This window comes from Streptomyces rimosus subsp. rimosus (genome assembly GCF_000720725.1).
GTDB lineage: Bacteria > Actinomycetota > Actinomycetes > Streptomycetales > Streptomycetaceae > Streptomyces > Streptomyces rimosus_A.
This window is the reverse complement of sequence record NZ_JOCQ01000075.1, coordinates 1-41,479: the sequence shown is the minus strand read 5'-3', so window position 1 is coordinate 41,479 and position 41,479 is coordinate 1. Positions and strand designations below refer to the sequence as shown.

Here is a 41,479-nt window from a genome sequence, read left to right as displayed (position 1 = left end):
GCCCCCCACCCCCAAGCGCCGGAACGTTACTGCACCCCTCCGGCCCCAGCAGGCTAAGCATCCACCTCCCGAGCCCCCAATTCCCGGCCCTCCAACTCCCGCGCTCCCAACTCCCGAGCCCCCCACTCCTCGTTCTCCTTGATCTCCAGCCCCCTGATCTCCAGCCCCCGGGTGTCCACCCCGCGCACATCCACCTCCGGCCCGCCCCGCAGCAGCGCCGCCCCCAGGGGCGTCAACGTGTGCAGTACGGCGTTGCCATGACGCAGGGTCAGCAGCAGTCCCGCGTCCCGCAGCACCGTCGCGTGCTGGCTGGCCGACGCCAGCGACACGTCGACGCGCCGCGCCAGCTCGCTCGTCGTACAGCCGCCGCCCACGCCGTGCAGGATCGCCGACCGCGTCCGGCCGACGAGCTTGCCCAGCGACGCGTGGACGGGGGCGGCCGGCGTGACGAGGCGGGGCGCAGGGTGTTCGACGGGGTAGACGAGAACGGGCGTCAGGTCCGGGTCGTAGAAGGTGACGGGGGTGCGACGGCAGAAGAACGAGGGCAGCAGGAGCAGCCCCCGGCCGTTCAGGAAGAGGTCACGGTCCGCCGGGTAGTCCACCTCCAGGACCGGTGGCCGCCACCGCATGGTGGGCGGGAGCGTGGCGAGGAGGTGGTCGGCGCCGCCGTCCAGGAGCGCCCGGCCGCGGGCGGCGCGGTCCGCTTCGATACGGGCCTGGAGCCGCGGCCAGTACGGCGCGACCGCGTTCTCGTAATAGCTCTGCAGCGCGCCGGTGAGCCGCCCCAGCGCCGCGGAATCGCCCTCGCTGAGCGCCCGTAGCCACGAAGGCAGCGGGCGGGTGGCGGGCAGCCGCGAAAGTTCAGCATGCAGTCGGGCGGGCGGGGTTGCGCGCACCGCTTCAAGCCCTTCGTCGATGCCGAGCAGTCCCTCCCCGGGCGTCAGGAAATCCGGAAAATAGCCGCGCGTCGGAACGAGCGGCGCCAGCAGCCGTGTTTCACCATTCAACCGGGAACGTGCTTCGGCGCGCCATTTGCCGAAGACCGGACCGGGCCGCCGGTCGCGCAGTCGGTGAAAACTTAAAACGGTCTCCCACAGCACGTCAGGGCGCGCGGCAATGCGCACCCGGGCCAGATCCGGTCCACTGAAATGGACGCGTAGCACCGAACCCCCACCAATGCTCCTAGTCGACCCCCCGGCACCCTCTGAGTATGCACGCAGACACAGCCTGTCACCACGCCCTTTTGGCCAGAGTTGAAAGGGGTCGCGCCATCGGCGCGTTCCCGGAAAGCTGTAACTCAATTCGACGGCAAGGCGAATGGAACGGATTGCTCGATCCCGTGGGGGGTGACGAGGCAATAACCGACCGCTCAGCATTTGCCGTGGAAGGCCGTCAACCAGGCCGACATGGCTGACGGCAGCTCCCGAGGGGGGAGTCCGGAGAAAAGCGAGGGCGGCACCTCCGCACAGGTGCCGCCCTCGTCGGGATCCGGAGCCGGGAGTGGGGTTGAGGGTTGGGCCCCGGCCGGCTCCGGCTGTCGGAACGGTCAGCGGCTGTCGCTGCCCAGGGACTCCGCCGCCGCACGGCCCGCTTCGAGGCGGGCGACCGGGATGCGGAACGGGGAGCAGGAGACGTAGTCCAGGCCCACCTCGTGGAAGAAGTGCACCGACTCCGGGTCGCCGCCGTGTTCGCCGCAGACGCCGAGTTTGAGGTCGGGGCGGGTGGCGCGGCCGGCTTCGGCGGCGCTGCGGACCAGGGAGCCGACGCCGTCCTTGTCGATGGTCTCGAAGGGGCTGACGCCGAAGATGCCCTTCTCCAGGTAGGCGGTGAAGAAGCTGGCCTCGACGTCGTCGCGGCTGAAGCCCCAGACCGTCTGGGTCAGGTCGTTGGTGCCGAAGGAGAAGAAGTCGGCGGACTCGGCGATCTGGCCGGCGGTCAGGGCCGCGCGGGGCAGTTCGATCATCGTGCCGAGGGTGAGCTTGAGGTCCACGCCACGGGCCGCCTCGACCTCGGCGATGACCTGCTCGGCCTCCTCGCGGACGATCTCCAGCTCCTGCACGGTGCCGACCAGCGGGATCATGATCTCGGCGCGCGGGTCGCCCTGGGAGGCGTTCTTGCGCTCGGCCGCGGCCTCCGCGATGGCCCGTACCTGCATGGCGAACAGGCCGGGGATGACCAGGCCGAGGCGGACGCCGCGCAGGCCCAGCATCGGGTTCTGCTCGTGCAGCTTGTGCACGGCCTGGAGGAGGCGCAGGTCGTTCTCGTTGGCGTCCTTGCGGGCCTCGGCGAGGGCGACGCGTACGGAGAGTTCGGTGATGTCGGGCAGGAACTCGTGCAGCGGCGGGTCGAGGAGGCGGACCGTGACCGGCAGGCCGTCCATGGCCTCGAAGAGCTCGACGAAGTCGGCCTTCTGGAGGGGCAGCAGGCCGCCGAGGGCGGCCTCGCGGTCGGCCTCGGTGTCGGCGAGGATCAGACGCTCGACCATCTCGCGGCGCTCGCCGAGGAACATGTGCTCGGTACGGCACAGGCCGATGCCCTGGGCGCCGAAGCGGCGGGCGCGGGCGGCGTCCTCGGCGTTGTCGGCGTTGGCCCGTACGCGCAGCCGGCGCACCCGGTCCGCGTACGCCATGATCCGGTGCACGGCCTTGACCAGCTCGTCGGCGTCGTCGGCGCCGGCGTGCATCCGGCCCTCGAAGTACTCGACCACCGGGGACGGCACGACCGGGACCTCGCCGAGGTAGACCTTGCCGGAGGAGCCGTCGATGGAGATCAGGTCGCCCTCTTCGACGACGATGCCGCCGGGCGCGGTCAGGCAGCGCCGCTTGGTGTCGACCTCCAGTTCCTCGGCGCCGCAGACACAGGTCTTGCCCATGCCGCGGGCGACCACGGCGGCGTGCGAGGTCTTGCCGCCGCGCGAGGTCAGGATGCCCTCGGCGGCGATCATGCCGTTGAGGTCGTCGGGGTTGGTCTCGCGGCGGATGAGGATGACCTTCTCGCCGGAGCGGGACCACTTGACCGCGGTGTAGGAGTCGAAGACGGCCTTGCCGACGGCGGCGCCGGGCGAGGCGGCGATGGCCCGGCCGATCATCTGCGTCTTCGCGGTCTCGTCGAAGCGCGGGAACATCAGCTGCGCGAGCTGTGCGCCGTTGACCCGCTGGAGGGCCTCGGCCTCGTCGATCAGGCCCTGGTCGACGAGCTGGGTGGCGATGCGGAAGGCAGCACCGGCGGTGCGCTTGCCGACGCGGGTCTGGAGCATCCACAGCTTGCCGCGCTCGATGGTGAACTCGATGTCGCACAGGTCCTTGTAGTGCGTTTCGAGGGTTTCCATGATGTGCATCAGCTCGTCGTACGACGGCTTGTCGATGCCTTCGAGGTCGGCGAGCGGCACGGTGTTGCGGATGCCCGCGACGACGTCCTCGCCCTGCGCGTTCTGGAGGTAGTCGCCGTAGACGCCCTGCTGGCCGCTGGCCGGGTCGCGGGTGAAGGCGACGCCGGTGCCGGAGTCCGGGCCGAGGTTGCCGAAGACCATGGAGCAGACGTTGACGGCCGTGCCGAGGTCGCCGGGGATGCGCTCCTGGCGGCGGTAGAGCTTGGCACGCTCGGTGTTCCACGAGTCGAAGACCGCGCGGATGGCGAGGTCCATCTGCTCGCGGGGCTCCTGCGGGAAGTCCCGCCCGGTCTCCTTGGCGACGATGTCCTTGAACTGCCCGACGAGGGTCTTCAGGTCGGCCGCGTCCAGGTCGACGTCGACGCGTACGCCCTTGGCCCGCTTGGCCTCCTCCAGCGCCTCCTCGAAGAGTTCACCGTCCACGCCGAGCACGGTCTTGCCGAACATCTGGATGAGGCGGCGGTAGGAGTCCCAGGCGAAGCGCTCGTCGCCGGCCTGGGTGGCGAGGCCGGAAACCGACGCGTCGGACAGGCCGATGTTCAGCACCGTGTCCATCATGCCGGGCATCGAGAACTTCGCCCCGGAACGCACCGACACGAGAAGGGGGTTGTCGGCCTGGCCGAGCTTCTTGCCCATGGTCGCTTCGAGCGCTTCGAGGTGCTCGGTGACCTCGGCACGCAGTGCCGCGGGCTCCTGGCCGCTGTCCAGGTAGACCTTGCACGCCTCGGTGGTGATCGTGAACCCCGGCGGAACGGGAAGCCCCAGGTTGGTCATCTCGGCGAGGTTGGCGCCCTTGCCACCGAGAAGGTCCTTGAGGTCCTTGTTGCCCTCGGTGAAGTCGTAGACGAACTTCGAAGGCTCGGACGGGGTTACGTGGGGATCTTGTGTTTCCGGCACGGGACTCTCTCCTCGCCGCGGTCTGCCCTGACGGCGAGGAACATACCCAGATCGAAGGTGTCTGGGTACGTCCACTCGGTCGACATACGCCCGTAACCCGCCGTCGGCCAGCAGATCGAAAGTTGCGGCGGACGGAGAGCTTGATTCAAGAGTTGAAGGTACGGTCGCTCAATGCGAGCGGAAGTCGACGCATCCGCTACACACCGCGAACTTGCCTTGATCATCCGAACGCAGGAGTAGTGGCACCCAGTGCCATCGTTTGGAAGGTGCACTCCCTCGCGAACTGCTCATCTGAGCGCACCCCCTATCAAGGGTGGCGAGAATCACGCCGTCGCACCGGGCTCCGTACCGCCACCCGGACCCGGATCCGGACCCGGAATCGGACCCGGCAGACGCCTCAGCCGCCCGAAGTGTCCAGTTCCGCGTCGGCCGTCACGCCTGCACAGTCGTACGGATCGTCCAGCCAGCCGTCCGGCAGGACCACCCGGTTCCGGCCAGATGTGCGGCCACGGGGTCCGTCGGCACCCACGGGCCAGGGCTGGTCGAGGTCCAGCTCGCTCATCAGAGCGTCCAGTTCGTCCAGCGACGAGGCGATTGCCAGCTTCTTGCGCAGCTCCGAGCCGATCGAGAAGCCCTTGGTGTACCAGGCGACGTGCTTGCGGAAGTCGATGACGCCGCGCGCCTCGTCCCCGAGCCACTCCCCCAGCAGCGTGGCGTGCCGGAGCATGACGGCCGCGACCTCCTTGAGGGTGGGCTTCGCGTACGTACCCGTGCCCTCGAAGGCGGCCACCAGGTCCCCGAACAGCCACGGCCGCCCCAGGCAGCCGCGCCCCACGACCACGCCGTCGCAGCCGGTCTCGCGCACCATCCGCAGCGCGTCGTCCGCCGACCAGATGTCCCCGTTGCCGAGCACCGGGATCTCCGGGACGGTCTCCTTCAGGCGCGCGATGGCGTCCCAGTCGGCGGTGCCGCCGTAGTGCTGGGCCGCCGTACGGCCGTGCAGTGCGATGGCCGTGACGCCCTCCTCGACCGCGATCCGGCCCGCGTCGAGGTAGGTGATGTGGTCGTCGTCGATGCCCTTGCGCATCTTCATCGTGACCGGCAGCTCGCCGGCGTTGGAGACCGCCTCGCGCAGGATGGAGCGCAGCAGGTGACGCTTGTACGGGAGGGCCGAGCCGCCGCCCTTGCGGGTCACCTTCGGCACCGGGCAGCCGAAATTCAGGTCGATGTGGTCGGCCAGGTCCTCCTCGGCGATCATGCGGACGGCCTTGCCGACGGTGTCCGGGTCCACGCCGTACAGCTGGATCGAGCGCGGCTTCTCCGTCTCGTCGAAGTGGATCAGCTGCATGGTCTTCTCGTTGCGCTCGACCAGCGCCCGCGTGGTGATCATTTCGCTGACGAACAGGCCCTTGCCGCCGGAGAACTCCCGGCACAGCGTCCGGAAGGGGGCGTTGGTGATCCCGGCCATCGGCGCGAGGACGACGGGCGGCTGCACCGCGTGCGGGCCGATCTGCAGCTGAGTCATGGGGAGCGGGCTTCCTTCGGGGTCGGCGGGTGGAGGGGGCGACCTCCCATTGTCGCGCACGCGGGCGGTGGCCCCGCCAGGGTCGTTGTGCCCAGGCGTGCGCCCCTCGCCGGGGCCGTCGTGCTTACGCATCCAGCTCCCTCGCCTGAGTCGTCGTGCAACGCGCCCAGCCCTCGCCTGACCCGTCGTGCCACGCGCCCAGCCCCCCACACGAACCGTCGCGCCACGCGCCCAGCCCCCACCCGAACCGTCGCGCCCACCCGCGCGGCGGCCTCGCCGGGGTCGCCGGTCCCCGTTCGTTGTAGCGTTCACCTATGCCCCAGCTCAGCCACCGGCGACGCCTGCTGGTCCTGGCCATCTGCTGTATGAGCCTGCTGATCGTCAGCCTCGACAACACCGTGCTGAACGTCGCGCTGCCCTCCATGCAGAAGGACCTGGACACCACACTGTCCGGGATGCAGTGGACGATCGACGCCTACACCCTGGTCCTCGCGTCGCTGCTGATGCTGGCCGGCTCCACCGCGGACCGGCTCGGCCGGCGCCGCGTCTTCCAGGCCGGCCTGGTGGTCTTCGCGCTCGGCTCGCTGCTGTGCAGCCTGGCGCCGAACCTGGAGTGCCTGGTGGCGTTCCGGATGGTGCAGGCCGTCGGCGGTTCGATGCTCAACCCCGTCGCGATGTCGATCATCACCAACACCTTCACCGACCCGAAGGAACGGGCCCGCGCGATCGGCGTGTGGGGCGGCGTGGTCGGCATCAGCATGGCGGCCGGGCCGATCGTCGGCGGGCTGCTGGTGCAGAGCGTCGACTGGCGCGCGATCTTCTGGATCAACGTGCCCATCGGGGCGCTCGCACTGTTCCTGACCGTCCGGTACGTGCCTGAGTCGCGCGCCCCGCACCCGCGCCGGGTCGACCCGGTCGGCCAGCTGCTGGTGATCGTGCTGCTCGGCACGGTGACGTACGCGATCATCGAGGCCCCCGCCGCGGGCTGGACTTCGCCGCTGATCCTGGGCTTCGCCGCGGCCGCCGTCGCCGCGCTGACGGGGCTGCTGTGGTACGAGCGGCGGCGCGCCGAGCCGCTGATCGACCTGCGGTTCTTCCGCAGCGCGCCGTTCAGCGGCGCCACGGTCGTGGCGGTCTGCGCGTTCGCCGCGCTCGGCGGCTTCCTCTTCGTGAACACGCTCTACCTCCAGGACGTCCGGGGCCTGTCGGCGCTGGACGCGGGGCTCTACATGCTGCCCATGGCGGGCATGACGCTGGTCTTCGCGCCGCTGTCCGGGCGGCTGGTCGGGGCGGCGGGCGCGCGGCTGCCCCTGCTGCTGGCCGGGCTGGCGATGGCGGCCAGCGGGGTGCTGTTCGCGGCGTTCGAGGCGGAGGCGAGCACACCGCTGCTGTTCACCGGGTACGTGCTCTTCGGCATCGGGTTCGGGCTGGTCAACGCGCCCATCACCAACACCGCGGTCTCCGGGATGCCGCGCACGCAGGCGGGTGTGGCGGCGGCGATCGCCTCGACCAGCAGGCAGGTGGGGCAGTCGCTGGGCGTCGCGGTGATCGGGGCCGTACTGGCCAGCGGGACGCGCGCCGCCGCCACGGGCAGTCGGTTCGTCGAGGCGAGCCGCCCGGCATGGTGGATCATCGCGGGCTGCGGTGCGGCCGTACTGCTGCTGGGAGCGCTGACCACCGGCCGCTGGGCACGCGGCACGGCGCGCCGGACCGCGGAGCGGTTGGAGACGGCCGCGCGGGACGGAGAGGCTTCGCCGTACGGGGCGGGGGGCCAGCCTCCGGCGCGTACCAGCGCTTGAGGCCGGAGGCTGGCCGAGAGCCTGGGGCCGCGCCGCGCACGGGCCTCACCCGCGCCGACTCGCGTACGGGCCTCAACCCGCGCCGACTCGCGTACGGGCCGGAACCGGCTCCCGTACAGGCCGGTACCGGCTTCCATACAGGCCGGTACCGGCTCAGCCCTCGGCCTCCAGCAACGCCTGAAGCTGTTCCAGCCGTCGACGCGACTCCTCATCATCAGGCGTGTAGGTGAGCATCTTGGGGCCGTGGTTGGGGCCGGTCCACAGCCCCGTGGAGGACAGTCGCAGCAGACCGACATCCTTGTGCCGGAAGATCTTGCTCTGGCTCACCGGCCGTACGACCTCCTGGCGCGCCCAGATCTCACGGAACTCCGGCGAGGCCGCCTCCAGCCGCGCCACCAGCGCCTTCCAGGCTGGTTCGGCGACATGCCCGGCCATGGAGGCGCGGAATTTGGCGGCCATCACGCACAGGGTCTTGTCCAGGTCCACCAGGCTCGCCCGCCAGTCGGCGTTGGTGAACGCCAGCCACAGGCAGTTGCGGTCCTCCTCCGGCAGCGCGTCCAGGTCGCACAGCAGCCGCCCGTAGGTGCTGTTGTACGCCAGGATGTCGAACCGGCTGTTCTGGACGACGGCGGGGAACGGCACGAGCTGGTCGAGCATCTGCCGCATCGCCTGCGGCACTCCCGTGCACTCCGCGCCGCGCACCGGATCGGCCGCGCCGGCCAGCGCGAAGAGATGGCCGCGCTCGGCCCGGTCCATCTGCAGCGCGCGGGCCACGGCGTCCAGCACCTGCGGCGATACGTGGATGTCCCGGGCCTGCTCCAGCCACGTGTACCAGGTGACGCCGACCGCGGACAGGTGGGCGACCTCCTCGCGGCGCAGGCCCGGTGTTCGACGCCGGAGGCCGCGCGGCAGGCCGACCTGTTCCGGGGTGATCCGCTCGCGGCGGCTGCGCAGGAAGGCGGCCAGCTCGCCGCGCCGGACGGCGCCGTCCGTGGGCGTCGGCTGCTTCACTGTCTCCGGTTTCACTGTCTCCGGCTGCACCGTCTCCGGCATCGTGGCGGTCATGCTCCCAGGGTGCCGGAACGCCCATCGGGTTGCCAGGTAGCGCCAGTACCAGGATAAGGAGACTCTGGTACCCCCCTGGGCGGCGGACGATCGTCTTCTGTGTGAGCGATACCCAGGTACGAACCGTCCCCACGCGGACCACCGCGTCCGCCCCGCCCCGCCCCGCCACTCCCGCGCTGACCACGCTCGGGCTGATCACCGTGCTGCTCGGCGCCGCCCTGCCGATGATCGACTTCTTTATCGTCAACGTGGCGCTGCCGACCATCGACCGCGATCTGCGCGCGGGCCCGGCGCTGCTGGAGATGGTCGTCGCGGGGTACGGCGTGGCGTACGCGGTGCTCCTCGTCGTCGGCGGGCGGCTCGGTGACATGGTCGGCCGCCGACGCCTCTACCTGTGGGGGCTGGCCGCCTTCGGGATCACCTCGCTCGCCTGCGGGCTGGCGCCGGACGCCTGGACGCTGGTCGCGGCGCGCGTCGCCCAGGGCGCGGCGGCGGCGCTGCTGCTGCCGCAGGTGCTCGCCACCATCCAGTCCACCACCACCGGGGCGCGCCGCGCCAAGGCCGTCAGCCTGTACGGCGGTACGGCGGGCGTCGCCAGCGCCGTCGGCCAGGTGCTCGGCGGACTGCTGGTCGCCGCCGACCTCGCGGGCACCGGCTGGCGCGCGGTGTTCCTGGTGAACGTGCCGGTCGCCGCGGCCGCCCTGCTGCTCGCGCTGCGCACCGTCCCGGAGACCCGCTCGCCGCACCCGACCCGGGTCGACGGCCCCGGCACGGCGCTGCTGGCCGTCGCGCTGGTCAGCCTGCTGCTGCCGCTGACCGAGGGCCGCGCGGCGGGCTGGCCGCTGTGGTCCTGGCTGCTGCCGGTCGTCTTCCCGTTCGCCGCCGCGGCGTTCGTCGTCGTGGAACGGCGCGCCGAGCGGGCCGGCCGCACCCCGCTCGTGCCGCCGTCCCTGCTGCGCCTGCGTTCCGTACGCAGCGGCCTGGCCGTGATCCTGCCGTTCTCGGTGGGCTTCGGCGGCTTCATGTTCGTGCTGGCCGTCGCCCTCCAGGACGGCCTGCGCTACGGGCCGCTGGCGGCCGGGCTCTCCCTCGCCCCGCTGTGCGTGGCCTTCTTCTTCGCCTCGCTGGCCGGGCCGCGGCTGGTGGCCCGCTTCGGGCGGCGGGTGGTTCTGACCGGTTCCCTGATCCAGGGCGCGGGGCTGCTCGCGCTGGCGCTGATCTTCCGTACGCAGTGGCCGGACGTGCCCGCGGCGGCCATGGCGGGCGGCATGGCGCTGCTCGGCGTGGGCCAGGGCTTCGTCCTGCCGATCCTGCTGCGGATCGTGCTCAGTGAGCTGCCCGCCGCCCAGGCCGGGGCGGGCAGCGGCGCCATGGTCACCACCCAGCAGGCCGGTCTGGCCCTGGGTGTGGCGACGCTCGGCTCGCTCTTCCTGGCGCTGCTGCCCTCGCTGGGCGTACGGGACGCGCTGATCATCGCGCTGCTCGCGCAGGTAGCGACGGTGGTGCTGAACGTGGCGCTCACGTTCCGGCTGCCGCGGACGGTGCGGTAGGGCCGCATTTCGCCGGGAGGTGCGATGCCGCGCCGATGCCGAGGCCGGTGTCGGGTGTCCGTTCCGGGTGTCCGTACCGATGCCGAGTGCCGGTGCCGGGTGCAGGGGTGCCCGTGCCGGCACCGCCGCGGACGGGATGGCGAATGACAGATATTGAAATCTGTCATCGCCCATGTCATGGTTGGAGCGTGCCGCCGTCCGCTGCGCCCATCGCGGCGCGCGGCGGCCCGCCACCCCACCCACCCCGACTGAGGAGCACCCCGTGCAGACCCGCACCCTCGGCACCACCGGCCCGCAGACCTCGGCCCTCGGCCTCGGCTGCATGGGCATGTCCGCCCTGTACGGCGACCCCGGCGACCGCGGCGAGTCCATCGCCACCATCCACGCGGCCCTCGAAGCCGGCGTCACCCTGCTGGACACCGGCGACTTCTACGGCATGGGCCACAACGAACTGCTGATCAACGAGGCGCTGCGCAGCGCGCCCGCGGCCCGCCGCGAGCAGGCGCTGACCAGCGTGAAGTTCGGCGCCCAGCGCACCGTCGAGGGCGACTTCATCGGCTTCGACGGCCGTCCGGCCGCGGTGAAGAGCTTCGCCGCGTACTCGCTCCAGCGCCTGGGCACCGACCACATCGACATCTACCGGATCGCCCGCCTCGACCCGAACGTGCCGATCGAGGAGACGGTCGGCGCCATCGCCGAGCTGGTCGAGGCCGGTCACGTACGGCACATCGGCCTGTCCGAGGTGGGCGCGGACACCCTGCGCCGGGCCGCCGCCGTCGCCCCGATCGCCGACCTGCAGATCGAGTACGCGCTCATCTCCCGCGGCATCGAGGAGAAGATCCTGCCGACCGCGCGCGAACTGGGCATCGGCATCACCGCGTACGGCGTGCTCTCCCGCGGCCTGCTCAGCGGGCACTTCACCCGCGACCGCAAGCTGGAGGCGGGCGACTTCCGCGCCGCGAGCCCGCGCTTCCAGGGCGAGAACCTGCACCGCAACCTCGACCTGACCGACGCGCTGCGCAAGACCGCCGAGGAGAAGGGCGTCACGGTCGCGCAGACCGCCATCGCCTGGGTGCTCGCACAGGGCGAGGACATCGTCCCGCTGGTCGGCGCCCGCCGCCGCGACCGGCTGGCCGAGGCCCTGGGCGCGCTGGACGTCACGCTGACCGCCGACGACCTCGCGGCCATCGAGCGCGCCGTCCCGGCGGACGCCGTGGCCGGCGAGCGCTACCCGGAGCAGCAGATGGCCCTTCTGGACAGCGAGCGCTGACCGCTTGCGGCGCGCGCGGGGGCGTCCGGGTACGGTCCGTACCAGGACGCCCCCGCGCGGCGCCCCCGACCGGAAAGGCCGTACGCCCCCATGCCACCCGCCGAGACCCTGACCCCCGAACGCATCCTCGAAGCCACCGAGGACGTCCTGCGCCGCTACGGCCCGGCCAAGGCGACCGTCGTGGACGTGGCGCGCGCGCTGGGCGTCAGCCACGGCAGCGTCTACCGCCACTTCCGTACGAAGACGGCGCTGCGCGAGGCGGTCACGCAGCGCTGGCTGGACCGTACGAGCAAGCAACTCCAGGCGATCGTCGCCGAGGACGGCCCGGCACCGGAGCGGCTGCGTCGCTGGGTGCGCGCGCTGTTCACCGCCAAGCAGCACAAGGCGGGCGACGACCCCGAGCTGTTCGCGACGTACATGACGCTGGTCGGCGAGAGCGGCGGCGTTGTGGAAGGCCATGTCGCCGACCTGACCGGCCAGTTGGCGGCGATCATCCTCGACGGCATCGAACAGAAGGCGTTCGCACCGGGCGACTCGGCGACACTGGCCCGCGCCGTCTTCGACGCGACCGGCCGCTTCCACGACCCCTGCTACGCGGCGGAGTGGGCGAAGCCGGGGATCGAGGAGGCGCTGGAGGCGGTGGTGGAGTTGGTGTTGCGGGGGTTGGGGAGTTGACGTAACGGCGGCGACTGTCAGTGGCGCCCGCTACGCTGAGTGTTGACTGGATCACTTCGCGGAAAGGGCGCATCATGACAGTGATGCTCGAACGACCGAAGATCATAGACGTCCCCCGCGGCTCGGCAGCCTTCCAGGAGCTGTGCCGCACCGTCCTGAGCATGGACGTGCCCGATGGATACCGGGCGGAAATCATCGGGGGAAAGATCGTCGTGTCGCCGTGGTCGAAGCCCTACTACACGCCCATCATGCTGTCGATCGAGGCACAGCTACGACCGCACGCCCCTGAGGGACACCTCATCGCAAGCGCCCCCAACCTGGTCGCTTTCCCGGGCCAGGATCGATGTTACGGGCCAGATCTTTACGTCGCCGCTGCGAGCGCGTTCGACACCGACAGCTCCTTCCTCGACGGCGAAGCGCTCTCGCTCGTCGGCGAGCTGACCTCCACATCGACACGCGGTGCGGACTGGGAGGACAAGCTCCCTGTGTACGGACGCGCCGGTGTGCCGGTGTATCTCCTGCTGGACATGCAGGAGCAGCACGCGATCGTGTTCTGGGAACCCTCCGAAGACGGCTACACCAAGCGCCGCACCGTGCCGTTCGGCGACAAGCTGAACATCCCCAAGCCCTTCGACTGCCACCTGGACACCACCGACTTCATCCGGCCCTGACCCCCTCACACCCCCAAGAACCGCAGCACAGCCAACACCCGCCGATGATCCGCATCCGCCCTCGGCAGGTCCAGCTTGGCCAGGATGTTGTTGATGTGCTTCGCCACCGCGGACTCGCTCACCACGAGCGCTCCCGCGATGCCCGCGTTCGACCGGCCCTCGGCCATCAGCGCCAGGACCTCCCGTTCGCGTTCGGTCAGCCGCTCCAGGGGGTCGCTGCGCCGCCGTACGAGCAGCTGCGCCACCACCTGCGGGTCCAGCGCCGTGCCACCGTCCGCGACCCGGCGCAGTGCCTCGATGAACTCCTCGACGTCGGCGACGCGCTGCTTGAGCAGATAGCCGATGCCGCTGGTGTTCGAGGCGAGGAGATTGGCGGCGTACCGTTCCTCCACGTACTGCGACAGCATCAGTACGGCCGTGTCCGGCCACCGCTCCCGGATCTCCAGCGCCGCGCGCACCCCCTCGTCCGTGAAGCCGGGCGGCATCCGTACGTCCACCACCGCGAGGTCGGGACGGTGCTCCGTCACCGCCGCCAGCAGCGCCTGCCCGTCACCCACCTCGGCGGCCACCTCGAACCCGGCCGTCTCCAGCACCTTCACCAGCCCGACCCGCAGCAGGACGGAGTCCTCGGCGATCACGGCGCGGCGTACGGCGGGCGTCAGGTCGTGCACGGCAACTCCACGGTCATGGTGGTCGGGCCCCCGACGGGGCTGCTCATCCGGAACGCCCCGTCCACGGAGCGCACGCGCTGGGCGAGCCCCTTCAGACCGCTCCCCCGGGCCGGATCGGCCCCGCCCACCCCGTCGTCGGTGACGACCACCCGCAGTATCTCCCCGAGGCGGGTGGCGGTCACATCGGCCCGGGTCGCCTCCGCGTGCTTGGCCACATTGTTGAGGGCTTCGGAGACGACGAAGTAGGCGACCGCCTCGACCGCCGGCGCGGCCCGCTCGGGCAGGTCCGTCCACAGCCGTACGGGCAGGGGCGCCCGTGCCGCGAGACCCGACAGGGCGGCGTCCAGGCCGAGTTCGTCCAGTACGGCCGGGTGCAGTCCGCGCACCAGGCTGTTCAGCTCCTCGATGGCTTCCTTGGCCTCCCGGTGCGCCTCGTCGATGACCTGCCGCGCCTCCGGCGGCAGGTCCTTGAGCGTGGCCTTGGCCAGCCCCAGGTTCAGCGCGAGCGCGACGAGGCGCTGCTGCGCGCCGTCGTGCAGATCCCGTTCGATACGGCGGCGTTCGGCGTCGGCGGCGTCGACCGCCCCGGCCCGGCTGGTGGTCAGGTCCTCGACCCGCCGCTGGAGTTCTTCGGACCGGCTGACGTGCAGCATTGCGCGGGCGACGAGGTTCTCCAGCCGTACGAGACCGCCGGCCAGGGCGGGTACGGCGGCCAGGGCCAGCAGGCCGACGGCCGAAGCGTATCCGACCCAGGTCCAGACCCCGCGGTGATCCAGCCGCCACTGCAACGGGAACATCCCGACCCACAGCGGGCTGGTCGCCGCGGTCAGGCCCGCCGCGAGCACCGCGAGCAGGAGCAGTTCGAGCACGCCGAAGAGGGGTCCGACCAGCCAGTTGTAGGCGAACTGCCGCTTGGCCTCACGGAAGCGCAACCTTGGCAGGTCCAGCCCGCACAGAGCCCGGAAACGCCACCGCTGGGCCTCGGTCAGGCCGTACGCGCAGATGACGAGCAAGGTGGCCGGAGCCCAGAAGACGATCGGGGCGGCGGAGGAACTCCCGTCCAGGGTGTTGATCAGCTGCGTGAGCGCCCAGAGGAACAGCGGCGGGACGATGCCGTGCAGCGGCACCCCCGCCGCCACGAACAGGAGGTCGCGGCGCAGCCGTACAAGAGCACGGCGCAGCCGCGGTGGGATGTTCATGATCCGTACGGTATGCGGCGGCCGGCCGGGCGGGCCATGCAGCCAGTTTCCGCTCCGGGGGTGCAACTAGTGCCACCCCAGGTCGGACCCGGGCGTTACTGACCTCGGCCGCCCGTGCCGGAAGAGTGGATCACGAGCCCGAAGGCCGGGTTCGTCACCGCTCGGAAGAGGTCCGACCATGGCGCTCCTCGCCTTCAACTCCCCTTACGGAACGCGCCCGTTCACCCTGGCGGCGAGCCGCCGCACCTGGGCGGGCCGGGTGCTGACCGGCGCCGGGCTGGCCCTGCTGCCGTGGATGGGGTACCTCGCGGGGACGCTGCCGCCCGCGGAGGCGGCAGCCTGGGTGGCGCTGGACGCGGTCGAGGCGGCGTGCCTGCTGACCGCCGGTTCCCGGCTGATGGCGGGGCGGCCCGGCCACCGGGCCGCCGCCGCGGTGGCCGCGGTACTGCTCGTCGCCGACGCGTGCGTCGACGTGGTGACGGCCGGGCCGGGCAGCGAGCTGGCGGGCGCCGTGGCCATGGCGGTCGGCGCGGAGCTGCCGCTGGCGGCGCTCTGTGCGCTGCTCGCGGCGCGGGCGGGCCGGTGAAAGACGGCCCCAATCACCGGCCGGGCTTGATCTTCCCGGCCCGGGCGCATACGCATCGGCCGGACTGGGGTTTCCCAGTCCGGCCGATGCGCGAAGAACCGGCTGGCGTCAGCAGCCCAGCAGGCGCCCGCCCAGGTACGACTGGATCTGGTCCAGCGACACCCGCTCCTGCTTCATCGTGTCGCGCTCGCGCACGGTGACCGCGTTGTCGTCCAGGGTGTCGAAGTCGACGGTGACGCAGAACGGCGTGCCGATCTCGTCCTGGCGGCGGTAGCGGCGGCCGATGGCGCCCGCGTCGTCGAAGTCGATGTTCCAGTTCTTGCGCAGGTCCGCGGCCAGGCCCTTGGCCTTCGGCGAGAGCTGCGGGTTGCGGGACAGCGGCAGGACGGCGACCTTGACCGGCGACAGGCGCGGGTCGAGGCGCAGCACGGTGCGCTTCTCCATCTTGCCCTTGGCGTTCGGCGCCTCGTCCTCGTTGTACGCGTCGAGCATGAAGGCGAGCATGGCGCGGCCGACGCCGGCCGCGGGCTCGATGACGAACGGGGTGTAGCGCTCGCCGGCCTCCTGGTCGAAGTAGGACAGGTCCTGGCCGGACGCCTTGGAGTGCGAGGACAGGTCGTAGTCCGTACGGTTGGCGACGCCCTCCAGCTCGCCCCACTCGGAGCCGCCGAACTGGAAGCGGTACTCGATGTCAGCGGTGCGCTTGGAGTAGTGCGAGAGCTTCTCGGCGGGGTGCTCGTACCAGCGGATGTTCTCCTCGCGGAGGCCGAGGTCGCGGTACCAGTTCCACCGCTGCTCCATCCAGTACTCCTGCCACTGCTCGTCCTCGCCCGGCTTGACGAAGAACTCCATCTCCATCTGCTCGAACTCGCGGGTGCGGAAGATGAAGTTGCCGGGCGTGATCTCGTTGCGGAAGGACTTGCCCATCTGCGCGATGCCGAACGGCGGCTTCTTGCGGGAGGTCTGCTGGACCTGGGCGAAGTTGGTGAAGATGCCCTGCGCGGTCTCGGGGCGCAGGTAGGCGACCGAGCCGCTGTCCTGGGTCGGGCCGAGGTGGGTGGAGAGCAGGCCGGAGAACTGCTTCGGCTCGGTGAACTGGCCCTTGTTGCCGCAGTTCGGGCAGTTGACGTCGGCCAGGCCGTTCTCGGGGAGGCGGCCGTGCTTGGCCTCGTACGCCTCTTCCAGGTGGTCGGCGCGGAAGCGCTTGTGGCAGGCGGTGCACTCGGTCAGCGGGTCGGTGAAGGTGGCGACGTGGCCGGAGGCCACCCAGACCTCGGGGGCCAGGATCACCGACGAGTCGATACCGACCACGTCGTCGCGCGAGGTGACCATGGAACGCCACCACTGGCGCTTGATGTTCTCCTTGAGCTCGACGCCGAGCGGGCCGTAATCCCAGGCGGCGCGCTGGCCGCCGTAGATCTCACTGCACGGGTATACAAAGCCACGGCGCTTGCTCAGGCTGACGATTGTGTCGATCTTGTCGGCGGCCACGGTGCTCTCTTCATTGCGACGACGAACGATTAATAGGAGCGGCGCCCAGGCGTCTCCTTGCGGGGGTGGTCGGGAGACGTGCGGGCGAATAGCTCAGGGTACCGGCGCGCCTGCCCCCCGGATCAAATCGGTTCGCCGCCGGCCGGCTCCAGGTCGCCTTGTTGACAATCGTTTCCACTTTTGTTGAAAATGACTGTCATGAACGTACGACGTCACATACCCACCGCCGTCATGGCCGGAGCCTCCGTGCTCGGCATGCTCGCGCTCTCCGCCTGCTCCGACTCCGGCGGGGACCGGGCCGACGGCAAACTGCACGTGACGGCGTCCTTCTACCCGATGGAGTTCCTGGCGAAGGAGATCGGCAAGGACCACGTCAAGGTCACCGATCTGACCTCACCCGGCACCGAGCCGCACGACCTGGAGCTCACCCCGCGGCAGACCGCCGACCTCGGCGAGTCGGACGCCGTCGTCTACCTCAAGGGCATCCAGCCCACCGTCGACCAGGCCGTCGCGCAGTCCGGCGTCAAGCACGTCGTCGACGCCGCGTCCCTGACCCAGCTGAAGAAGCACGGCGGCGAGGTGGACGGCCACGCCCACACCACCGGCGACAACGGCACCGGTCACGACGAGCACGAAGGCCACGACCACGAGGGCAACGGCAACGACCCGCACATCTGGCTCGACCCGGTGAAGTTCTCCCAGGTCGCCAAGGGTGTCGGCAAGGCACTGGCGGACGCCGACCCCGCCCACAAGGCCGACTACGCGCGCAACACCGACGACCTGGTCAAGAAGCTCGGCGACCTGAACAAGAAGTTCGAGGACGGGCTGAAGAACCGGAAGTCGGACACCTTCATCACCACCCATGCCGCCTTCGGCTACCTCGCCGAGCGCTACGGCCTCACCGAGGAGGCCATCAGCGGCATCGACCCCGAGTCGAGCGACGTCAGCGGCAGCCGCATGAAGGAGCTGCAGAAGCTGGCCAAGGACCACCACGTCGACACGGTCTTCTTCGAGACGCTGACCAACCCCGCGATGGCCAAGACCCTCGCCAAGGACCTCGGCGTGCGGACCGCCGTGCTCGACCCCATCGAGGGGATCACCGACAAGTCCCAGGGCAAGGACTACGTCCAGGTCATGGAGTCCAACCTCGCGGCTCTCCAGAAGGCGCTCGGCGCCAAGTGACCGGGCGGACCACGCGAGCGGGCACCCGGTGGGACAGGTACGTACGGCACGACGGGAGGATGCGGCCATGAAGGACCAGGAAACGGTCATATCGCTGCGCGGGGCGGGTGCGGCGCTCGGCGCGCGCCCCGTCCTGCGCGGCGTCGACCTGACCGTACGGCGGGGCGAGGTGGTGGCCCTGCTCGGGGCCAACGGCTCCGGGAAGTCCACCGCCGTACGCGCCGTGGTCGGGCAGGTGCCCCTGACCAGCGGCGAACTGGAGCTGTTCGGCACCCCGCAGCGCCGCTTCAAGGACTGGGCGCGCATCGGGTACGTGCCGCAGCGCACCACCGCGGCGGGCGGCGTGCCCGCCACCGTCCGCGAGATCGTCGCGTCCGGCCGGCTGGCCCGTACCAAGCTGAAGTGGCCCGGCCGGGCCGACCGGGACGCCGTCCACCGGGCACTGGACCTGGTGGGCATGGCCGACCGCGCCAAGGACTCCGCCGAGGCGCTGTCCGGCGGCCAGCACCAGCGGGTGCTGATCGCCCGCGCGCTGGTCGGCGCGCCGGAGCTGCTGATCATGGACGAGCCGATGGCCGGGGTGGACCTGGCCAGCCAGGAGGTGCTGGCCGAGACGCTGCGGGGGCAGGTCGAGGCGGGCGCCACCGTGCTGCTCGTGCTGCACGAGCTGGGCCCGCTGGAGCCGCTGATCGACCGCGCCGTGGTGCTGCGCGACGGCTGCGTGGTGCACGACGGGCCTCCCCCGGAGGCCGTGGGCCAGCACGCCCTGCCCGGCCACGACCACGTACACCCCCACGCGGACCCGGCCGCCGAGCCGGTCCGGACCGGGCTGCTGACCTGAAACGGGCTGACCTGACATGGACCTCCTGAACTACGCCTTCATGCAGCGGGCGCTGCTCGCCGCCCTGCTGGTCGGCGTCACCGCGCCGGCCGTCGGCATCTACCTCGTCCAGCGCCGCCAGGCGATCATGGGCGACGGCATCGGGCACGTCGCGCTGACCGGTGTCGCGCTGGGCTTCCTGCTGCGCGCCTCGCCCGTGTGGATGGCCGTGCTGGTCGCCGCGCTCGGCGCGATCGTCATGGAGCTGGTGCGCTCCAAGGGCCGTACCCGCGGCGACATCGCGCTGGCGATGCTCTTCTACGGCGGCATGGCCGGCGGCGTACTGATCATCAACCTGGCGCCCGGCGGCTCCACCGCCAACCTGACCAGCTACCTCTTCGGCTCGATCACCAGCGTCTCCGCCGAGGACGTGACGGTCACCTGCCTGCTGGCCGCCTTCGTCATGGCCGTCACGCTCGGCCTGCGCCGGCAGCTGTTCGCGGTCTGCCAGGACGAGGAGTTCGCCCGGGTGATGGGCCTGCCGGTGCGCTGGCTGAACCTGCTGCTCGCGGTCACCGCCGCGCTCACCGTCACGGTCGCGATGCGCGCCGTCGGACTGCTGCTGGTCAGCGCGCTGCTGGTGGTGCCGGTGGCCGCCGCGCAGCAGGCCACCCGCGGCTTCGCGATGACCCTCGCACTGTCCGTCGCCATCGGCGTCGTCGTCACCCTCTCCGGTACGGTCTTCTCCTTCTACGTGGACGTGCCGCCCGGCGCGAGCATCGTGCTGCTGGCCATCGTGGTCTTCGCCCTGATGGCGGCGCTGGCAGCGCCGCTGGCCAGAAAGCGCGCCAGGGCCGCCGCGGAGGCCGCCAGGCAGTGCACTCTGGACGTGCCCGGCAGCCGCTCCCCCGGCGACGATGTCAGCGTGCAGGGGGCCAAGGGTTAGGGATCGCGCGTAAGCGTTGCACCCGGGCTCCGGTCATCACCTGGCACAATGGCCGGACTGATGTGCAGGGGGACGTCCCGAGACCTAGGGAGGCAACGGTGGCGAGCGCTGGATCTCCGGTGCGCGGCCGGTCGACGCGGCAGCGGGCCGCCGTGGCGGCGGCACTGGACGAGGTGGACGAGTTCCGCAGCGCGCAGGAACTGCACGACATGCTCAAGCACCGGGGGGACTCGGTCGGGCTGACCACGGTCTACCGGACGCTGCAGTCCCTCGCCGACGCGGGCGAGGTCGACGTGCTGCGGACCAACGACGGCGAGGCCGTCTACCGCCGGTGCAGCACCGACGATCACCACCATCACCTGGTCTGCCGCACCTGCGGCAAGGCCGTCGAGGTGGAGGGCCCGGCCGTGGAGAAGTGGGCGGACCAGATCGCCGCAGAGCACGGCTTCCAGGACGTCGGGCACACCATCGAGATCTTCGGTACGTGCGGCGAGTGCTCGGCCAAGGCGGCCGCGGGCTCCGCCTGACGCCAAGCGTCCTGAGAGCGACACGAAAGCGGCCGGACCCCAGCCCAGGGGTCCGGCCGCTTTCGTGCACAGGCTCCGCCGCTACTTCGCGGACTCCGCCTCCGGCGCCGCGCCGAAGCGGCGGTCCCGCTTGGCGTATTCGAGGCAGGCGTCCCACAGGTTCCGCCGGTCGAAATCCGGCCAGAGAATGTCCTGGAACACCATCTCCGCGTAGGCGCTCTGCCAGATCAGGTAGTTGGACGTGCGCTGCTCGCCGGAGGGCCGTACGAACAGGTCCACGTCCGGCATGTCCGGGTAGTACATGTACTTGGCCACGGTCTTCTCGTTGACCTTGCCCGGGTCCAGCTTCCCGGCCCGTACGTCCGCGGCGATGGCCGCCGCCGCGTCCGCGATCTCCGCCCGGCCGCCGTAGTTGACGCAGAAGTACAGCGTCATGGCGTCGTTGTCCTTGGTCTGCTCCTGGGCGACCTGGAGCTCCTGCACCACGGACTTCCACAGCTTCGGCATCCGGCCGACCCAGCGGATGCGGATGCCCATCGCGTCCATCTCGTCCCGGCGGCGGCGGATGACATCGCGGTTGAAGTTCATCAGGAAGCGCACCTCGTCGGGCGAGCGCTTCCAGTTCTCGGTGGAGAAGGCGTACAGCGACAGGTTCTTGACGCCCATCTCGATGCAGCCCCGCAGCACGTCGAGGACCACGCCCTCGCCGACCTTGTGGCCCTCGGTGCGGGGCAGCCCGCGCTCCTTGGCCCAGCGGCCGTTGCCGTCCATGACGACCGCCACGTGGTTCGGGACGAGCTCGCCGGGGATCTTCGGCGGACGCGCACCGGAGGGGTGCGGCTCGGGCGTCTCGTATTCGCGTCGGCCGCGCCCCAGAATTCCGCGTCGTGCCATCCGGTCCACATCTCCTATGCCGTAGTGCGTGGTGCGTGGTGCGTCCGGTCCGAACCGCCGCTCGGCCGCCGCACCGGTGCTCGCCTTCGAGCTGCTGAGCCTATCTACTTCTCCACGTACCGCAGCGAGCGCAGTCCGCGCTCCAAATGCCACTGCAGGTACGCCGCGACGAGCCCGCTGCCCTCCCGGACGTGCCGGGGCTCGCACGCGTCCGCCGTCGCCCAGTCGCCGCTCAGCAGCGCCGCGAGCAGCACGATGGCCTCCGAGGAGGGTACGACGCTGCCCGGCACCCGGCAGTCGCCGCACACCACGCCGCCCGAGCCAACGGAGAAGAACCGATTCGGGCCGGGCAGGCCGCACTTGGCGCAGTGGTCGAAGCTGGGGGCGTAGCCGTTGACCGCGAGGGAGCGCAGCAGGAACGCGTCCAGCACCAGGTGCGGCTCGTGCTCGCCGCGCGCGAGCGTGCGCAGCCCGCCGACCAGCAGCAGGTACTGCTGTACGGCCGGCTCGCCCTCGTGGTCGGTGAAGCGCTCGGCGGTCTCCAGCATGGCCGTGCCGGCGGTGTAGCGGGCGTAGTCCGTGACGATGCCGCCACCGTAGGGCGCGATGGTCTCACTCTGGGTGCACATCGGCAGACCGCGCCCGACCAGCTCGCTGCCGCGGGCGTAGAACTGCACGTCGACGTGGGAGAACGGCTCCAGCCGCGCACCGAACTTGGACTTCGTACGGCGCACGCCCCGGGCCACGGCCCGGACCCGGCCGTGGCCGCGGGTGAGGAACGTGATGATCCGGTCCGCCTCGCCCAGCTTCTGGGTGCGCAGCACAATGCCGTCATCGCGGAACAGACTCATGCGGTCCATTCTCGCGCACCCGGCGGGGGCGGCCGTACGGGGCCGTCCCGTGCGGCCGTACGGACCGGGCGGCCCGTACGGCCCTCAGGAAGGTGTGCGGGCCGCCGCCAGCAGCCGGGCGGTGTCGTCCGGGCACAGCAGGAGGGCCGTGCCGACGGTGCTCAGGACCTCGCGCTCGGACGGCAGGTAGGGGCCGTCGGCGAGGGCGATGCGGGCGCCCTGGAGGAGCAGGGACTCCCGGCCGGCCGGGGCGAGGTGCGGGGCCAGCGGCTCCAGGGCCTCGTGCAGCTCTATGGCCAGCGCGGTGCCGCACGGGTCGAGCCCGCCGCCGGGCCGGCCCAGGCTGCCGGGAGCGGTACGCGACAGGGCGCCGTCGTGCGCGCCGGGCAGCCGGCCGGTGTCGGCGGCGAGCGCGGCGAGCAGGGTCAGCAGCTGGTCCTCCGTACAGTCCGCGAAGCCCGCGGCGCGCACCGTGCCGACGGCGGTGCTGCGCACCCCGGACGAGGTGGTGCCGCCGGCGGCCAGCACGGCCAGCGTGACGGTGTGCACGGCGTCCCGCAGCATCGCCGAGAAGCGGGTGGTGGTGGGGTGGTCCAGCGCGTCCAGCGCGAAGTGGCCGCGGCAGGCGGAGCACTCGACGACCGGGCCCGCGGTGCCCCGCGGCAGCAGCGGCAGACCCAGCACGGTCAGCCGGCGGCGGCCGGTCCGCCGGAGGTAGTTGCGGTCCCCGCCGCACTCGGGGCAGAAGAACTCGCCGTCGGCGACGGTGCGCCAGGACGTCCGCACACCCACCACAGCCAGTTTGTGCATCACGTCGACCCTCCGTAACGCTCCGGCATCTTTGCCGCGTTGACGTGATGTTAGCCACATCGGAGTTGTGCCGTCAGTACTGCGGACCGGACAAGACGGCCGTTTAAACCGGTTGAACGCCCAAGCGCCCCCCGGCGCTCGCGAGGAGAACCGGGGGGCGCCGCATACGTCGCAGGTCAGGGCCGGTCGGCGGGCCGCCCGCCGGGCCGGCGCCCGGTCCGCGCGGGCGGGCCGCACAACGGCCCGGTGATCAGCGGCTCGCGCGGTTGACCGCGGAGACGGCCGCCTTGATCGAGGCGCGCACGATGTTGCCGTCGATGCCGACGCCCCACAGCACCTTGTCGCCGATCGCGCACTCGATGTACGCGGCGGCCTGGGCGCCCACGCCCTCGCTCATCGTGTGCTCGACGTAGTCCAGCAGGCGTACGTCCACGTCGATGGCGTGCAGCGCGTCGAAGAACGCCGCCAGCGGGCCGTTGCCGGTGCCGGTCAGGACCGTGTCGGCGCCGTCCACGACCGCCTCGACGGTCAGCGCGTCGGTGCCCTCGCTGGTGGTGGAGGTCTGCGCGCTGCGCAGCGCGATCCGGCCCCAGGCGTTCTCCGGCGTCGGCAGGTACTCGTCCTGGAAGGCCGACCAGATCGCGTCCGGCGTGACCTCGCCGCCCTCGGCGTCGGTCTTGCCCTGGATGATCTTCGAGAACTCGATCTGCATCCGGCGCGGCAGGTCCAGCTTGTGGTCGTTCTTCAGGACGTACGCGATGCCGCCCTTGCCGGACTGCGAGTTGACGCGGATCACGGCCTCGTAGGAGCGGCCGACGTCCTTGGGGTCGATGGGCAGGTACGGGACCGCCCACTCCAGGTCGTCCACGCTCCTGCCCTGCTCCGCGGCCTGGACCTCCATGGCCTCGAAGCCCTTCTTGATGGCGTCCTGGTGGGAGCCGGAGAAGGCGGTGTAGACCAGGTCGCCCGCGTAGGGGTGGCGCGGGTGGACCTCCATCTGGTTGCAGTACTCGGCGGTCCGGCGGACCTCGTCGATCTGCGAGAAGTCGATCTGCGGGTCCACGCCCTGGCTGAACAGGTTCATGCCCAGGGTGACCAGGTCCACGTTGCCGGTGCGCTCGCCCTGGCCGAACAGGCAGCCCTCGATACGGTCGGCGCCCGCCATGATCGCCAGCTCGGCGGCGGCCACCGCGGTGCCGCGGTCGTTGTGCGGGTGCACGGACAGGCAGATGTGCTCGCGCCGGGACAGGTTGCGCGACATCCACTCGAAGCGGTCGGCGTGCGTGGAGGGGGTGGAGCGCTCGACGGTGGCCGGCAGGTTCAGGATGATCTCGCGGCCCGCCTCGGGCTGCCAGACGTCCATGACGCCCTCGCAGACCTCCAGCGCGAAGTCCAGCTCGGTGTCGGTGAAGATCTCCGGGCTGTACTGGTAGCCGAAGGCCGTCTCGTCGCCCAGGATCTTGTCCGCGTACTCCATGACCAGCCGGGTACCGTCCACCGCGATCTGCTTGACCTGCTCGCGCGAGCCGCGGAAGACCACCCGGCGGAAGACCGGCGCGGTGGCGTTGTACAGGTGGACGGTGGCCTTGTGGGCGCCGCGCAGCGACTCGACGGTGCGCTCGATCAGCTCCTCGCGGGCCTGGGTCAGGACGGAGATCGTCACGTCCTCGGGGATCGCGCCCTCTTCGATGATCGACCGTACGAAGTCGAAGTCGGTCTGGCCGGACGAGGGGAAGCCGACCTCGATCTCCTTGTAGCCCATCTTCACCAGCAGGTCGAACATCTCCCGCTTGCGGGCCGGCGACATCGGGTCGATCAGCGCCTGGTTGCCGTCGCGCAGGTCCGTGGACAGCCAGCGGGGGGCCACGGTGATGCGGTTGTCCGGCCAGGTGCGGTCCGGGATGTCCACGGCCTCGTAGGCGCCGTAGCGGTGGACCGGCAGGCCGGACGGCTTCTGGGTGCGGGTCGCGTTGGTGATGGGCGTGGGGCGGCCGACGGAGTTCTCAGCGTTCTGAACGTTCTGGACGGTCTCGGCGTTCTGAACGTTCTGAGCGGCAATCGACGGATTCGTCATGATGGCGCGGGGCTCCTCGTGTTTCCGCGGGGGAAGAGGCCGACGGGGCGAAGATCGCAGCACCGAATCCCGCGGGGAGGGGGTCGGCCCTACGACAACAGACCCTCGCCGCGGCAGCTAAGGAGAAGCAGCCCGTAACGCATGATGCACAGCACCCTAGCCGAGGTGACGCGGGGACGGCGGCCCCGTATCAGTATGCGGGACCGGGGTCACGTAACCCTCCAAAGGCGATCTGCCACACGTTTTCAGGAATCATGACGCCAGGGAGTGACACCGTGATGACCCAGTGCCACATTGCCGTGCATGAACCCTGAAGCCACTGCGGCCCACCCCGTCTTCTGCACGATCGTGCCACCCCACGTCCTCGACCACCTGTCGCAACTGGAGGACGCGGACCGCTCCGAGCGCGCCCTGCGCACCCTGGAGCACGACGCCCTGCAGCGCACCCGCCGCCGCATCACCACCGTCCGCGGCCTCGGCGCGCCCACCGGCACCCCGTCGGACAAGCCGAACCGCACCATCTACGACGCGAAGCACCAGGAGGTGCTGCCGGGCAAGAAGGTGCACGCCGAGGCGGACAAGCCGTCGAAGGACGCGTCGGTCAACCGCGCGCACGCGGGCCTCGGCGCCACGTTCGAGCTGTACCTGAAGGTCTACGGCCGGCACTCGATCGACGACTCCGGCCTGCCGCTGAACGCGACCGTCCACTATGGCGAGAACTACGACAACGCCTTCTGGGACGGCCAGCGGATGGTCTTCGGCGACGGCGACAACGACCTGTTCCTCGACTTCACCATCCCCGTCGACGTCATCGGCCACGAACTGACCCACGGCGTCACCCAGCACACCGCCAACCTGGACTACTTCGGCCAGTCCGGCGCGCTCAACGAGTCCCTGTCGGACGTCTTCGGCACCCTGATCAAGCAGTACGCGCTCGGCCAGGACTCGGCCCAGGCCGACTGGCTGATCGGCGCCGGGCTGCTCGGCCCGAACGTCACCGGCGAGGCGCTGCGCTCGATGAAGGCCCCGGGCACCGCGTACGACGACGACGTGCTGGGCAAGGACCCGCAGCCCGCGACGATGGACCACTACGTCAAGACCTCGCGCGACAACGGCGGCGTGCACATCAACTCCGGCATCCCCAACCATGCCTTCTACCTGCTCGCCACGGACCTCGGCGGCAACGCGTGGGAGCGGGCCGGACAGATCTGGTACGACACGCTGACCGGCGGCCAGCTGGACAAGGACGCCCAGTTCGCGGACTTCGCGCGCCTGACGGCCGCCACGGCGCGCGCCAAGTACGGTGAGGGCGAAGAGGTGCAGGCCCTCCTCAAGGCGTGGTCGCAGGTGGGTGTCCCCACCGGCTGATCCCGCCCGCTTCTGGCCCGTTCTGTCCGTTTCCCCGAGCCCCACTGGGTAGGAAGTCCGTCATGCGGATTCAAGTTCGACGCACCGGCGGCTTCGCCGGCATCGAGCGGCACGCCGAGGTCGACACCTCGGGCCTGCCCGATGCCGCGGAATGGCACGCCCTGGCCGCGCAGGCAGCCGCCGCCGGCCGGGGCACGCCCCCGGTCGGCGTCCCCGACGGTTTCAGCTACCAGATCACCATCGACGGCAACACGGTCTATGCCTCCGACCCCCGCCTCACCGACGAACAGCGCCGGCTGATCAGCAGAGTCCTGAAGGAGGGCAGCTGACCGGCCACCGGCCGGCAACTCCCGCCTCCCGCACGCCTCTTGACACCCATACGCGGCGGTAATCACTATCCGGCGCATGGACGCTTCGCGTGTGCCGGACGGGACCCCGTCGTCCGCGTTGCCCCGCTTCCCCGACGGATTCGTGTGGGGAGTGTCGACGTCCGCCTACCAGATCGAAGGGGCGGTGGACGAGGACGGGCGGGGGCGGTCGGTGTGGGACGACTTCACCGAGGAAGCCGGGCGGGTCAAGGACGGGTCCAGCGGGCGGGTGGCGACCGGCCACTACCACCGGTACCGGGAGGACGTGGCGCTGATCAAGGAGCTGGGCGTCGGCGCGTACCGGTTCTCGGTGGCCTGGCCCCGGGTGATGCCGGACGGCGGCCCGCGGGTCAACGCGGCGGGACTGGACTTCTACGACCGGCTGGTGGACGAGCTGTGCGCGACGGGCGTCCGGCCGGTGCCGACGCTCTTCCACTGGGACACGCCACGGGCGGTCGAGGCCGCGGGCGGCTGGCTGGCACGCGACACGGCGCAGCGCTTCGCGGCGTACGCGGACGCCGTCGCGGCGCGGCTCGGGGACCGGGTGGACCGGTGGATCACGCTCAACGAGCCTGCTGAGCTGACGCTGCTGGGGTACGGACTGGGGCAGCACGCGCCGGGCCTGCGGCTGGGGTTCGAGGCGCTTCCCGCCGCGCATCACCAACTGCTGGGACACGGGCTGGCCGTACAGGCACTGCGGGCGCGGGGAGCTGACAGTATCGGGATCGCCAATTCCCACGGGCCGACGTGGGCGGCCTCCGGTTCGGCCGCCGATCAGGAGGCCGCGGGGCTGTACGACCTGCTGCTGAACCGTTTGTTCGCGGAGCCGGTGCTGCTGGGGCGCTATCCGGAGGAGGAGCTGACGGCGGCGCTGCTGCCCGGAGACGACCTGGACGGGGACCTGCGGATCATCGGTGAACCGCTGGACTGGTACGGGGTGAACTACTACCAGCCGACGAAGGTCGGTGCGCCGGAGGCGGCGGGCGGCGGGCCGACCACGTTCTCGGGGATCGCGTTGCCGCCGGGCCTGCCGTTCGCGCCGCGCGCGATCGAGGGGTATCCGCTGACGGACTTCGGCTGGCCGGTGGTGCCCGCGGCGCTGACCGAGCTGCTGACCGGGTTCCGCGACCGCTACGGCGACCGTCTGCCGCCGGTCGTCGTCACCGAGAACGGTTGCTCGTACGAGGGGATCGAGGACCGGGAGCGGATCGCCTTCCTGGACGCGCACATCCGGGCCGTGCACGACGCGATCACCGCCGGGGTGGACGTGCGCGGGTATTTCGTCTGGTCGCTGCTGGACAATTTCGAGTGGGCCGAGGGGTACGCCCGGAGGTTCGGGCTGGTGCACGTCGACTACGGGACGCTGGCGCGAACGCCGAAGGCGTCGTACCACTGGCTGCGGGACGCATTGCGGGCGCTGCGGTGACCGGCGCGGGGGCCGCGGAGACGCCCGGGGCCCTCGCCGAGCCGGCCGCGCGGGTGGGCCGCGGCTGGACCGCCGCGCTGGCGCTGGCGAACGGCGCGGTCTGGGTCGGCTGGTACGGCCCGATCCAGGTCCTGCTGGCCCTCCAGGCAGCCGATCTGGCGCCGCCCGGCACGTCAAAGGAGTCGGTGCTGGCGTGGGTCACTGGCCTGGGCGCCGCGGTCTCCCTCGTCGCCAATCCGCTCTTCGGCGCGCTGTCGGACCGTACGGCGTCACGCTTCGGGCGCCGTACGCCGTGGATCGCGGCCGGGGTCCTCGGCGGCGCGGCGGCGCTGTGCCTGCTGGCGGCGGCCCGGAGCGTCGCCGCCATGGCGGCCGGATGGTGCCTGGTGCAGCTGGCGCTCAACGCCGCGTTCGCGGCCGTGACCGCTGCCGTGCCGGACCGCGTGCCGCACGCCCAGCGCGGCACGGTCGGCGGCTGGCTGGGGGCGGCGCAGTTCCTGGGGGTGGTGGCGGGTACGGGGCTGGCATCCGCCGCCGGTGGCATCGCGGCGGGGTACGTGGCGTGCGCCGCCTTCACGGTGCTGGCGACACTGCCGTACGTACTGCGCTACCGGGACCTGCGGATCGGGCGCGGCGACCGGCCGCCGTTCGCGTGGCGGGCCTTCCTCGCGGGCTTCTGGATCAGCCCGCGCCGCCATCCCGACCTGGCCTGGGCCTGGCTGACCCGCTTCCTGGTCAACCTCGGCAACGCGATCGCGCTGCTCTACCTGCTGTACTACCTGCGCGACGCGCTGCACCGCCCGCACCCCGAGGACGGCGTGCTGGTCCTGACCGCCGTCAACGGCGTCCTGCTGCTCGCCACGGTCGTCGTCGGCGGGATCTGGTCGGACCGTACGGGACGGCGCAAACCGTTCGTCCTGTGGTCCGGTGTGATCATGGCGGCGGCCACCGCGCTGCTCGCCGGATGGCAGACCTGGACCGGCGCGCTGGTCGCCGCCGCGCTGCTGGGCGTCGGCTTCGGCGTCTTCACGTCGGTGGACTTCGCGCTGATGACGGACGTGCTGCCGGCCGCCGCCGACCGCGGCAGGGATCTCGGCATCATCAACATCGCCAACTCGCTGCCGCAGGTGGCCGCCCCCGCACTGGCCGCGCCGGTCGTGACGTACCTGGGCGGCTACCCGGTGCTGTACCTGCTCGCGGCGGGGATCGGGCTGGCGGGGGCGCTGCTGGTGGGGCGGATACGGGGAGTCGAGTGAGGGGCCGGAGCCACCGAAATGCGCCGGCTTGCTCCGCTGTCCGGCATAGCCAAGTCCACAGCGGGCCGGCGCATCGACCGCCTCGGTCCGCTGCCGGCGCTCCAACAGCACCGGCGGTTCCGCAAGGACGCCGTGCTCATCGCGGCTGGAACGCCGGCGCCCACCCGTGAGCGCACACTCGCCGAGCAGCCACAGAACTACCGGTACTCCACCGCCCATCAGGTCGTGATCGATGCCGGCAGTCGCCTGGTCGTCGTGGTTGCCCGGCCCCTGCCGGGCAACCGGCACGACGCGTGACTGCCGCCTCAAAGGCAACGGAGTGCACCAATCCGTGTGCGGCATCGCCCGCCTGCACAACCTCACCCTCGCCGGATAGCCAGCGCCCGGGGGCCCAGGATGTCCATACGAGCCGGAATGAGAGGGCGGGGGTGACGCGGAACCCGTGGTGGCGCTTTGGCCCATGGCAACAACGGCGGAAGGCCCTCCTCACCGTGCGGGCCGGCTCGCGGACCACCTCGGCACGCACTGGACCTGGGCAGCGTCCCGTGCGCCGCAACGGCGGCAACGGCGCCTTGGAGCACCCCGGAACCACGCCGACACGCCGCACCTCGCGCAGAGGGCGCCAATTCCCTCAACGGGATATCAACATGCCGGTATAGCTACCGGGGTGCACGTGCTATCGACGGGCTCGCCAGGCTATGACTGTGCCACTGGCCGTGCTGCATGTCAGCAGAGCGCCAATGGCGATGTTCCATATGTCGCCACGCCAGACGCCATTGGCCGTCACAGCGAGCGCAAGAACAAGCGAGAAGGCGAGGAGTATCCGTCCGATAAGCATTATCAGCAGTCCTTAAAAGCAGTCCTGGACGCCATGGGCTGCCGCTGCCGCTCCGCCCATGAGGGCTCCGGTGGCGGCCAGCGTCGTCCCGCCACTGGCCGGAGCCGCTATGACGCCGCCGGCGGCACCAAGTCCAGCCCCGATGGTTGCCACACCGTCCCAGAAGCAGTTCGAGTTGGAGCGCTTGGCGCGCGTAGTCACCTTACCCGGGGCCGCCGGAGGGACCACGACGCCTTCAATCGTGGGGCCCTTCACGTCAGCGATCTTCTGCGTGAGCTGGTCACCCTTCAGGGTCCAGGTGGCCTTGTGGACCTTCCCGGCCTTGTCCTTGATGTCGAGCCGCTTCATGCCGCCGTCCAGCGTCCCATCGGCCTTGAGGAAACGGACGCCGCGGTCGGTAAGGACCGCGTGGTCCCCCTTGGGCAGCTTGAGCTTGAACGTGGAGGTAGCCGCGAACTTCGCCACCTCACCGCCCTTGGCAAAGGCATTTGCCGGCTTGCCCTGCGAAGCCGGAGCAGCAGCCGTGGCAGTGGCGGCCATAGAGGTCACGATCGCGGCGGCAGCCACAGTGGCGGCGAGGCCCGAACGCACGCCGAAGCGCATAAACATTACCTTTCAATCATCTTCCGCCCCCATAACCGGGGACACACCCACCCTTGTTAACAAAAAGACCCACCCATATGGTGCCAGTCACAAATCAAGCAAACACCCAGTAAAGATCATTTAGGTGCCCGGCAAAACACCCGATTAACCTCACGCCTCGCGCCATCAAAGTCCGATTTAAGCTGAGATCCCCCCATTAACCGAGTGATCCCTGATAGCTTCGCCACGACGCGTCACTTGAGCCATGACGTGACGCTTTGTACAGAACAGCGATGCTCCAGCCCTCGCAGCGCGCATAGGTTCCGAAACCGGCGTAGCCCTCGATGATGTGGCGTCGACCATTCGAAACGCGGGGTGTGGAACGCGAAGAGATTTCACCCGTGGATGTAGTCAATGCACACGTTCGGGTCGAATCCGGTCGCGACGTAGGGGTTGGCCGTGTTCCAGGTCGCTGAAGACTCCTGCCGGGTCTGCGTACTCCCACGCGTCGAGGAAGACCTGGCCGGGGGCGGCGGGTGCCGACCTGTAGCCGCCGAACTGCCGTACCTCGTCGCAGTCCGGCACCTGATGGGCGGTGGAGTACCGCTAGTTCTGTGACTGCTCGGCGAGAGTGCGCTCACGGGTGGGCGCCGGCCCGCTGTGGACTTGGCTACGCCGGACAGCGGAGCAAGCCGGCGCAATGCCGAGTTCGGGCGCCAGTACGCCATGACCACACCAGCCACCCCAAGAACATCTCAAGCATGGCCAGCCGCTACGGAACAGCCTTCAGCCGCCCGACTTTCAGAAGCCGAGCTTGCGCAGCTGCTTCGGGTCACGCTGCCAGTCCTTGGCGACCTTCACGTGCAGGTCGAGGAAGACCGGCGTGCCGAGCAGCGCCTCGATGTGCTTGCGGGACTTCATGCCGACCTCCTTCAGCCGCTTCCCCTTGGGGCCGATGATGATCCCCTTCTGGCTGGGCCGCTCGATGTAGACGTTGGCGTGGATGTCCAGCAGCGGCTTGTCGGCCGGGCGGTCCTCGCGCGGCAGCATCTCCTCGACGACGACGGCGATGGAGTGCGGCAGCTCGTCCCGTACGCCTTCGAGCGCCGCCTCACGGATCAGCTCGGCGACCATGACCTGCTCGGGCTCGTCGGTGAGGTCGCCCTCGGGGTAGAGCGGGGGGCTCTCCGGGAGCATCGGTACGAGCAGGTCCGCGACCAGCTGCACCTGCTTGTCACCGACGGCGGACACCGGAATGATCTCCGCCCATTCGATGCCCAGCTCCCGACCGAGCTGGTCGACCGCGAGCAGCTGCTCGGCGAGCTGCTTGGAGTCGACCAGGTCGGTCTTGGTGACGATGGCGATCTTCGGGGTCTTCTTGATCCCGGCCAGCTCGCCCGCGATGAAGCGGTCGCCGGGGCCCAGCTTCTGGTCGGCGGGCAGGCAGAAGCCGATCACGTCGACCTCGGCCCAGGTGGTGCGTACGACGTCGTTGAGCCGCTCGCCGAGCAGGGTGCGCGGCTTGTGCAGGCCCGGGGTGTCGACCAGGACGAGCTGGGCGTCCGGGCGGTGCACGATGCCGCGCACGGTGTGCCGGGTGGTCTGCGGGCGGTTGGAGGTGATGGCCACCTTCGTACCGACCAGAGCGTTCGTGAGGGTCGACTTGCCCGCGTTCGGGCGGCCGACGAAGCAGGCGAAGCCGGCGCGGTGCGGGGCGGAGGACTCTGTGGGAACGCTCATGGCGCCCATTGTCCCCGATTGCCGGAGCCGCGCCGACCACCCGGTCGGGCGGCGGGTTCAGGGCGCGGCGCCGACCCGCTCCGCCCGCGGCCGGGCGGCCGTCCGGCGGGCGTCGACGCGGTCCCACAGGGTGAGCAGCGGGGTGGCCATCACCGTCGTCACCAGCGCCACCACGACCAGCACCGCGAACAGCGACGGAGTGACGATGCCGGCCGCCAGGCCGATGTTGATCGCGATGAGCTGCATCAGGCCCCGCGCGTTCATCAGCGTCCCGATGCGCAGCGCGACCGCGCCCTCCTCCCCCGCCGCCCGGGCCGCCAGCCAGCAGGCGCCCAGCTTGCCGAGGACGGCCACGGCGACGCAGCCCACGGTGAACAGCAGCAGGCCGGGCGAGGCCAGCAGCGCGAAGTCGGTGTTCAGGCCGGAGTAGGTGAAGAACAGCGGCAGGAAGACGATCCGGCTGATCGGCCCGATCGCCTCGATCGCGCGGTCCACCGCCTCGGAGCGGGGGAAGACCACGCCCAGGCTGAACGCGCCGAAGACCGCGTACAGGCCGATGCGGTCGGTGTACCAGGCGGCGAGGAAGAGCAGGACGACGGTGACCAGCAGCAGCTCGTCGGGGGCCCGGCGGTGCGTGAGGCCGGCCAGCCGGGTCCCGGAACGGGCGAGCAGCGCGAGGACGACCACCAGGCCGACGCTGCCGGCGAGCGCGATGAGCAGCGGCCCGGTGCCGCTGCCGGTCATGCTGAGCACCCCGGCGAGCAGCACCCACGCCAGCGCGTCGTCCACCGCGCCGGACGCCAGGGACAGCGAGCCGAAGCGGGTGCCGGTCAGGCCGCGCTCGGTGATGATGCGGGCCAGCATGGGGAACGCGGTGATCGCGAGGGTCACACCGACGAAGAGGGCGGAGACGCCGATGGCCACGTCCTTCGGGAAGACGTCGACACTGTCGTGGACGGCGTAGGTCAGCCCCACGCCGAGCGCGAACGGCACGAGGATGCCGGCCGAGGAGATCATCGTGGCCGGTTTCGCCACGCTCCGGATGCCCGCCGTACGGAACTCGTAGCCGGTCTGGAACATGAACACGACCAGGCCGATCTGCCCGGCGACGTACAGCGCGGGCCGTAACTCCGGAGGGAAGAGGGCCGCCTCGACGCCGGGCGCCAGCAGGCCCAGCACGGACGGCCCGAGGACCACGCCGGCGACCATCTCGCCGACCACGGGCGGCTGGCCCAGCGCGCGCAGGGCTCGGCCGACCAGCCGGCAGACGAGCAGAATGACGACGACGGCCAGGAAGAAGACCGGCCCCAACTCGGTGGTGGACATGGCGGAACGCCCTTCGGCTCGCGGGGACGTACGGGGACGGGCGGGCCCGGGTGCCGGGCCCGGACAGGGCGGGCTCGTGGGTCAGGGGTGCGGGTAGGGGCAGCGCGCCGGGGCGGTGGCGGGCCCCGGCAGCGGGGCGCCCTGCGTGTCGTGGGCGGCGAAGTAGCGCTCGGCCGGGCGCAGGCGGCGGGCGTCGAGCACCATCCACGTACCGAGGACGAGCTGGACACAGCTGCGCCACACGTCCTCCCACCGGTCGCGCACCCGCAGGAAGGCCCGGGCGGCGAGCAGCCGGTGCGGCGGCAGCGGACGGCCGCGCCGGACCAGCAGGCAGGGGGCGCGGTGCGGGATGGAGCGGGTGTGGGCGACGGTGGAGTGGAGGGTGAAGCGGCGCAGCACCTCGCGGGTCGCGGCGTGCATGGCCAGCGGGGCGAGCCGCCAGGCCGGGCAGGGGCGGTTGGCGGCGACGCCGAACGGGATGTGGTGCTGCTGCTTGGCCACGAGGCGGTCCCAGCGGTCGGGGTCGAAGACCTCGGGGTCGGGGTAGCCGGTGGCGTGGTAGTCGGGGTAGTTGAAGCACAGTACGGAGCCGGCGGGGATGACCGAGTCCGGGCCGAGCGGGATGTCGTCCGTGCTGATGCGGTGGGCGACGCCGAAGAGCGGGTAGCGCCGCAGCGTCTCGTTGAGGACGTTGGCGAAGTAACGGTCGTCGTCCGGCGCGGCGGCCAGCCCGTGCTGGACCTCCGGGTGCTGGGCGAGGACGAGCAGCAGGTGGGCCATGGCCTCGGACATCTGGACCACGGCCGTGTTGAAGAAGGTGCCCTGGAGGTAGTACGCCTGCTCGTCGGGCGTGAGGGAGTCCGGCAGGTGGTGCGGCGGTACGTGCCCGGCGGCGATGCGCTGCCGCAGGTGGCGGGTGAGCCGGGCGCGGCGGGCCGGGTGGCGCAGCCGGGTGCACTTCAGGGAGTTGACCACGTCCTCGGCGTTGTCCACGATCAGGCGCCGGACGTACGGCGGGCACGGTTCGCGGAAGACCAGGCCGTGGAAGAACTCCGCCCACACCGGCATCATCAGGTCGCGCAGCCGGACGAACGTGGCGCGGCCGGTGACCAGCTCGTCCAGCACGGCGGCGGTGCGGCGGGCCACGGCGGCGGACAGGTCCCGGCTGGGACCGGCCAGCACGGCGAGGGTGGTACGGGCCACCTCGTCGTAGCGCGGGCCGTCCTCCAGGTGCTCCTGGTGCACCTCGGGGCCGGGCGCGAGCCAGTACCAGAAGAGGTCGGAGAGGGCGGCGCCCCGGCTGCGGCCGTTGGCGGCGGGGTGGGAGTAGATCTCCTCGAAGCGGTCGGCGGGGACGTCGGCGCTCGGGAAGGCGATGCCCTCGTCGCCGTTGATCCGCGCGAAGAGCGCGACGCGGGCGGCGACGACGGAGCGCGGCAGCCAGTACGGGACGGAGAGGACGCCGGCCGCGGCGGCGAGCAGCCCGGCGGTGCGGAAGCGGCTCATGCGCCCTCCCCGTTCCGTCCGCGGTACGCGCTCCCCCGCGCGACCACGAGGTCCGGGCCGAGGTCGGCCGGGGTGCCGCCGCCGCACAGCGCCAGTACGTGGTCGAACTCGGCGCGCAGCAGCTCCAGTACGTGCCGGACGCCTTTCTCGCCGTCCGCGGCCAGGCCCCACAGCACCGGGCGGCCGACGCCGACGGCCGACGCGCCCAGGGCGAGGGCCACGGCGGCGTCGGAACCCCGCCGTACGCCGCCGTCCAGCAGCACCGGGAACCGGCCCGCGACGGCCGCGGCGACGGCGGGCAGCGCCTCGATGGTCGCGGGCGCCGCGTCGAGCTGGCGGCCGCCGTGGTTGGAGACCAGCAGGCCGTCCACGCCCTCGGCGACCGCGATCCGGGCGTCCCCGGGGTGCAGGATGCCCTTGAGCAGCACCGGCAGCCGGGTCTGCGCCCGTAGCCGGCGCAGGTCGTCCCAGGAGAGCCCCGGCGACATGGCGATGTCGCGGGGGCGGCCGTCCGGGGCGCCGGGCAGGCCGCGCATGTTCTCGGCGGCCAGGCCGTCGGGCAGGTCGTCGAAGCCGTGCCGGGCGTCGCGCTCGCGGCGGCCGAAGACCGGCGAGTCGACGGTGACGACCAGCGCCGAGCACCCGGCCCGCTCGGCGCGGCGCACCAGCGCGAGCGTGACCTCCGGTTCGGGTTGCAGGTAGAGCTGGAACCAGACCGCCGCGTCGGGCCGTACCGCGCGGGCGGCGGCGGTGACCTCGGCCACCGGCACGGTCGCCGCCATGCCGGTGACCAGGACCGTGCCGGCCGCCGCCGTCGCGCGGGCGGTGGCGAGTTCGCCCTCCGGGTGGGCGAGGCGGTGGAAGGCGGTGGGCGAGACCAGGACGGGCAGGGACAGGCGCTCGCCGCACAGCGTCACGGACAGATCGCGGGTGGCCGCCCCGCGCAGCACGCGCGGCAGCAGGGCGAGCCCGCGGAACGCCGCCTCGTTCTCGCGCAGGGCCGTCTCCCCGCCGGCGCCGCCGGCGAAGTAGTCGTACACCCGGGGGTCCAGCCGTTCCCGCGCCTGTTCGTGCAGGTCGGCGAGGGTGGGTATCACGGCCGGGCCGCCGTGGCCGGGTCGGTGAGCCGGGCGCTCAGGAAGCTCCGCAGGGGTGCGCGGTGGACCTCCTCGCTGTCCCACTCGTTTTCGAGGTTCTCGGTGATGTGGTGTTCGGCGGTCGCCTTGCCGGGGGCCGCGCCGTCGAAGGCGCGGATCACGGGGTGCAGGTAGCGGCCGTCCAGGCCGGTGGTGTCCTGCTGGGAGGTGCGGCCCGCGGTGATGTCGAAGGGGTTCACCCTGTCGTGGCCCTCGCCGTATTCGAGGGTGACGGTGAAGTACCGGTCGATGTCGCCGAAGCCGCCGTCCGCGACGGCGGAGTGCAGGTGGTCGACCGGGACCTCTTCGCAGTAGCGGGCGGTGCCGTCCCGGCCGACGAGCACGGTGTCGGCGAGGAAGCCGAACATCTGGAAGAGAGCCGAGCTGCGGTTGACGCGGGCGATCGCGGCGTCGGTGACCGCTTCGGCGGTGGCGGGCAGCGTACGGGCGGGCCAGGGGCGGTCGTGGTGGCGGGCTTCGAGGATGCGGTGCAGGGCCCGTACGCCGTACCGGAAGCCGTGGATGAAACCACTGGTGGATTTCTTGAAATCGCGTACCTGGGTGATGGTGCCGGCGAAGTGCAGGCCGGGTACGTTGGTGGATTCCCAGGCGTCGGTCTGCGCCGGGAATCTGTCGTTGATCGCCAGTTCGGGGCGGCACTCCGGTGCGAATATCGTCGGGTCGAAGCGGAATCCGGTGGCGAGGATGACCCGGTCGTAAACGATGTCCTTGACAACTTCGTTGACCCGGGAAAAGGACACGGAGACCAGATACCGGCCATCCGGCTGCTGCCGGATACGCAAGATGTTGCCGTCCAGCACCGCGTTCTGCAATTTCAGCTGATAGGTGTCGAGGAAGTTGTTGTTGACGGCCCGCAGGTGTCCGACGAAATGGGTCTGCCAGGCGAGCTTCAGTGAGCCGGGGCCGGCGACGTGGATGACGGCTGCGGTCTCGATGAGGTTGTCCGCGGTTTCGAACGCGGAGTTGCCGCGGCCGATGATCAGCACCCGCTGCCCGGTGAAGGCGGCCGGGTCGACGTCCACCTCGTCGTAGCGCTCGACCGTCTCGACGCCCTCGATGGGCGGTATGTACGGGCGGGTCACACCGGTCGCCACGATGAGCCGCCGGGCGCGGAAGACGGTGCCGTCCTCGGCGCGTACGAGGAAATCGCCGGGACCGGACGGGCCGCCGTCCGGCCCTTCGGCCGGCCGGGAGATCTCGCTGATACGGGTGCCGTAGCGGATGCGCAGCCGGTGGGTGGCGGCGAAGTCGGCGAGATAGCCGACCATCGCGTCGGCGGGCGGGAAATAGCGCGGGGTGCGGGCGGTGAACAGCGGGGTGTGCTCGTCGGAGAGCAGGGAGTTCCAGTCGGTGCGCATGTTCAGCTCGGGGTCGTCCCACCCGGTGTGCACCTTGTTGATGGAGATGAGCGTGCGGTGCCGGGGAAAGCGGGTGAAGAACGTACCGGGGGCCGCGCCGGCCTCCACGATGAGATAACTGCGCCCGGCCTGCTGCAGAAAATATCCGGCCTGTAATCCGGCGGGGCCCGCACCGACCACCAGATAGTCCGTCGTTTCTTCGTGGCTCACGCAATTCTCCTGTCACCTGCGAAGGATGGAGATGGAGCGGAAACCGACATTACTTGAGTGTTAAAGCACGACACCAGAGCGCGTTAAAGTGATCTGCGTCACACGCATTCGGAGGTTTGCGAGTACGCTGCACAAGCCAGTGTCACAAGGTCCGGGACTTTTACCCGGAACGCCTGTCTGTCGCGCCCGGCGGATGCCCGCATTGCTCCGCCCGTACGCCGCGCCCCGCTTGTCCCGCCGGTCCCGTAACGCATTTCAGCCGTTCACCTCCAGGAGCGGATGCAGCGAAATGAATCAGCCAGCCGAAAGCCCATTCCCGCGAGGACGCGTCTTCCCGCAGGCCCTCCTCGACGCCTTCCGCCGGCAGCCGGACACGGCGGCCTTCGAACACCGGGGGCGCGCCGTCCCGCGCCACGAGGTCCTGGACCGGGCCGCCCGCTGCGTACGCGCACTGCGCGCCGCCGGCGTCGGCCCGGGATCGTCCGTCGCGGTGGCCGCCGGTGTCACCCCCGAGACGTTCGCCCTGCATCTGGCGGTGCACCTGCTGGGCGCCCGGCTGACCGGCCTGCGCCCCGGGCTGCCGCCGCGGCACCTCGCGCAGATCCTGTCCGACGGCATCGACATCCTGGTGTACGACGAGCCGTCGGCCACCCCCGAACTCTTCACCGCAGCCGGTGACCTCGGCCGACTGCGCCTGGAAAAGGACCTGTTGAGCACGGCGGAGCCCGCCTCACCGGACGACCTGGTGCCCCGCGGCCGCCCGGACGACATCGCCCTGATCACCCTGACCAGCGGCAGCACCGGGCAGCCCAAACGCTGCGCACACAGCTACCGCAGCCTGAGCACGAGCTGGTCGTGGCAGCCCGCCCGCCGGACCGCGCGGACCTCCGCACTCGCCGCGGCCTACGCGCGCTTCCTGCTCTTCGGCACCCTCACCAGCGCGGTGATCTTCGAGCATCTGGGGCTGTGCCTGCTCGGCGGCGGCACCGCCGTCATCCCCGACCCGCCGCTGTCCTTCCCGGAGGTCTTCGCGCGGCACCGCGTCACCGCCTGCCTGCTGACCGTCCCCCGGCTGCACCACATCCTCGACACCCTGCGTACCGAGGACGTGGACACCAGCAGCCTGCGCGCCCTGCTCGTGGCCGGATCCCCCCTGGCGCCGCACCGGCTCGCCGAGGCCGCCGACCGGCTCGGCCCCGTCGTGCACCAGGGATACGGGCAGACCGAGACCGGCATGCTGACCCTGCTCACGCCCGACGACCTCGCCCACGGGCCCCGGTCGGTGTACGGCTCGGTGGGGCGGCCCCTGGACGGGGTGGAGATCGACATACGGGACCCGGACGGCGGACCGCCGCCGGCCGACGGCGCGACCGGCGAGATCTGGGTCCGTACGCCCGGGGCGCTGGCCGGTTACTGGCAGGACGAGGCGGAGACCCACGCCGTCCTGCGCGACGGCTGGGTGCGCACCCGCGACCTCGGCCGCCTCGACGAGCACGGCTTCCTGCGGCTCACCGGGCGCACCCGCGAGGTGATCATCGTCAACGCCGTGCTGCACTACGCGGGCGCGATCGAACAGGCGCTGGCCCGCCACCCGGACGTGGACCAGGCGTACGTCGTGGGCGCGCCGGACGAACGGACCGGCGAGGCCGCCCACGCGTTCGTCGTACCGGCGGCGGAACGGCGGCCCGACCCGGCCGCCCTGCGCGCGCATGTCGCGGCGGAGCTGGGCCCGGCGAGCGTGCCCGCCACGATCACCGTCATCGCGGAGGTGCCGGTCGCGGGGAGCGGCAAGCCGGACAAGAGGGCGTTGTCGGGGTTGGTGGGGGAAGGGGGTACGGGAGCGGGCTGAGGCGAGATGGCGTGGCGGGCCGAGGAGACGCGGCGGGTGGGCGCGCCGCTCAGCCCGTACGGACGGTGGCCGTCAGCCTGCCTCGACGGTGGCCCGCAGTGTGCCGTCCGGGCCGGCGACCAGCACCGGCGTCCCGGCGCCGCCCAGGTCCCGTACGGCCGCGAGGTCCTCGGCCGTGGCAGCCTCCGCCTCGGTCACCACGGCAGCGGCCTCCAGCGACTGCGCGCCGCTCGCGACGGCCATGGCGACGGCCGTACGCAACGCGCTGAGCTGCAACGACTCCAGGGCGACGGTACCGGCGACATACGTGCGCCCGGTTTCGTCGCGGACGGCGGCGCCTTCCGGCACGCCGTTGCGGGCCCGCGCGGAACGGGCCAGCGTGATGATCTTGCGGTCTTCCGGGTCCAGCGGTGCGGCTTCGCTCATACGGGCGAGCATATGCGGCGAGGTGGGCGCCGGGGGCAAGGGGGCCGTACGATCCCGGAGGTCGCCCGGTGAACGTACGCCCCGAGCCGACCGTCAGCCCGCCACCGAATACATCCCGTCCCGGCGGCCCTCCGGTGAGGTGAGCCGCTCCAGCTTCGCCGCCGTGTCCGCCTCCGCCGTCCGGCGCGGGTTGTGCAGCACGATGGTCAGGTCCGGGCGGGCCGGCACCCGCAGCTGGGTGGACTCGAACAGCAGCGTGCCGACGTGCGGGTGCTCCAGTTCCTTGTGGACCTGCCCGCCGTCCTGCACATCCCCGCGCGCCCACAGCTCCGCGAACTCCGCGCTGGCCGCGGACACCTCCCCCACGACTTCCTCGTAGCCCTCGTCACCGGGCCGCTCCGACCACGCTGCCCGGTACTGCGCCACGATCGTCGGCGCGTTCCGCTCCCAGCTGGCGGCGCGGGCCCGGTAGACCGGGTCGGTGAAGTAGGAGAGCAGGCAGTTGGAACGGGAGCCTTCCTGGCCGTAGTTGAGGACCAGCCGCGCTGCCTCGTTGTAGGCGACGCAGTTCCAGTACGGGTCCAGGATGTGGGCCGGGAACGGCATCCACGCGTCGATCAGCCGCTGCAATCCCTCGCTCATGTCGGACACCGCGGGGTCCGGGTCCTGCCGCAGCGGTGGATTGAGCCCCGCCAGTACGTACAGGTGCCGCCGCTCGGTGTCGCTCAGCCGGAGCACCCGTGCCACGGAGTCCAGGACCTGCGGGGAGACGGTGATGTCCCGCCCCTGTTCCAGCCACTGGTACCAGGACGCGCCGACTCCGGCGAGCACCGCGACCTCTTCGCGGCGGAGTCCCGGCGTACGGCGGCGGCCGCCGTCGGGCAGGCCCGCGTCGGCCGGGCTGATCCGGGCACGGCGGCTCATCAGGAAGTCGCGCAGCTCTCGGCGACGGCGCGACTTGGCGCCGGCGGGTTGCCCTGTCGTCTGCATGGCACCGACTCTAAACCGGCGCCGGCCTTGAACCGGCACCGCCCCTGAACGCGGAAAAGCCCCGCACCATACGGTGCGGGGCTTCCCACAAAGATTGTTCGGCGGCGTCCTACTCTCCCACAGGGTCCCCCCTGCAGTACCATCGGCGCTGAAAGGCTTAGCTTCCGGGTTCGAAATGTAACCGGGCG

Annotated in this window: 34 protein-coding genes, 1 rRNA gene and 2 pseudogenes; 16 read left to right on the top strand and 21 right to left on the bottom strand. The window is 71.2% G+C overall.

What is annotated here, in order from left to right; all coding sequences use genetic code 11:
* Positions 1–53: 53 nt before the first annotated feature.
* The 3 genes from IH45_RS0130345 to dusB all read right to left on the bottom strand — a co-directional run bounded on the left by IH45_RS0130345 (position 54) and on the right by dusB (position 5,810).
* Positions 54–1,007: an ArsR/SmtB family transcription factor gene (locus IH45_RS0130345; protein WP_032918677.1), complete on the bottom strand. Its 954-nt coding sequence runs from the start codon at positions 1,005–1,007 to the stop codon at positions 54–56.
* Positions 1,008–1,546: 539 nt separating this feature from the next.
* Positions 1,547–4,285: a pyruvate, phosphate dikinase gene (gene ppdK, locus IH45_RS0130340; RefSeq protein WP_030675667.1), complete on the bottom strand. Its 2,739-nt coding sequence runs from the start codon at positions 4,283–4,285 to the stop codon at positions 1,547–1,549.
* Positions 4,286–4,682: 397 nt separating this feature from the next.
* Positions 4,683–5,810, bottom strand: coding sequence for a tRNA dihydrouridine synthase DusB (gene dusB, locus IH45_RS0130335; RefSeq protein ID WP_030675664.1), 1,128 nt, complete (start codon positions 5,808–5,810; stop codon positions 4,683–4,685).
* 314 nt (positions 5,811–6,124) lie between these two features.
* On the opposite strand from dusB, the gene IH45_RS0130330 reads away from it, so the two are divergent.
* Complete coding sequence (locus tag IH45_RS0130330; RefSeq protein ID WP_030675661.1) at positions 6,125–7,609, top strand: MFS transporter; 1,485 nt, start codon at positions 6,125–6,127, stop codon at positions 7,607–7,609.
* A 153-nt stretch (positions 7,610–7,762) separates the two neighbouring features.
* On the opposite strand, the gene IH45_RS0130325 is transcribed toward IH45_RS0130330, so the two are convergent.
* Positions 7,763–8,674: a helix-turn-helix transcriptional regulator gene (locus IH45_RS0130325; protein ID WP_199810733.1), complete on the bottom strand. Its 912-nt coding sequence runs from the start codon at positions 8,672–8,674 to the stop codon at positions 7,763–7,765.
* A 101-nt stretch (positions 8,675–8,775) separates the two neighbouring features.
* Here IH45_RS0130325 and IH45_RS0130320 point away from each other — a divergent pair, with 101 nt between their 5' ends.
* From IH45_RS0130320 to IH45_RS0130305, 4 genes are all read left to right on the top strand, one after another.
* Positions 8,776–10,224 carry an MFS transporter gene (locus IH45_RS0130320; RefSeq protein WP_030675655.1) on the top strand — a complete coding sequence of 483 codons (1,449 nt, stop codon included), beginning with the start codon at positions 8,776–8,778 and terminating at the stop codon, positions 10,222–10,224.
* Positions 10,225–10,486: 262 nt separating this feature from the next.
* Positions 10,487–11,494, top strand: coding sequence for an aldo/keto reductase (locus IH45_RS0130315; protein ID WP_030675651.1), 1,008 nt, complete (start codon positions 10,487–10,489; stop codon positions 11,492–11,494).
* Between the two features lie 90 nt (positions 11,495–11,584).
* Positions 11,585–12,169 carry a TetR family transcriptional regulator gene (locus tag IH45_RS0130310; protein WP_030675649.1) on the top strand — a complete coding sequence of 195 codons (585 nt, stop codon included), beginning with the start codon at positions 11,585–11,587 and terminating at the stop codon, positions 12,167–12,169.
* A gap of 74 nt (positions 12,170–12,243) precedes the next feature.
* Positions 12,244–12,840, top strand: a complete 597-nt coding sequence (locus IH45_RS0130305; RefSeq protein ID WP_030675646.1) for a Uma2 family endonuclease — start codon at positions 12,244–12,246, stop codon at positions 12,838–12,840.
* A gap of 5 nt (positions 12,841–12,845) precedes the next feature.
* Here IH45_RS0130305 and IH45_RS0130300 read toward each other — a convergent pair whose 3' ends face one another.
* Both IH45_RS0130300 and IH45_RS0130295 read right to left on the bottom strand, forming a co-directional pair.
* The gene (locus tag IH45_RS0130300) at positions 12,846–13,478 is read right to left on the bottom strand and encodes a response regulator (RefSeq protein WP_030675642.1); all 633 of its coding nucleotides are present in this window, start codon (positions 13,476–13,478) and stop codon (positions 12,846–12,848) included.
* Positions 13,479–13,498: 20 nt separating this feature from the next.
* Positions 13,499–14,710, bottom strand: coding sequence for a sensor histidine kinase (locus IH45_RS0130295; RefSeq protein WP_030675640.1), 1,212 nt, complete (start codon positions 14,708–14,710; stop codon positions 13,499–13,501).
* Positions 14,711–14,888: 178 nt separating this feature from the next.
* Between IH45_RS0130295 and IH45_RS0130290 the strand changes: the two genes are divergently transcribed.
* Entirely contained in the window at positions 14,889–15,296 is a 408-nt protein-coding gene (locus tag IH45_RS0130290; protein WP_030675637.1) for a hypothetical protein, read from the top strand.
* A 108-nt stretch (positions 15,297–15,404) separates the two neighbouring features.
* On the opposite strand, the gene IH45_RS0130285 is transcribed toward IH45_RS0130290, so the two are convergent.
* Entirely contained in the window at positions 15,405–16,787 is a 1,383-nt protein-coding gene (locus IH45_RS0130285) for a glycine--tRNA ligase (RefSeq protein ID WP_030675633.1), read from the bottom strand.
* Positions 16,788–16,985: 198 nt separating this feature from the next.
* Between IH45_RS0130285 and IH45_RS0130280 the strand changes: the two genes are divergently transcribed.
* The 4 genes from IH45_RS0130280 to IH45_RS0130265 all read left to right on the top strand — a co-directional run bounded on the left by IH45_RS0130280 (position 16,986) and on the right by IH45_RS0130265 (position 20,262).
* Positions 16,986–17,969, top strand: coding sequence for a metal ABC transporter substrate-binding protein (locus tag IH45_RS0130280; protein WP_030675630.1), 984 nt, complete (start codon positions 16,986–16,988; stop codon positions 17,967–17,969).
* A gap of 67 nt (positions 17,970–18,036) precedes the next feature.
* Entirely contained in the window at positions 18,037–18,810 is a 774-nt protein-coding gene (locus tag IH45_RS0130275) for a metal ABC transporter ATP-binding protein (RefSeq protein WP_030675627.1), read from the top strand.
* Positions 18,811–18,826: 16 nt separating this feature from the next.
* Entirely contained in the window at positions 18,827–19,735 is a 909-nt protein-coding gene (locus tag IH45_RS0130270) for a metal ABC transporter permease (protein WP_030675624.1), read from the top strand.
* Between the two features lie 98 nt (positions 19,736–19,833).
* Complete coding sequence (locus tag IH45_RS0130265) at positions 19,834–20,262, top strand: Fur family transcriptional regulator (RefSeq protein ID WP_030675621.1); 429 nt, start codon at positions 19,834–19,836, stop codon at positions 20,260–20,262.
* Between the two features lie 81 nt (positions 20,263–20,343).
* On the opposite strand, the gene IH45_RS0130260 is transcribed toward IH45_RS0130265, so the two are convergent.
* From IH45_RS0130260 to leuA, 4 genes are all read right to left on the bottom strand, one after another.
* Positions 20,344–21,156: an isoprenyl transferase gene (locus tag IH45_RS0130260; RefSeq protein ID WP_030675618.1), complete on the bottom strand. Its 813-nt coding sequence runs from the start codon at positions 21,154–21,156 to the stop codon at positions 20,344–20,346.
* A 104-nt stretch (positions 21,157–21,260) separates the two neighbouring features.
* Positions 21,261–22,007, bottom strand: coding sequence for a DNA repair protein RecO (recO, locus tag IH45_RS0130255; protein ID WP_030675616.1), 747 nt, complete (start codon positions 22,005–22,007; stop codon positions 21,261–21,263).
* A gap of 84 nt (positions 22,008–22,091) precedes the next feature.
* A complete protein-coding gene (locus tag IH45_RS0130250; RefSeq protein ID WP_030675613.1) occupies positions 22,092–22,817 on the bottom strand; it encodes a tellurite resistance TerB family protein in 726 nt (241 codons plus the stop codon).
* A gap of 250 nt (positions 22,818–23,067) precedes the next feature.
* Positions 23,068–24,891: a 2-isopropylmalate synthase gene (gene leuA, locus IH45_RS0130245; RefSeq protein ID WP_234440732.1), complete on the bottom strand. Its 1,824-nt coding sequence runs from the start codon at positions 24,889–24,891 to the stop codon at positions 23,068–23,070.
* A 303-nt stretch (positions 24,892–25,194) separates the two neighbouring features.
* On the opposite strand from leuA, the gene IH45_RS0130240 reads away from it, so the two are divergent.
* The 5 genes and pseudogenes from IH45_RS0130240 to IH45_RS01000000144260 form a co-directional block, all read left to right on the top strand.
* A complete protein-coding gene (locus IH45_RS0130240; protein ID WP_030675606.1) occupies positions 25,195–26,259 on the top strand; it encodes a M4 family metallopeptidase in 1,065 nt (354 codons plus the stop codon).
* A 62-nt stretch (positions 26,260–26,321) separates the two neighbouring features.
* Complete coding sequence (locus IH45_RS0130235) at positions 26,322–26,588, top strand: protealysin inhibitor emfourin (protein ID WP_030675602.1); 267 nt, start codon at positions 26,322–26,324, stop codon at positions 26,586–26,588.
* Between the two features lie 76 nt (positions 26,589–26,664).
* A complete protein-coding gene (locus IH45_RS0130230; RefSeq protein WP_030675599.1) occupies positions 26,665–28,053 on the top strand; it encodes a GH1 family beta-glucosidase in 1,389 nt (462 codons plus the stop codon).
* Positions 28,050–29,309: an MFS transporter gene (locus tag IH45_RS0130225; RefSeq protein WP_030675595.1), complete on the top strand. Its 1,260-nt coding sequence runs from the start codon at positions 28,050–28,052 to the stop codon at positions 29,307–29,309. The genes IH45_RS0130230 and IH45_RS0130225 overlap by 4 nt, the downstream gene beginning before the upstream one ends.
* A gap of 18 nt (positions 29,310–29,327) precedes the next feature.
* Positions 29,328–29,685 (top strand): annotated as a pseudogene (locus IH45_RS01000000144260) (IS5/IS1182 family transposase); the annotation flags it as partial.
* 474 nt (positions 29,686–30,159) lie between these two features.
* Here IH45_RS01000000144260 and IH45_RS0130215 read toward each other — a convergent pair.
* The 7 genes and pseudogenes from IH45_RS0130215 to IH45_RS0130190 all read right to left on the bottom strand — a co-directional run bounded on the left by IH45_RS0130215 (position 30,160) and on the right by IH45_RS0130190 (position 38,026).
* Positions 30,160–30,750 (bottom strand): hypothetical protein, encoded by a 591-nt coding sequence (locus IH45_RS0130215; protein ID WP_158813318.1) that lies wholly within the window; start codon positions 30,748–30,750, stop codon positions 30,160–30,162.
* A gap of 380 nt (positions 30,751–31,130) precedes the next feature.
* Positions 31,131–31,311 (bottom strand): annotated as a pseudogene (locus tag IH45_RS1000000151115) (endonuclease/exonuclease/phosphatase family protein); the annotation flags it as partial.
* A 219-nt stretch (positions 31,312–31,530) separates the two neighbouring features.
* Positions 31,531–32,478, bottom strand: coding sequence for a GTPase Era (era, locus tag IH45_RS0130210; protein WP_394298719.1), 948 nt, complete (start codon positions 32,476–32,478; stop codon positions 31,531–31,533).
* Positions 32,479–32,526: 48 nt separating this feature from the next.
* Complete coding sequence (locus IH45_RS0130205) at positions 32,527–33,795, bottom strand: cation:proton antiporter (protein ID WP_030675589.1); 1,269 nt, start codon at positions 33,793–33,795, stop codon at positions 32,527–32,529.
* An 81-nt stretch (positions 33,796–33,876) separates the two neighbouring features.
* Entirely contained in the window at positions 33,877–35,301 is a 1,425-nt protein-coding gene (locus IH45_RS0130200) for a cytochrome P450 (protein ID WP_030675587.1), read from the bottom strand.
* On the bottom strand, positions 35,298–36,398 hold the full coding sequence (locus IH45_RS0130195; RefSeq protein WP_030675584.1) for an alpha-hydroxy acid oxidase: 1,101 nt from the start codon (positions 36,396–36,398) through the stop codon (positions 35,298–35,300). Before IH45_RS0130195 ends, IH45_RS0130200 begins: the two co-directional genes overlap by 4 nt.
* Positions 36,395–38,026, bottom strand: coding sequence for an NAD(P)-binding domain-containing protein (locus tag IH45_RS0130190; RefSeq protein ID WP_030675581.1), 1,632 nt, complete (start codon positions 38,024–38,026; stop codon positions 36,395–36,397). The genes IH45_RS0130195 and IH45_RS0130190 overlap by 4 nt, the downstream gene beginning before the upstream one ends.
* Before the next feature lie 289 nt (positions 38,027–38,315).
* On the opposite strand from IH45_RS0130190, the gene IH45_RS0130185 reads away from it, so the two are divergent.
* A complete protein-coding gene (locus tag IH45_RS0130185; RefSeq protein WP_078897847.1) occupies positions 38,316–39,875 on the top strand; it encodes a class I adenylate-forming enzyme family protein in 1,560 nt (519 codons plus the stop codon).
* Between the two features lie 72 nt (positions 39,876–39,947).
* Here IH45_RS0130185 and IH45_RS0130180 read toward each other — a convergent pair whose 3' ends face one another.
* The 3 genes from IH45_RS0130180 to rrf all read right to left on the bottom strand — a co-directional run.
* Positions 39,948–40,301 (bottom strand): hypothetical protein, encoded by a 354-nt coding sequence (locus IH45_RS0130180; protein WP_030675575.1) that lies wholly within the window; start codon positions 40,299–40,301, stop codon positions 39,948–39,950.
* 93 nt (positions 40,302–40,394) lie between these two features.
* Positions 40,395–41,291: a helix-turn-helix transcriptional regulator gene (locus tag IH45_RS0130175; RefSeq protein WP_030675573.1), complete on the bottom strand. Its 897-nt coding sequence runs from the start codon at positions 41,289–41,291 to the stop codon at positions 40,395–40,397.
* A 96-nt stretch (positions 41,292–41,387) separates the two neighbouring features.
* Positions 41,388–41,479, bottom strand: a 5S ribosomal RNA gene (rrf, locus tag IH45_RS1000000145515); the annotation flags it as partial.

What these genes read in the sequence shown, in the direction of transcription:
- IH45_RS0130240 (WP_030675606.1), top strand. Translation starts at nt 25,195, where the DNA reads ATGAACCCTGAAGCCACTGCGGCCCACCCCGTCTTCTGCACGATCGTG.
- IH45_RS0130305 (WP_030675646.1), top strand. Translation starts at nt 12,244, where the DNA reads ATGACAGTGATGCTCGAACGACCGAAGATCATAGACGTCCCCCGCGGC.
- leuA (WP_234440732.1), bottom strand. Translation starts at nt 24,891, where the DNA reads ATGACGAATCCGTCGATTGCCGCTCAGAACGTTCAGAACGCCGAGACC.
- IH45_RS0130205 (WP_030675589.1), bottom strand. Translation starts at nt 33,795, where the DNA reads ATGTCCACCACCGAGTTGGGGCCGGTCTTCTTCCTGGCCGTCGTCGTC.
- IH45_RS0130235 (WP_030675602.1), top strand. Translation starts at nt 26,322, where the DNA reads ATGCGGATTCAAGTTCGACGCACCGGCGGCTTCGCCGGCATCGAGCGG.
- IH45_RS0130330 (WP_030675661.1), top strand. Translation starts at nt 6,125, where the DNA reads ATGCCCCAGCTCAGCCACCGGCGACGCCTGCTGGTCCTGGCCATCTGC.
- IH45_RS0130280 (WP_030675630.1), top strand. Translation starts at nt 16,986, where the DNA reads ATGAACGTACGACGTCACATACCCACCGCCGTCATGGCCGGAGCCTCC.
- IH45_RS0130215 (WP_158813318.1), bottom strand. Translation starts at nt 30,750, where the DNA reads ATGCGCTTCGGCGTGCGTTCGGGCCTCGCCGCCACTGTGGCTGCCGCC.
- IH45_RS0130185 (WP_078897847.1), top strand. Translation starts at nt 38,316, where the DNA reads ATGAATCAGCCAGCCGAAAGCCCATTCCCGCGAGGACGCGTCTTCCCG.
- IH45_RS0130290 (WP_030675637.1), top strand. Translation starts at nt 14,889, where the DNA reads ATGGCGCTCCTCGCCTTCAACTCCCCTTACGGAACGCGCCCGTTCACC.
- IH45_RS0130175 (WP_030675573.1), bottom strand. Translation starts at nt 41,291, where the DNA reads ATGCAGACGACAGGGCAACCCGCCGGCGCCAAGTCGCGCCGTCGCCGA.
- IH45_RS0130200 (WP_030675587.1), bottom strand. Translation starts at nt 35,301, where the DNA reads ATGAGCCGCTTCCGCACCGCCGGGCTGCTCGCCGCCGCGGCCGGCGTC.
- IH45_RS0130310 (WP_030675649.1), top strand. Translation starts at nt 11,585, where the DNA reads ATGCCACCCGCCGAGACCCTGACCCCCGAACGCATCCTCGAAGCCACC.
- IH45_RS0130295 (WP_030675640.1), bottom strand. Translation starts at nt 14,710, where the DNA reads ATGAACATCCCACCGCGGCTGCGCCGTGCTCTTGTACGGCTGCGCCGC.
- recO (WP_030675616.1), bottom strand. Translation starts at nt 22,007, where the DNA reads ATGAGTCTGTTCCGCGATGACGGCATTGTGCTGCGCACCCAGAAGCTG.
- IH45_RS0130325 (WP_199810733.1), bottom strand. Translation starts at nt 8,674, where the DNA reads ATGACCGCCACGATGCCGGAGACGGTGCAGCCGGAGACAGTGAAACCG.
- IH45_RS0130250 (WP_030675613.1), bottom strand. Translation starts at nt 22,817, where the DNA reads ATGCACAAACTGGCTGTGGTGGGTGTGCGGACGTCCTGGCGCACCGTC.
- IH45_RS0130230 (WP_030675599.1), top strand. Translation starts at nt 26,665, where the DNA reads ATGGACGCTTCGCGTGTGCCGGACGGGACCCCGTCGTCCGCGTTGCCC.
- IH45_RS0130275 (WP_030675627.1), top strand. Translation starts at nt 18,037, where the DNA reads ATGAAGGACCAGGAAACGGTCATATCGCTGCGCGGGGCGGGTGCGGCG.
- dusB (WP_030675664.1), bottom strand. Translation starts at nt 5,810, where the DNA reads ATGACTCAGCTGCAGATCGGCCCGCACGCGGTGCAGCCGCCCGTCGTC.
- IH45_RS0130180 (WP_030675575.1), bottom strand. Translation starts at nt 40,301, where the DNA reads ATGAGCGAAGCCGCACCGCTGGACCCGGAAGACCGCAAGATCATCACG.
- IH45_RS0130270 (WP_030675624.1), top strand. Translation starts at nt 18,827, where the DNA reads ATGGACCTCCTGAACTACGCCTTCATGCAGCGGGCGCTGCTCGCCGCC.
- IH45_RS0130260 (WP_030675618.1), bottom strand. Translation starts at nt 21,156, where the DNA reads ATGGCACGACGCGGAATTCTGGGGCGCGGCCGACGCGAATACGAGACG.
- era (WP_394298719.1), bottom strand. Translation starts at nt 32,478, where the DNA reads ATGGGCGCCATGAGCGTTCCCACAGAGTCCTCCGCCCCGCACCGCGCC.